Raw genomic sequence first — 54,104 nt, 5'->3', positions numbered from 1 at the left:
GGAGGATCTTGACTGGCTGGCGGATACCTTCGCGGTGCACTTGCCGGCACCGGATTCGGCCTCAAGCAGCGCAGTTGAACCGTTGCCAGCGGATCGGTGGCCCGACACGGTCCCTCTTAATGACCTGCTCGATCTTCAGATGCAGCAGCCTTGGCTTGCGGCCTTGCGCAAGGAGCTCTTGCGCTGTTCTCTGCCGGCGGATTGAGCGCTGATGCAGATCCCTGAGGTTCCGATTGCGCTGATCACAGCCCTTGTGCAAGCCGCGGAAGGCCGTCGGCTGGCACTCGTCGGTGGTGCTGTGCGGGATCTGCTCCTGCACCATCAGCACCGCGACCCCTGGCGCGGTTTGCCTGACTTGGATCTGGTGGTGGAAGGCCGGGCGATGGAGTTGGTGGAGCGCCTGCCAGCCCGGCTGCCGCCTGGCAGCCGCTGTGGCTTTCGGGAGCACGGCAGCTTTGGCACTGTGGAGGTAGAGCTGCAGCTGCCCGATGCCGAAACGTGGCTGTTGGATGTGGCCTCCGCCCGGCAGGAGCTTTACCCGAGTCCGGCCGAGAACCCGCTGGTGTCACCCGGCAGCCTCGATGACGATCTGGCTCGGCGCGATTTCAGTGTGAACGCCATTGCCCTGGTGCTGGGCGCCGGCTCCGACGGGGTTGTGCTGTTGGACCCCCATCACGGCCAGCAGGATCTGGCGGCGCGCCGCTTGCGCTTGTTGCATGCCAACAGCCTTGTCGACGATCCCACCCGGCTGATTCGGGCAGCCCGATATGCCGCTCGGCTTTGCTTCGAGCTGGACCCGAGTGCTGAGCAGCAGGCCCGCCGCGTGCTCCAGGCTTGGCCCTGGGGCTGGAGGCCAGGTGCGTTGGCGCAGTTGGTGCCCGCTGCTCTGGGGACGCGGCTGCGCATGGAGTTGGAGTTGCTGCTCGAGCGGGAGCCCTGGCTCGTGGCCCTCGATCGTTTGCAGGCATGGGGAGGATTGGTGTTATTGGATCCCGGGCTGCAGCGCAACCGCCGTTGGCGGCTGGCTTTGCTACGGGCCACGCGTTGGGAATTACCGCTGTTGCCGGTGTTGATCGCCTGTGCTGAGGACCCTGTCGCCCTGGCCCAACGCCTGCAGGTGCCCCATCGCCATCAGCGCTGGCTTAAGGGTGTGGTGCAGTTGCGTCGCCATGCCGCTGCACTGCCTGTAGAGCAGCTCCATGGGTGGACGCCGGCCCAGTGGACGGCTTGGATCGAACAGCAGCCGGATCCCGAGCATGTGGTGCCTTTGGTTCTTGCCTGTGGTGGGCTGTTGCGCCGGCCGCTGTTGCGTTGGTGGCTGCGCTGGCGGCACGTGCAATCCGCCACGACGGCCCAGGAGTTATTGGCGTCGGGCCTGCGGCCCGGCCCGGCGATCGGAGAGCGACTGCGTCAGTTGCGCGCCGAGCGTTTGCGAGACCTGGAGTGCCGGTGATGGTGGCGCCAGACCCGTTACCCCTGGTCGGCATCGTGGTGCCGGTTTACAACGACTGGTCTCGCCTGCAGCTCTGCTTGCAAGCCATGGCTCGGCAGACCTATCCATCCGAGCGGCTGCGGGTTCGCGTTGTGGATAACGGTTCCACCGACTGGCCTTCCCAGCCGAGTTTCCCGTTGCCGCTGGAGGTGATTGTGCACCGCCACCCCGGCTCCTATGGAGCCCGCAACCAGGCTGCATTGGATTGGGATGTGGATGTGTTGGCCTTCACCGACGCCGATTGCCAGCCCGATCCCGACTGGATTGCTGCCGGCGTGGTGGCGTTGCAGTGGCGAGCGCAGCCGCCGAAGCTTGTAGCAGGGCGGATTGTGCTGGAGCCGCAAGCTCCTGGCTATCCCTCACCCGGTGAGCAACTCGATCAAATCCTTGGTTTTGATCAAGCGCGCACGGTGCGTCGTGCTGGTTTTGGCGTGACGGCCAATTTGCTGGTGAGCCAGGCTTGCTTTCAGAATCTGGAGGGTTTCCATCGCCGCACCCATTCCGGCGGTGATCGTGAGTTTTGTCATCGCGCCGTTGCGGCTGGGGCCCAACTGCTGTTTGCGGGCGCCGCCGTTGTGCGCCATCCGGCCCGGGATTGGAGCGAATTGGTGCGCAAGCAGCGACGCATTGTGGGGGGGCGCTTGTCGTTAGCCGGTGATCACCCCTTCGCACGGTTGAAGGTGCTGGCTCAGTCGTTAAGACCTTTGATCTCTGAGAGCGTGCGTGTTGGCCGCTATCAGCCGCTCGGTTGGCGGCGGCGCGGGCTGCTGCTCAGTTTGGTGTGGCGCCTCAGGTTGGCTGTGCTGCTGGAATGGATTCGATTACAGCATCAGAGTCGGACTCCCTTGCGGTAAGCATCGCCAAGCTGTAGCCCACAAGTACCTGGTTAATCAACATCGTGTGCCACGTGGAAACCATAGCCATGGCCATAAGGTAAATCAATAGTGGCCGCACGGCGGAGTATTGGCTCCCTGCGTTTGTTTGCCATGCCTTTAGGAAAGCCTTAATGGTAAGGCCAGTCGCAAGGGCAAAACCAGGAAACCCTGTCTCGGCGAAAAGCTGAACAAAGAGGTTGTGAGCGTGAGAGAGGGGCTTGTCGCGTTTGATCAAGCCCTCAATTTGATCGGGTCCACACTTGGCTCTTGCTGCTTTGCCGTAGCCCTGGCCAAGGATCAGTTTCTTATTTGTCTCGGCTGTATTTGTGATCCAGCATCGGATGGTTGTGATTCGATTTTCATCGCCCATTCTGTTCCTGGAGTCGGCTGTTGTTCCGTACCAGCTGTTAAGGGTGGCCGCTGCGATGAGTCCAAATGCCGCGGTGGCCACAGCTAGTCTTTTTGTGGTCCAATGAATTCTGGAGGTTTGATCGATTGCGATGGTGATGGCCGGGACGGCGATGGCTGCACGCGATTGCGTGAGTAACGCTTCGGCGCAGCCTGCAACGAGGAGGGTTGTTGCAAGGATGCGGCTTGGGCGAGTTGCGCTGAGTCTTAAAAGGCTGTAAGAAAAGATGCTAAGCAATCCGGCCAAGAAGCCTAGTCGGTTGATATTGAAGCCGGTAAATGATGAGTTGATCTGAATGAAATTGTCTCCTGCCGCTATTGACATCGCTAGAAGCGGGAGTGCGCTAAGGGCCATCCACGTCAGGCTTGCTCGCCACTGGCGTCCTGTGCGTTGGAAGCCTGCTGCAAAGCTCAGGGCGATGGACAAATAATCAGAAGGGCCGCCGGGCTTGAAATCGCGGTCTTCAATGATCAGCCCTGCATTCACCACTAGGAGGCTGATCAGAATCCAGCGCCATGGTTCTTTGTCACTGCGTTGGAGCAGGCGCAGTGTCAGGTAGATCACAAGCAGGCTGTAGCCAGCGAGCCGTTGTTTGGCGCAGATCAGCGCAGTGGCAACGGGAAAGACTGCATCAAGCCACGGATCCAGGGCTGTCAGCCCCCGTTGCAGGAGCGGTTGGATGGTGTTCATGTGGCATAGCCCCCGGGGTTGCTGTGCTGCCAGCGCCAGCCGTCTTGGCAGATGTCGTGGAGGTTGCGCCTGGTTTGCCAGCCCAGCTGCCGCTTGGCCTCGCTGGGGTCGGCCACGGTGATAGCGGCATCGCCGCTGCGCCGTTGCGTGATCTGATGCGGGATGGATCGGCCGCAGGCGCGGCCAAAGGCCTCAATCACCTCCAGAACGGAATGACCGTGCCCGCTGCCCAGGTTCAGTTGCAGCAGCTGATCGCCACCGGCCAGCAGCGTATTCAGCGCGGCTAAGTGGCCTTCCGCCAAGTCCATCACATGGATGTAGTCCCGCACGCCGCTGCCATCGGACGTGGGCCAGTCGCCGCCAAACACCTGCACCTGCTCCCGCCGGCCCACGGCCACTTGGCTGATGAAGGGGAACAGATTGTTGGGAATGCCGTTGGGGTCTTCGCCGATGCGGCCGCTGGGATGGGCGCCCACCGGGTTGAAATAACGCAGGCAGGCGATGCGCCAACCCGCCTCGCTGGCGGCGACATCGCTGAGCATCTTCTCCACCGCTGCTTTGGTGTGGCCGTAGGGATTGATCGGCCTGATCGGCGCACTTTCCGGGATGGGCACCGCCTCTGGATAGCCGTAGAGGGTGGCGCTGCTGCTGAACACCACGGTGCGGCAGCCGTGGGCGCGCATGGCCGCCAGCAGGCGTTGGCTGCCATTCACATTCACGTCCCAGTAGCGCAGCGGCTCAGCCACCGATTCCCCCACGGCTTTGAGGCCGGCGAAGTGAATCACCGCCTCCACGCCCGCTCCTGGGGAGGCGCCCGCCGCAAACGCCCGGTCTAGATCGGTGCTGCGGCGAATGTCGCCCTCGATCACCTGGAGGCGGCCCTCCGCTTCGGGCCCCGCAAGCTCCAACACCCGCCGCAGTGCCTCCGGCGAGCTGTTGGCGTAGTTGTCGAGCACCACCAGCTCATGGCCCGCCTCCAGCAGCACCAGAGCGGTGTGACTGCCGATGAAGCCCGCGCCACCCGTGATCAGTAGACGCGCCAACCCAGAGCCATACCTCGCAGGCCTTGAGGTTAAGGGCAGTGGTCCGCGATCCCGCAAGATGGCTCCAGTGCAAGAGCGGGTGTGGAGAAACTGCAGAGCCTGCGGGGGATGGTGGATCTGCTCCCCCAGTCCACCCCGCTCTGGCAGCGGATTGAAGCCACGGCCCGTGCTCACTTCGCGCGCGCCGCGATTGAGGAGATCCGCACGCCTGTGCTGGAGGCCACCGAGCTGTTTGCCCGTGGCATCGGCGAAGCCACCGACGTGGTGGGCAAGGAGATGTACACCTTTGTGGATCGCGGCGAGCGCAGCTGCACATTGCGGCCCGAGGGCACCGCTTCGGTGGTGCGCGCTGCCATCCAGCACGGCCTGCTGAGCCAGGGTCCGCAGCGCCTTTGGTATGGAGGGCCGATGTTCCGCTATGAGCGGCCCCAAGCTGGCCGGCAGCGGCAGTTTCACCAGATTGGCCTCGAGATGCTGGGGTTTGCCGATCCCCGCAGCGATGTGGAAGCCATCGCCGTGGCCTGGGATCTCCTGGCCGACCTCGGCGTGCAGGGGTTGGCCCTTGAGCTCAATTCCCTAGGCAGCAGCGACGATCGGGCCCGCTACCGCGAGCAGTTGGTGGCCTGGTTGAGCGAACGCGCGGATCAATTGGATCCCGATTCCCAGGACCGTTTGCAGCGCAATCCATTGCGGATTCTCGATTCCAAGAACCCCGACACCCAGGCGCTGTTGGCAGGCGCACCCACGCTGGCCGAGGCGTTGAGCCCGGAGAGCCGCGATCGCTTCGCCCGCGTCAGAGACGGCCTCACGCTGCTCGGGATCCCCTTTCAGCTCAACCCGCGCTTGGTGCGCGGCCTGGATTACTACAGCCATACGGCGTTTGAAATCACCTCCACGCAGCTGGGGGCCCAGGCCACGGTGTGTGGGGGCGGGCGTTACGACGGCTTGGTGGAGCAGTTGGGTGGCCCCGCGACCGCCGCGATCGGATGGGCTCTGGGGATGGAGCGCCTGGCGATCCTGCTTGCACAGGTGGAGCCTGCCTCCGTGGCAGCGCCTGAGATCTACGTGGTGAGTCGCGGTGAACGGGCTGAACCGCTGGCTTTACAGCTCGCCAGGCAGCTGCGCCAGGCGGGCCATGCGGTGGAGTTGGATCTCACGGGCGCTGCCTTCGGCAAGCAGTTCAAGCGGGCGGATCGAGCCGGTGCCCGCTGGGCTGTAGTGATTGGCGATAGCGAAGCCGAGGCCGGTGTGGTGGTGTTGAAGGATCTGCGCGGGGCCGCCGGTGAGGCCCCTGATCCCGAACAACGGCTCAGCCGCGAGGAGCTGCTGAGGCGCTTCGCTTAATTTGCGGGCATCTTCTTGCCTGATCGCGTGACCGGCAGCGTTCCAGCCATTCGCACGATCTGCTGCATCGGTGCTGGCTATGTGGGCGGGCCCACCATGGCCGTGATCGCCGACCGGTGCCCTGGTGTCCAGGTGACGGTGGTGGACCTCAACGCCGAGCGCATCGCTGCTTGGAACGATGCCGACCTGAGCCGGTTACCGGTGTACGAGCCTGGCCTTGATGCGGTGGTGGGGCGTTGCCGGGGCCGCAACCTCTTCTTCAGCACTGAGGTGGAGGCAGGTATCGCCGCCGCCGACATGGTGTTCCTGTCGGTGAACACCCCCACCAAAACCAAGGGTTTGGGGGCGGGCCAAGCCAGTGATCTGCGCTGGGTGGAGGCCTCGGCTCGCTCGGTGGCGGCCCACGCCCAGGGACACACGATCGTGGTGGAGAAGAGCACCTTGCCGGTGCGCACCGCGGCCACGGTGCAGGCCATTCTTCAAGCAGCGCAGGGTGAAGCGGAGTGCAAAACCTTTTCAGTGCTCTCCAATCCAGAATTTTTGGCAGAAGGCACAGCCGTGCCAGATCTGGAGCAGCCGGATCGCGTCTTGATCGGTGGCGATGACCCTCAGGCGATCGAGGCTTTGGCCTCGGTGTATGCCCATTGGGTTCCCGAGGATCGGATCCTGCGCACCAATCTGTGGAGCAGTGAGCTCTCCAAGCTCACTGCCAATGCCTTTCTGGCGCAGCGGATCAGTTCGATCAACAGCATCGCTGCCTTCTGCGAGTCGACCGGCGCCGATGTGCGTGAGGTGGCGCGTGCGATCGGCACCGATTCACGCATCGGTCCCAAATTCCTGCAGGCAGGACCAGGCTTCGGCGGCAGTTGTTTTCAGAAAGATATCCTTAATCTGGTGTATCTCTGCGGTCATTACGGGCTGCATGAGGTTGCGGCCTACTGGCAGAGCGTGGTGGATCTCAACGCCTGGCAGCAGCACCGCATTGCCCGGCTGGTGGTGAACAATCTGTTCGGCACGGTGACAGGCAAGCGCCTCGCGGTGCTCGGCTTTGCCTTCAAAGCCGATACCAACGACACCCGTGATGCGCCTGCGATCCGGATCTGCCGTGATCTGCTGGAGGAGGGCGCTGATCTGGCGATTTATGACCCGAAGGTTGCCCCCGAGCAGATCGCCCGGGATCTGGGCATGGCCCCGAGCGCGTCCAGTTCCGGTCTCACCGGGGAAGGCCGTTGGCAGCTGGCTGGATCTGTGCATGACGCCGTGTGTAGCGCTGATGCAGTGCTGATCCTCACGGAGTGGCAGGCGTTCCGTCAGCTTTCCTGGCCGGAGCTGGCGCCTCAGATGCGTCAGCCAGCCTGGGTGTTTGACGCTCGTGCTGTGGTGGATCCAGAGCAGGTGCGCGCGGCCGGTTTACGCCTCTGGCGCGTGGGCGACGGCAACATCGGTTAATTGGAGACACGTTTATGCCCGCCTCGCTGACGCGCAATCTGGTGACCGGTGGGGCCGGTTTTGTGGGCTCCCACTTGGTGGATCGGCTGATGGAAGCCGGTGAAGAGGTGATTTGCCTCGATAACTACTTCACGGGGCGTAAGGTGAATGTGGCCCGTTGGATGGGGCATCCTCGTTTCGAGTTGATCCGCCACGATGTCACCGACCCGATCCTGCTGGAGGTCGATCGGATCTGGCACCTGGCCTGCCCCGCTTCACCGGTGCACTATCAGCACAATCCGATCAAAACGGCAAAAACCAGTTTCCTCGGCACTTACAACATGCTGGGCCTGGCCCGTCGGGTTGGCGCGCGGTTGCTGCTCGCATCCACCAGTGAGGTGTACGGCGACCCTGAGGTGCATCCCCAGCCGGAGAGCTACCGCGGCAACGTGAACACGCACGGCATTCGCGCCTGCTACGACGAGGGCAAGCGTGTGGCTGAAACGCTCTGCTTCGACTATCAGCGCATGCATGGCACGCAGATCCGCATCGCGCGCATCTTCAATACCTATGGCCCGCGCATGTTGCCGGATGACGGCAGGGTGGTGAGCAATTTCATCGTGCAGGCGCTGCGGGGCCAGCCCCTCACGCTCTACGGCGATGGTTCGCAAACACGCTCCTTCTGCTACGTGGATGATCTGGTGGAAGGCCTGATTCGCCTCATGAACGGTGAGCACACGGGGCCGATTAATCTTGGCAATCCTGGTGAGTTCACGATTCGCCAGCTGGCCGAATTGGTGCGTGATCGCATCAACCCCGCCCTGGAATTGGTGTGTGAGCCTTTGCCTCAGGACGATCCCCTGCAACGCAAGCCAGTGATCGATTTGGCGCAGCAGCAACTGGGCTGGCAGCCCTCGATCTCCTTGCAGCAGGGCCTTGAGCCCACCATCGCCTACTTCCGCGAGCGATTGGCTGAGGCCTGAGCATGGATCGCCCCGTCCTGATCACCGGTGTTGCCGGCTTTATCGGTGCAGCGGTTGCTGAGCATCTGCTGCACCGCGGCGAAGCGGTGTTGGGGATCGACAATCTCAACACCTACTACACCCCAGCGTTGAAGCGGGCCCGGCTGGATCGTTTGCAGCAGCGGCCTGAAGCCGCGCAGCGTTTCCAGTTTCTGCCGATCGATGTCGACGATGCGGTTGCGATGGAGCAGGTGTTCGCCTCCCATCGTCCGCGGGCCGTGGTGCATCTGGCGGCTCAGGCGGGGGTTCGCTACTCGATCGAGAACCCTACTGCCTACATCCAGAGCAATCTGGTGGGCTTTGGCCACATCCTCGAGGGATGCCGCCATCACGGCGTGGAGCACCTGGTGTATGCCTCCAGCAGCTCGGTGTATGGCGGCAATCGCACGATGCCGTTTTCCGAGCAGCAGCCGGTGAACCATCCGGTGAGCCTCTATGCCGCCACCAAGAAGGCGAATGAGTTGATGGCGCACACGTACAGCCATCTGTATGGGCTGCCGGCCACCGGTCTGCGTTTTTTCACGGTGTATGGCCCGTGGGGCCGGCCGGATATGGCACCGATGCTGTTCGCCCGGGCGATCCTGGCCGGTGAGCCGATCCGGGTGTTCAACCACGGCCGCATGCAGCGCGACTTCACCTATATCGACGACATCGTGCAGGGGGTGATCCGCTGCCTCGACAAACCGGCTTCGGCCGATCCGCTGTTTGATCCGCTGCAGCCCAACCCCGCTACTGCCGCGGTGCCGCACCGGTTGTTCAACATCGGCAACGCTCAGCCCACCGAGCTGCTGCGCTTCATTGCCGTGCTCGAGCAGGCCCTCGGACGCACGGCGATTCAAGACCTGCAACCGATGCAACCGGGTGATGTGGTGGCCACGGCTGCGGATACCTCGGCCCTTGAGGCCTGGGTGGGGTTCCGTCCGTCCACGTCGATCGAGCAGGGCGTCGAGGCGTTCGCCCGCTGGTACCGCGACGTTTATGTGCCGTTGATGGCTTGAGCCGTTCGTGGCGCTGCCACCATTAGTCGCCATCAAAAAAGGGGCCACATGGGGCCCCTTCTGCACATAGAACACGCCGATCCTGGATCAGGCGGAACCAACGCCGGTGTAGGAGCCGTAGAAGAACAGGCCCACCACGAAGATCACGGCCATGCCGCCAGCGGTGGCCACGAGCCACAGGGGCAGGGTGCCTTCGGTCCAGCGGGAGCGCCAGGCCACAGCGGGGCGGCCATCAGGCAGGCGATCGGGAATTCTTCCGTCAGGAAGACCGGATTTCTTGCCGCTCATCTCAGATCCTCCTGATCAGTTGAAGAAGTAGCTGGAGAACAGGATCCCGCAGGTGAACACGAACAGCAGGCCCAGATACAGGCTGGTGCGGTTCAGTTCAACCGGCAGGTTGTTCGGGTTGGGATTGCGTTGCATGACGTCAGAGCTCAGCGACGGATGAACTGCATGGCAGCCAGGGCGCCCAGGAAGAACACCGTGGGGATGCCGAGGGCGTGCACCGCAAGCCACCGGACCGTGAAGATCGGGTAGTTGCGGGGGGTGGTGGAGGCGGTCGACTGAGTCATGGCTTATTTCAGGCGCTGGTCGAGGGAGGCCTTGGCGTCATAGCGCTGGCTCACCACGGGAGCCTTGAAGTCTTGCGACTGGAAGTAGGCGTCCGGGCGGGGCGTGCCGAAGGCGTCATAGGCCAGGCCGGTGGACACGAACAGGAAACCCGCCAGGAAAATCGCCGGCAGGGTCACGGCATGGATCACCCAGTAACGGATGCTCGTGATGATTTCGAAGAACGGGCGTTCACCCGTTGAGCCGGCGGCCATGAGCAGCGAGCATTCAGCTGGGTGATCCTAGGCCTGAGGAGGCGGCAGCCGAGATCGTGCTGCCGCCTTGGTTACAGAGCGTTGTTAGCCCACCCAGCGCAGCAGGGAGCCACGCTCGCCGAGCACGAAGCCCTTGCCGTCGTCGAAGAAGGCGATGCGGATGAAGTTGGTGGGTTGCTGGGCGCCCACGGGGTCCTTCTGCCAGCTCTTCCCGCCATCGCTGCTCACCAGCAGGGTGCCGCTGCCGCCGCCGGTCCAGATGTCGCCCTGGGGATCCCAGGCCATGTCGAGGTAGCCGTAGCCGTTCACGATCGGCACCACCGGCTTGCTCCACTCATCAGGGGTGTCGGCCTCGGGGCTGAAGCGCAGTTGGGCGCCGCGGGCCAGCATCCACAGGGCACCATCGGGCTGGAAGCCCATGGCCTGCAGGCGTTGGCTGCTCACCCGTTGGTGCGGGGTCCAGCGGGCTTCGCCCGGGTTCCAGGTGGCGAAGAAGTTGCCAAGGCTGCTCACGCTCACGTAGCGGCCATCGGGGCTGCGGCGCAGGTCGCGCACGGCGCCGGCGGCGTCTTCCACTTCGGCTTGCCAGGAGTTACCGCCGTCGTTGGTTCGGTACACCGCGCCCACGTTTGTGGCCAGCTCGGCGCGATTACCGCCTTGGGCGGTCACCAGGTAGGGCTCGCCGGGCAGTTTGGTGTCGAGGAACAGGCGGCTCCAGTTCTGGCCGGCATCGGTGCTGTGCAGCAGCAGACCGGGTTGGCCCACGATCCAGCCCTCATCACCGGCGAAATCCACACTGATCAGGCGGAAGTTTTCCTCCTCCGGCAGATCGAGGGCCCGCTCCTGCCAGGAGCTGCCGCCGTCGTTGGTTTCCAGGATCAGGCGGTTGCTGCCCACCAGGAAGCCGTGGCGGCTATCGGTGAAGGCCAGATCCAGTGGGTTGGATTTGGTGTGGATATCCACGGGCTGCCAGGGACTGGCACTGGCGCTGGGCAGGCCTGTGCTGACGCAGCCGCTTAGGCCGAGGGCCAGCACCAGCGAAAGCGCTATGGCGCCGAGGGAGGAGAGAAAACGGGACATGCCGTGCTCAGCGCAGGGAGTAGAGGGAGAGGAAGAAGGCGATCGCCAGCGCGAAGCCGCCGAAGATCAACACATTCTTCTGGCCTGGGGTGAGCTGGTTCACGCCAAGGCCATAGCCGAGGTTCTCTTCAAAACCGCTCGGCTTGTTGCGGGGGCCGATGTCCTTGAAGGCCTTGGTCTGACTGCGGCACACCGGGCAGCGGAAGCTGGTCGGATCTAGGGCGCTGAAGGGGGTGCCGGGCTCGACCGCCAGCTTTTTGATGCCTTCCGCAGGGTCGTATACGAAACCGCAGCTGCGGCATTCGAAGCGGTGGGTGTCGGGATCGTCGACAGGTGCTTCTGTCGCCTCCGGAGCCTCGGGTGCTGCGACGGCAACCTCATCCGCCACCGCTTTGTCGGTTGGGGCCTGCGCGGGGGCCTGATCCTGGAGTGGGTCCTCGCTCACGGCTCGGCGTCGCTATTGGGCGCGACTCTAGGAAGCAGCTCCCTCAGAGCGATCCGACCCACGCCTGGGGCATGGATGCCAGACTGCCGCCACGGTTGGGCAGTTGGCGCCCGTGTTCGTTCTCTCCGGCTACGACGCCTTTCTGGGCTTCCTGCTGATCGCAGCAGCGGTGCCTGTGTTGGCGCTCGTCACCAACAAGTTCGTGTCGCCCAAGTCGCGCACGGGTGAACGGGATCTCACCTACGAATCGGGCATGGAGCCCATCGGCGGTGCCTGGATCCAGTTCAACATCCGCTACTACATGTTTGCGCTGGTCTTCGTGATCTTCGACGTGGAGACCGTGTTCCTCTATCCCTGGGCCGTGGCGTTCCATCGCCTCGGCCTGTTGGCTTTCATTGAGGCCCTGGTGTTCATCGCCATCTTGGTGGTGGCCCTGGCCTATGCCTGGCGCAAGGGCGCCCTTGAGTGGAGCTGATCTGAGATGACCCCTCCTTCCGCCACCTCTGGCATCGCCGAGGCCCTCTCCATCGGTGCCCTGCGCGATCAGCGCAGTGCCAGCTGCAACCCGGTAGCTGCGCCGAGCGTGACCTCGGATCTCTCCGAGAACGTGATCCTCACCACGCTCGACGACCTCCACAACTGGGCCCGCCTCAGCAGCCTCTGGCCGCTGCTCTACGGCACCGCCTGCTGCTTCATCGAGTTCGCGGCGCTGATCGGCTCCCGGTTCGACTTCGACCGCTTCGGGTTGGTGCCGCGCTCCAGTCCGCGCCAGGCCGATCTGCTGATCGTGGCCGGCACGGTGACCATGAAGATGGCGCCGGCCCTGGTGCGGCTCTATGAGCAGATGCCGGAGCCCAAGTATGTGATCGCCATGGGTGCCTGCACGATCACCGGCGGCATGTTCTCGGCCGATTCCACCACTGCCGTGCGTGGCGTGGACAAGCTGATCCCAGTGGATCTCTATTTGCCTGGCTGCCCACCGCGCCCGGAAGCGATCTTCGACGCGGTGATCAAGCTGCGTAAGAAGGTGGGCAATGAAGCCCTCTCCGAGCGCGGCAACCTGCTGCCCACCCACCGTTACTGCACGGTGCCTCACCAGATGAAGGCCGTGGAGCCGATCGTGGATGGCCGTTACCTGCGCGCTGAAACCCAGCAGGCTGCCCTCGCCGCCGCGGCTGGTCTGCCCGTGCAGGCCACCAGCCCTGCTGCCATTCCTGCCACCAACCCCGCCTGAGCCATGCCTGAGGACACCGCTCAACCCACCCTCGCGGCCCCCGAGCCGGGTCCGGTGAGCACCTGGCTCAGCGGCCAAGGTTTTGAGCATGAATGGCTTGAGCCCGATCATCTCGGCGTTGAGGTGATCGGTGTTGAGGTGCCGTTCCTGCCGGTGATCGCAGCAGCCCTCAAAGCCTCTGGCTTTGATTACCTCCAGTGCCAGGGCGGTTACGACGAAGGCCCCGGTGGCCGACTCGTGAGCTTCTATCACCTGGTGAAACTGGGCGCGCTCGCGGATCAGTGCAACGCCAGCCAGCACCTCGCCGCCGAGGTGAAGCCACAGGAGGTGCGCCTGAAGGTGTTCCTCCCTCGCGATGGCGACCTCTCAATTCCCAGCCTTTATGGCCTGTTTCGCGGCGCCGATTGGCAGGAGCGCGAAACCTTCGACATGTTTGGCATCAGCTTCGAGGGTCATCCCCATCCCAAGCGCCTGCTCATGCCTGAAGACTGGAAGGGTTTCCCGCTGCGCAAGGACTACGTTCAGCCCGATTTCTACGAAATGCAGGACGCCTATTGAGCCTGGGCGTTGCGTCCGTCCTGCTTCTGGCGTTTGAAAAAGCGCATCACGGCCACCGCCACGCTGCGGGGATCGTGCCGCAGGGTTGAGGAGGGCCGTGCGCCCTGCATCGGGGCCAGCATCACGTCGTAGCCCTGGCTGCGCAGCCGGCGGCTGTTGCAGATCACGGGTTCGGCGCCACGTTGGCGGTAGTGGGTCACCAGGGGTGAATCGCCGAGATCCTCCTGGGCCAGCACAGCGTTGAACAGGCGCTGTTGAACGCCCAGGCTGGCCAGTTGTGCCTCGATGGCGCGCAGGTGGCCTTCCACGTCCAATCCATCGGTTTCACCCGGCTGGGTCATCAGATTGCAGATGTAGAGGCGGGGTGCCTTGCTGCGGCTGATGGCATTCACCAGTTCGGGCACCAGCAGGTTGGGCAGCAACGAGGTGTAAAGGCTTCCAGGGCCGAGCACGATCAGATCGGCGTGGGCGATCGCCTCCAGGGCACGGGGGAGTGCCGGTGGGCGTTCCGGGGTGCAGCCCAAACGCACGATCGGACTGGTGGCATGGCCGATCTGCGACTCGCCCTCGATGCGGCGGCCGTCTTCGAGTTCGGCCCAGAGCCGCACATCGGCATTGGTGGCCGGCACCACGGTGCCCTGCACGGCGAGCACCCGGCTGCTGGCGGTGATCGCCGATTCCAGGCTGCCGGTGATGGAGGTGAGGGCTGAGAGAAACAGGTTGCCGAAGCTGTGCCCCTCCAGGCCGGTGCCGGCGCGGAAGCGGTATTGGAAGAGACGGGTGAGCAGTGGTTCCTCGGTGGCCAGGGCCGCCAGGCAGTTGCGGATGTCGCCGGGCGGCAGCACCCCCAGCTCCCGGCGCAGAACCCCGGAGCTGCCGCCGTCATCGGCCACGGTGACGATGGCCGTGAGGTTGCTGCTGTAGCGCTTCAGGCCGCTGAGCAGGGTGGACAGGCCGGTGCCGCCGCCGATGGCCACGATCGAGGGCCCGCGGTTGAGCCGGCGCTTGGCGGCCAGGGCATCCACCAGCAGCGTGTCTTTTTCCGGGGCGAGCGCTTTTTGGATGGTGCCGAAACTGCGGCTCTGGCCCAGCCAGATCAAGCCGCCGCCCACCAGCAACACGAGCGGCCCGGTGATTTCCCGCGGCAGGATCTGCGTGACGTTCTGCAGGGACCAGCGGATCGCCTGCAACAACCAATAAATCGGTTGCAGATCGGCCCAGACCGCAGCGCCCAGCAACGCCAGCAGTAAGCCGATACCGGAGGTGAGCATCCAGCGCTTCACCACCAGTCCCGGTTGCAGCCAGCGGGCGGCCCGGCGGGAGCGGCTCACCAGGTCTTGTTGGCGCAGGTCACCGCGCCCCACCCAGCTGGGCCTGGGTCTGGTGCGATGGCTGCTGCGTGGCATTCGAGCGCGCATCACCCCAGGGAAGTGCTGGAACTGTACGGAGAAACCGCCAAGATGACCCGGATGCCTGCGTGAGTGGTCTGTGTCTGCACCCGTCGTGGAACTGCGCGATGTGAGCGTGCGCTGGGGCAGCAAGAGCGTGCTCAGCGATGTGGATCTGCAGTTGCATCCCGGTGAGCGCCTGGCGGTCGTGGGGCCTTCCGGTGCCGGCAAATCCACGATCCTACGCCTGTTGGCCGGCTTGCTCCTACCCAGCAGTGGGGAGCTGACCATCCACGGGGTTCCGCAGACCTACCTGCGCCTGGATCAGCGCCATCCGCCGGATGTGCGCCTGGTGTTTCAGAACCCAGCCCTGTTGGCTTCCCTCACGGTGCGCGAAAACGTGGGCTTTCTGTTGGATCGCTTCAGTCGCCTGAAGGAAGCGGAGATTCGCGAGCGGGTGGGGATCGCCCTGGAGGCGGTGGGCCTGGCTGGCACCGAAGACCTCTATCCCGGTGAGCTCAGCGGCGGCATGCAGAAGCGGGTGAGTTTTGCGCGGGCTGTGATCGATGACCCCAGCCAGCCCGACGGAACCGTGCCGATTCTTCTGTTCGATGAACCCACCGCAGGGCTCGATCCGGTGGCTTGCACCCGCATCGAGGATCTGATCGTGCAGACCACCAACCTGGCGCGGGGCACCTCGGTGGTGGTGAGCCACGTGATGAGCACGATCCTGCGGGCGGCGGATCGTGTGGTGTTGCTCTACGACGGCTTATTCCGCTGGGAGGGATCCGTGGCCGACTTTCAGACCACCACCAATCCCTATGTGCTTCAGTTCCGCACCGCTAGTCTCAGCGGACCGATGCAGCCTGCGGAGCTCTGAGATCCATGCGCCGCAGTGTGCGAGAAGCGATTGTTGGCTTCACCCTGATTGGTGCTGTCGCCGGAACAGGTTTGTTTTGGCTGTGGCTGCGAGGGGTGTCGGTGGCCAGCCGCACCTGGAACTTTCGGGTGAATTTCGCCGATGCCTCCGGGTTGGCGGAGCGCTCCGCTGTGACCTATCGCGGCGTGTTGGTGGGCAACGTTGACAAGCTCACCACCACCTCAGCGGCCGTGGTGGCGGAGTTGGAGATCAATGACCCATCGCTGCAGCTGCCCTTGCCGCTGATCGCCCAGGTGCAGGAGGCGTCGTTGCTGGGTGGTGATGCCGTGGTGGCCTTGATCGCCCCCAGCCGCGAGCTGCCGGAGGGCACCCCCGGACCTACGGCGGCCAATTGCAATCGCAAGCTCACCGTGTGCTCCGGTGTCACCCTCAATGGCGTGAATGCGGCGAGCATCTCCAGCCTCACGGTGACGATGCAGAAGCTGTTGGAGCAGGTGGAGCGCGAAAACCTGGTGCCAGAGCTGGCCAAGACCACCCGCAGTTTCGACACCACGGCGAAGGAAGCCACCAAGTTCATGGAGGACGGCCAGCAGCTGATCAAAGATCTCGAAGCGGCTGTGAAGAGTGCTCAGCCCACCATTGACAACCTGAACGCCTCGACCGCCAGCATCCGCAACTTCACCCGTGCCCTCGACAACCCCAAAACGGTGTCGGAGCTGAAGAACACGGTGACCAATGCCGAGAAGCTCACCGAGCGCTGGAATGAAGTGGGTGGCGATGTGGAGAAACTCACGGCCGACAAGCGCTTCATGGATGGCCTGCGCAGCGTGGGCATCGGCCTGGGCAAGTTCTTCGATGAGCTTTACCCGGCCCAGACCGGTCGTGGGACGAAACCCAACTAGGCCATCACCGGGCGCTAAACACCGCTGATCGCCTCCATCGCAATCGCGGCGATCGCCTGATCGCTGGCCTTGGGCAGCTGCACGTATTTGCCACCGGCGGCATCGGCGAGGTCCTTGCCCATGCCGCTGCCAATGAACTTGCGTTCGGTGTCGATCACCAGCAGCTTGATCCCAAGGGCGCGGTAGCGGCTGGCCACCTGTTTCACCTCTTCTTTGAGATCCACGGGTTCTTCGCCCTCAAGTTCGGGCTGGCCGAGGGAACGGCTGAGCGGCACGTTGCCCCGGCCGTCGGTGATCGCCACCACCACCACCTGGCCGAGATCGCCGGTGGCCAGGGCGTTGGCGCCCACGCGCGCGGCCTGAGAGAGGCCGTGGGCCAAGGGTGAGCCGCCGCCGCAGGGCATCGACTCCAGGCGCCGGCGGGCGGCGGTGATCGAGCGAGTCGGGGGCAGCAGCACCTCGGCGGCTTCGCCGCGGAAGGGAATCAGCGCCACTTCGTCGCGGTTTTCGTAGGCCTCAGTGAGCAGGCGGATCACGGCGCCCTTGGCGCTCTGCATGCGGTTCAGCGCCATCGAGCCGCTGGCATCCACCAGGAAGATCACCAGGGCGCCGGCCTTGCGCTGCAGCTGCTTGGCGCGCAGGTCGCTGTCTTCCACCACCACTTTGCGGTGCGGTTCGCGTTCGCGCCGGGTTTTCTGATACGGCGCAGCAGCGCGCAGGGTGGCGTCCACGGCGATGCGCTTCACCGGGCCGCGGGGCAGCATCGGCTTTACGTAGCGGCCGCGGGAGTCGCTGAACACCACAGCGCGGCTGCCGCTGCCGCCCGTTTTGGCCTTGCCGGCGTTGAAGAGCAGCAGATCCGGATCGATGGCCGTGGCCTCCGGATCGAGCATGAACTCCTCGGGGATCGAAGGCGGTGCCTGATCCTCGGGGGTGTCGTCTTCGTCGTTGTTGTCGTCTTCCGGCTCGTCGGGCTCCTGCTCGTTTTCAGGTTGCTCGGGCTCTTCAGGCGGTTGTTCGCCCTGCGGCGGGGGCGGCGGCGGGGGCTCCATCGGCTGGTCGGGATCCGGCGGCGGCAGCTGCAGGGCGCGGGGGGCGATCACCAGGCGCACCGCCACCTGCAGGTCGTCTGCTTCCACCCGGTCGCGGCCGCTCAGGGCGGCATGGGCACGGGCCACACGCACGGCGTAGAGCTCACTGCGGTGGCCCTCGACGCCGCCCCGCAGGGCTTCATTCACCAGGTAGGCGATCTGCTCGCGCGTGATCTGCACATCGGGCAGCCACTGGCGCGCCAGCAGCAGCTGGGTGGCGAGGGCGTCGGTGTCCTCCTGGAAGCGAGCCGCGAACGCTTTCGTGGATTCGGCGTGGCCGATGGCGCTGCGCGCGATCTCCACCCGTTGATCGAGCTCCAGTACTTGGTTAGCCGAGAGGGCGATCGCGAAGCGATCGAGCAGGTGATCGCGCACGGCCCCTTCCTCGGGGTTGTAGGTGGCGATCAGCAGGCAGCGACAGGGGTGGCTGAGGCTGAGGCCCTCGCGCTCGATCCGGTTCTCACCGCTGCTCACCGCGGCCAGCAGCAGGTTGGTGATGTTGTCGTCGAGCAGGTTCAGCTCGTCGACGTAAAGCACGCCCCGGTGCGCTTCGGCCAGCAGGCCCGGTTGAAACATCGCCTGGCCGCTGGCCAAGGAGGCGGTCACATCCACGGATCCCACCAGCCGGTCTTCGGTGATGCCCAGGGGCACCTGCACGAAGGGCGCCGGGATCACCTTGGTGGGCAGCAGGGCTGCGGCATCGTTACCACTCGGATCGGCGCCGAGTTCGGTGAGACGCCGGCGGGTGGGTTCATCCCAGTCGTCTGGGCGCTGCGGATCGATGTTGAGCCCCGTTGGTGCCGCTTGGCCGGCGGCTGCCGTGCCCAGATCCAGCACATCGATGGGTGGCAGCAGGGCATGCAGGCCCCGGGCCAGCACCGATTTGCCGGTGCCGCGCCCACCGGCAATCACCACACCCCCCAGCCCTGGATCCACCGCGGCCAGGAGCAGGGCCAGCTTCAGGGTGCCGTGGCCGGTGATGGCCGCCAGGGGGAAGGCCCGCTGAGCGGCATCATTCGCAGGCTCGGGGCGGGTGCTTGCAAGCATGGACGGGAGCAACGCACCAAAGGTGGCGACAAGTCTCTCTGATCAGGTCGGCGCCCGGCGTTGGCGGGCCCGAATCCGGCAGGCACTGATTTGTTTGGCCGCCGTGGCCTTGGTGGTGCTGCTGGCGGATTGCTTCGACACCAACGAGGCCGACAAGCTGCCGCTGGCCCTGCAGCGGATCCGGCCGGATTGGTTGCCCTTGGATTGGTATCTCAACCAGCCCCAGCCGCATCAGTGGCTGTTTCTGGATCTGGCGGGGCGGGTGCTGCATGGCCTTGGTTTCGTGGCGGGGTCTCTGCTGATTCGCCTGGCCGGCTACGCCCTCTGGTGTTGGGGTGTGGTGGCGCTGGCGATGGAGCTCGGGCTCGCCTTGCCCTGGTTGTTGGCGGCCCTGGCCCTGTGGTTGCCGCGCCAGGGAATGGTGGCTGGCGAGTGGGTGCTGGGCTCGGCGGAGCCCAAAACGTTTGCGTATGCCTTGCTGCTGCTGGCCTTTGTGAGCTGGCGGCGGGGGCGCGCGGGCTGGGGCGGGTTGCAGGCCGGTCTGGCTTGCTCGGCTCACGTGCTCGTGGGCGGGTATGGAGCGATCACGCTGGCGGCCCTGGCCTGGCTTCGATCCCACCAGCACCGCTGGCGCTGGTGGCTGGGGCTCGCCGGTGTGTTGCTGGGAGCGTTTGCGCTCTACCAGCCTGTGTTGGGGAGGCTGAGCGAGCTGGCAGCCTCCACGCCGGATCAGGCCCAGCGCTTCAGCGCCGATTGGCTGTATGTGGTGTTCCGCCATCCGCACCACCTGGTGCCCGCCAGCTGGCGGGCCGGTTGGTTGGCGGTGGTTGTGGTGCTGCTGGGCTGGGGGTGGCTGGGGCGTTGGCTGGGTCGTGACGTTGATCGGGGCTTTCCTGCCGCGGAGGTGCAGGCCTGCCGCGACTTATGGCTTTGGTCGGCCCTGGCTCTGGTGCCCTTCGGCCTGGGGCTGCTGGTGAGCCTGGTGCATCCCGAGAGTTGGTTGGTGCAGCTTTATCCCTTCCGCTTCGCCGACACGCTGGTGCCGCTCGCCTTGGTGTTGCTCGGGGCGCGAGCCTTGCAGGCGCAGAGTTCGCTGCCCCGTTGGCTGGCCGCCGTTGGTTTACCGGTGCTGCTGGGAATCTCCGCGGTGCTCTCCACCCATGGCACGGTGTTGCGCCCTGGGCAGGCCTATGCCCTGCCCGCGGATAAAGCCGAGCTCTATGAGGCGTTGATGGCGCACACCACCCAGGGCGAGCGAGTGCTGACGCCGCCCGGTGGGTTTTCTGATCTCGCCCTGCGAACCCGCCGCGCTCAGGTGGTGCAATTCCGCCAGGTTCCTGGCTCCATGCGTGCGCTGGGGGAGTGGGCCAAGCGGCTGGCTGAGCTATCCGGCGGCGCGGCGGTGTTGCAAGCGGGACCTGGAGGTGCTGCCGCTGAGCGGCGGCTGGTGGAGGCTTACGGCCAGCTGAAGCCTGAGCAGCTGGCCGCTCTGGCGCGCCGCCATGGCGTGGTGGCTGTGGTGACCCATGCGGGTCAGGCGGGCCCCCCGGGTTGGCATCGGGTCTTGCGGGCGTCGCCGTGGTGGCTATGGCTGTCGGGTTCTCCAACGTGATCGAGCCCGCTGGCGTGGGGGGGGCAGCCTTGGCGATTGGTTTGGGTGCCAATCTTCCAAGCCCAGCTGGCGGGCCTGGCGAGACGCTCTTGGCTGTGCGCCCTCGGCTCGAAGGCTTGCTGCACGCCTGGGCGGGTGAATCCTGCGTGATGCACTGGTCGCCGCTGATTCGTAGTGCTCCGGTGGGAGGGCCGCCCGGTCAGCCGGATTACGTCAACGCTGCGCTGGTGGTTGAGCTGCGGCGGTTGCCGAGCCAAGGCGCCGCCCAGGAGCTCCTGCACGGGTTGCAGCAGCTGGAGCTGGCGTTTGGCCGGCAACGGCTGGAGCATTGGGGCCCGCGCAGCCTGGATCTCGATCTGCTCTGGTGGGGGGAGTTGCGCTGCGACAGCCCCGCGCTGCAACTCCCCCATCCCCGCTGGCACCAGCGGGCCTTCGTGCTGGCGCCGCTGCGGGCGATCGAGCGCAGAACGCCCTTCCAGATCCCAACGGGTTTCCCGCCCCTATCGGTGTTGTTGGAGGCCACCCAGGGTTAATCACTCAGTCACCAGATCACAGGTACGCCGTGGCCGCGCAGAGCGAGATCGCTGCTCACCAAGTTCAGCCCTTCGCTTTGGGCTTGGGCCAGCAGACATCGGTCCACAGCATCCGGTTGGGGGTGTTTGCCGCGGGCGTGCCATTGACCCGCCAGCAGGCTGTGTTGCGCGTTGATGGCGAGGAGTGCAAAGCCCTCATCCAGCACCAGTTGGGGGAGCTCCCAGATCACGGGAGCTAGCTCCGGCAGCGCCCCCTCCTCCACCGCCAGGCTGAGTTCCCAGAGGGAGGCTGCACTCACCATCACCGGCTGATCCGGTGCTTGCAACAGCGCCTGCACCTTTGAGGAGAGCAGCGCAGGACAGCACCACCACCACAGCAGCACATGGCTGTCGAGCAGCAGCTTCATCGCCGCAACAAGAGGCGTGGATCCTGCAGGGGGCCGAGCTGCCGCAGCCGGCCTGGTTGCCGTTGCGGTCTCTGCGCTTCCCGGGGGAGTGGAAGCAGTTGAGCCCATGGCTTCCCGTATTTGGTGAGCACGAATCGCTCACCGGCGTGCGCGCGATCCATTAGTTCAGCTAGCCCATGCCGCGCGGCATGGGCGTTGATCCGCTGGATGGGGCCGTTCATGGGGCTTTGGGTGTGGTGTGTCCAGGGGTGGGCTCACGTTGTTGGACATGTGGGCTCACCCATGGAGAGCGTTGGTCGAGAACGCGGGCAACGTTGTTGCCTTCGCTCGCCGTTAACGGCAGTGTTCCCCTCCGCTGCTCAGCTGCCCCTGCGAAGCTGGCGGGCAACACCGCATCACCGCTGCTGCCATGGCGCCCCTGCCCGCTCCGGAACCCGCGCGCCATCTGGAGACCACCGCCAGCCTCGATGCCCGCAAGCTGCGCTTTGAGATCAACCGCGTGCAGCTGCCCATGGGGGTGGAGGGCAGCTTTGGCGTGATCAAGCACCCTGGCGCCTCCCTGGCGGTGCCAGTGCTCGGCGATGGTCGGGTGGTGGTGTTGCGCCAATACCGCTTTGCGGTGGCCACACGTTTGCTCGAGTTCCCCGCCGGCACGCTCGATCCGGGCGAGACGCCGCTCTCCACGATGCAGCGGGAGTTGCAGGAGGAGGCGGGCTACAGCGCCAGCCGCTGGGATGCGCTCGGGGCGATGCTGCCCTGCCCCGGCTACTCCGATGAGGTGATTCACCTCTTCCTGGCGCGCGAGCTCACAGAGCTCAGCGAGCGCCCCGCCGGCGACGACGATGAAGATCTGGAGGTGGTGCTGATGACGCCCGCCGAGCTCGATGCCGCCATCGCCAGTGGCGATGAATACCTCGACGGCAAGAGCATCACCGCTTGGTTCCGGGCCAAGCAGCTGCTGGGGCTCTGATGGCGGCGGAACGCTGGATCTTTTGGCATCGGCGCGATCTGCGCCTGGCCGACAACCTTGGCCTTGCGGCCGCGGCGGCCGCGACTCCGGCGGTGACGGGCGTGTTTGTGCTCGATCCGGCGATCCTGAGCGCCGCCGACATGGCACCGGCCCGGGTGTGGTTTTTGCTGGAGAGCCTGCAGGAGCTGCAGCAGCGCTGGCGGGAGGCCGGTAGTCGGCTGTTGGTGCTGGAGGGCGATCCCGCTGAGCTGCTGCCCCAGCTGGCAGAAGCGCTGGCGGCGCCAGTGGTGGCCTGGAACCGGGATGTGGAGCCCTACGGCCGTGCCCGCGACCGGCATGTGGCAGCGGCCCTGCAGGCGGCGGGCCGCAAGGTGCTTGTGGACTGGGATCAGCTGTTGGTGGCGCCGGAGGCGCTGAAAACCGGCGGCGGCGATCCCTATCGCGTGTATGGCCCGTTCCTGCGCAACTGGCGAGGGCAGGTGGAGCGCAAGGCGGGAGCCGGTTCAGCGCTGCAGGGCGGCCTGGAGCCGGTGCCGGCACCCGGGGGGCTGGTGGATTTCGATCCGGCCGAGCTGCCGGAGCCGCGCGCGCGCGCGTGGGCAACGCTGCCCCTGCAAGCCAGTCTGCCCAGCCTCGAGGCACTGGGGCAGGTGTTTGAGGGCGCTGATCTCTGCCCCTGCCGGCCTGGAGAGGCCGCGGCGCTGGCACAGCTGCAGCGCTTTTGCGATGGCGAGCCCGGTCGCGGTCGCGGCATCCCGTTGCTTGGCTACGAACCGGGCCGCAACATGCCTGGTGAGGCCGGCACCTCGGGGTTGAGCGCGGCGCTCAAGTTCGGCACCCTCAGCCCGCGCCAGGCCTGGGCGGCGGCTCAACAAGCGCGCCAGGTGGCCGTGGCCTTGGGCGGCGCTGAGGAGGCGCTCACCTCGATTGGCGTGTGGGAACAGGAGCTGGCCTGGCGCGAGTTTTATCAACAGGCGCTGTTCCACTTCCCCGAGCTGGCGGAGGGTCCCTACCGACCGCAGTGGAAGCACCTCCCCTGGGACAACAACCAGGGGCATTACGAGGCCTGGTGCGAAGGGCTCACGGGCATGCCGATCATTGATGCGGCGATGCGTCAGCTCAATGAGAGCGGCTGGATGCACAACCGCTGCCGCATGATCGTGGCCTCCTATCTAGTGAAGGATCTGATCTGCGATTGGCGCTGGGGCGAGACCGCCTTCATGCAGCGCCTGGTGGATGGGGATCTGGCGGCTAACAACGGCGGCTGGCAGTGGAGCGCCAGCAGCGGCATGGATCCCAAGCCGCTGCGCATTTTCAATCCCGCCACCCAGGCCAGCAAGTTCGATCCCAAGGGCGAGTACATCCGCCACTGGCTGCCGGAGCTGCGCCACGTGAACACCAAAGACCTGCTCAGCGGCGAGATCGCGCCGATGGAGCGCCGCGGCTATCCGGCCCAGCTGGTGAGCCACAAGACGCAGCAGGCGCGTTTCAAGGCTCTGTACGCCGCCTTGCCGAAACCTGGAGCTGGCTGATCAGCCGCCGCTCGCCGCTCAGGCAGCGACGGCTGCAGTGGCCTGAGCGGTGCCGCTGCGCTGCCCGCAGAGCCCCTTCAGCACCTCGATCACCTGCTGCTGTTGCACGCTGCTTAGCTCCGGGAAGATCGGCAGGCTGAGCACTTCGGAACAGAGGCGCTCGGTGACAGGCAGGGATCCCGGCGCGTAGCCCAGGTGGGCGTAGGCGGGCTGGCGGTGGATGGGGATCGGGTAGTAGATGATCGTGGTCACCCCGGCTTCTTGCAGCTGTTGCTTGAGCCAGTCGCGGCAGCAGGCTTCCGGCAGGCCAAAACTGGCGCTATCGGACGACGGGGTGCAGCTCTGGTTGCAGGCCGGAGTTGGGCTGCAGGCAGGCACGCGCACGACGAACTGATTCCAGCTGTGGCCTTCAGGTCCGGCCTCGGGCAGGTGGATCGTGTTGGCAGCGTTGAGTTGGCTGCGGTAGCGGGCGGCGATGCTGCGGCGCAGCTCGATCCAGCGCTCCAGGTGCGGCAGCTTCACGTTGAGCACCGCGGCCTGGATGGCATCGAGGCGGCTGTTGTAGCCGAGCTCGGTGTGCAGGTAGCGGCGGGGCATGCCATGCACCGCTAGTTCGCGCATCCGTTGAGCCAGGGCGTCGTCGCGGCAGGTCACGGCGCCGCCGTCCCCGGCGCCGCCGAGGTTTTTGGTGGGGAAGAAGCTGAAGCAGCCCACATCGCCCCAGCTGCCCACGGACCGGCCGGCCCAGCTGGCGCCGCTGGCCTGGGCGCAGTCTTCCACCACTTTCAAGCCATGGCGTGCTGCGATGGCGCACACCTGCTCCATATCCACCGGGCGCCCGAACAGGTGCACCGGTAGCAGCACCTTGGTGGCCGGCGTGATCGCCGCCTCCAGCTGCTCGAGGTTGATCAGATAGGAGCTCTCCTCCACATCCACGAACACCGGTGTGGCGCCCACGGCGCTGATCGCTTCGGCGGTGGCGAAGAAGCTGAAGGAGCAGGTGATCACCTCATCACCGGGGCCCACGCCGAGGCCGCGCAAGGCCAAGATCAGGGCATCGGTGCCGCTGTTGCAGCCCACGGCGTGGGGGGTGCCCACCGCTTTCGCAAATGCCTGCTCGAAGGCGGCGATCACGCCACCGCCGATGTACTGGCCGCTGCGCAACACCTGCAGAACGGCGGCATCAAGTTGCTCGCCCAGCGCATCGAGCTGCTCGGTGAGGCTGAAAGGGGGCACCTGCATAAAGGCAACCTTAAGACCCTTGTTCGGTTCTCCGATCTTCAGGCTGCTTCTGGATGCCACTTGATGTTGCATCCGATCGAGGGTTGTTGGTCGCGGTTGATCGGCTCACCCGCCAGGAGGGCTTTGAGGGCGGTGCGTAGATCGCACCCATCCAGTGGCGTGCTGTTGCCGGGGCGGCTGCCATCCAGCTGGCCTCGATACACCAGTTGATGGGCGGCATCAAAGAGGTAGAGATCCGGGGTGCAGGCGGCGTGGAAGGTTTTCGCTACGGCCTGGCTGGCATCGAAGAGATAAGGGAAGCGCCAGCCGTGGCGTTCGGCCTGCTCCCGCAGGCCCTCAGGCCCGTCCTGGGGGTGGGTGAGCGTGCTGTTGCTGGAGATGGCCACGATCTGCACCTGGCTGCCGAAGTCGGTCTCCAGCCGGCTCAGTTCCGGTTCGATGTGCTTCACGAACGGGCAGTGGGCGCAGAGGAACAGCACCAGCACCGGCTGGGTCGCCAGGGCGCTGCTGCTCCAGGGTTCACCGCGTTCGCCGCGGCCTACGGCTCCATGGGCTCCCCACACCTGTTCAAGGGTGAAGGCAGGCAGCGGTGTGCCCAGCGGCAGCATCGTGGAGGGCGTGAGCACCATGGCAGCGGCTCTGGCGGAGTTGGGGCAGGATGCGGCGATTGTGTCTCGGCTGGCATTGCTTCGACCTGCGCTGCATCGCCCTCGCTGCTGGAGTGGCCTACTGCTCGCCGCAGCCCTTGTGGGTTGCGTGCCGGCCCATCGCAGCGCGAGCTGGGCGGTTTACCCCTTGCAGCGCAATCAACCCCACGACGGCCTGGCGGTGGTGAGCCAGCCCGATGGCTACGGCCTGCACATCTGGCTGGAAACCGACACCAGCCAGCAGGGGGTGTGCAAGCCGCGCTGGCTGGCGGATCCGGCCCGGCTGTTCAACGGCAATGGCAGCGCGCCGTTTAGCTCCGGCCTGGCCACCCGCGCTGAGTTCTTTGAGGCTGTAGCCCGTAAAGACGTGCAGCGGACCCTGAAGCGCGAGCTGGAGGCGCTGTGCAAGGCCCGCGCTCCGAAGGCCCAGTGGCAGTGGACCGATCCGCCCCGCAAGCCCACCGATGTGAAGGTGCAGACCTTCCCCCTGGTGGAAGAGCAAGACCTGCTGCCCTCCCCCTATGAGGTGCGCCAGCAGGAAGAGGAGCTGATGAATGGGGCTCCACCGGCTTCCTGAGCTGCGGCAGCCTTACTGCTCTGGGCTGGCCGCGGCCCACACTCCCCGTTCGGCGCGGCGCCAGTAGCGGCTGAAGCGCCCCAGATCCACCTTCCCGTCCAGCTCCACGAACGGCTCAGGCTCCAGTATTTCCACCGGCAGCTCCTGCTCGAGGGCCTGGCAGATCGCCTCCACGCGTGGATCGGTGCCGGCGCTGGTGACGATGCCATCGGCGTTGTGGGCCCTGGCGAAGGCGAGGACTTCGCTGGCTACATCGCCCTTGCGCAGGCTCACGGGCAGCTCGAGCAGGCATTCATAGAGAAACCCGATGCGCTTGAGGCTCACCGCCTGGGGTGCGGCGCCAGCGGGATCGCCGGTGGTGGGGCTGCGGCCCGCCAGCAGCTCCGCATCAAATACGAACACCGCCGGCCGGCCGGGATAGGCCTGCAGGGCGGGATTGGCGGGGCCGAGCGCCTCGCCGTGAATCCAGAGGATGGGGTGGTGCATCGGTTCAGCGGCGGCGGGTGGGGCGACTCAGGGCGGCGGACGGGGCGGGAGATCCCTGGCGGCGGGGATCGCGGCGCTCACGGCTGCGGTCGTTGCCCACGCGCACGCTCGGCATCGGCTTGAACAGCTCGGTCTCCAGCTGCTCATAGCTGCCATCGAATGGACAGCCCTGCTCGCTCAGGGGGCAGTTCCGGCAGAACGTGCCGCCGCTGTAGCGCTCGAGGTTGCCGCGATTGAAGAAGTAGGGCTTATGGCTGAAGCTGCTGGCCACCCACTGCCAGCTGAGGTTGTTGCTGGCCGGATCGCCATCGAGCAGGTGGCGCAGGAACCACTGGGCGCCCGCCTGCCAGCGAACGCGGCGCCAGTGCACCAGGTAGGCCGCCAGCCACATGCGGGCGTGGTTGTGCAGCCAGCCCGTCTCGTGCAGTTCGGCGATGAAGCCATCCATGCAGGCCAGGCCGGTGCGGCCCTCGGCCACGTCGGCTGGGAGTTCGGGGCTGTAGGCGCCCGGGTGATGGCCGGTTTTGAGCTCCTCCTGATCACGCCAGATGCCATCACCGAGCTGCTGCCAGAGGCGCTGCCAGTAGTCGCGCCAGCCGAGCTCGTTGATCAGTTTTTCACCGGCTTGGCGCCCACCACCGCCTGGGGCCTGCAGCTTCGCGAACACGGCATCGCGCACTTCCGCCAGGCTGAGGACCCCGTGGCGGATGTAGGGCGATAGGCGGGTGACCGGGCCATCGAGGAAGTTGCGCCCCTTGGCGTAGCGGGCGGGCTGGATGCGGCCCAGCAGCGCCTCGGCCTGGCGGCGGCCGCCGCGTGTTGGGCTGAGACTGCCTTCGGCTTCTGGGAAGAGGCTGCGCAGGTCTGCCTCCAGGGCTGTGCGGCTGGCGAATTGGCGGGGCAGCTCGCCCGGCTGCTCGGGCCAGCTGAGCTGTGCGCCGCTGAGGGGGCCGCTAGGGGAATCGGTGGCCACGGGGTGGAGCAATCCAGGCGCCGATCCTGCCGCCTGGGGCCCGCGGCCGTGGCTGGGGGAGAATCCCCCGATCGCAAGCGCTCCGGCGTCGTTTTTCCCCATGCTCCTCGATCTGCGCGGCAAGAAGGCCCTGGTGACGGGCATCGCCAACAACAAGTCGATCGCCTGGGGCATTGCCCAGCAGCTGCACGCCGCCGGCGCCGAGCTGGGCGTGACCTACCTCCCTGATGAGAAGGGCCGCTTTGAGGGCAAGGTGCGCGACCTCACGGCGCCGCTGGCTCCCACCCTGTTCGAGCCCCTGAATGTGCAGGACCCGGCTCAGATCGAGGCGGTGTTCGCCAAGGTGAAGGAACAGTGGGGCTCGATCGATGTGCTCGTGCACTGCCTGGCCTACGCCGGTAAGGACGAGCTGGTGGGCGATTACTCGAACATCTCTCCCGAGGGCTTCGCCCGGGCCCTCGAGGTGAGCGCCTATTCACTGGCACCCCTCTGCCGCTACGCCAAGCCGCTGTTCAACGAGGGCGCCAGCGTGATCACCCTCAGCTACCTGGGCGCTGAGCGCGCCATCCCCAACTACAACGTGATGGGCGTGGCCAAGGCGGCTCTCGAGGCGTCTGTGCGTTATTTGGCTGCCGAGCTGGGGGCCGAGAAGCAGGTGCGCGTGAACGCGATTAGCGCCGGCCCGATCCGCACCCTGGCCAGCTCCGCCATCGGCGGCATCCTCGACATGATCCACAACGTGGAGGAGAAGGCCCCCCTGCATCGCACCGTGACCCAGGACGAAGTGGGCGGTACCGCTGCGTTCCTGGCCAGCCCCCTCTCCAGCGGCATTACCGGCCAGGTGATCTACGTGGATGCGGGTTACTGCATCACGGGGATGTGATCGATGCTCCGGCAGGTTGGCCCGCTGGGGAGCCTCAAGGTTGCTCTCTATCTCCTGCGCCATCTCTGGACGGATTTTCTGGTCGCGGCCCTGCTCTGTGTGGGATCCCTTCGGCTGAACCCGAACCTGGCCCAGATGCTTGCCCCTGAGGTGCTTCTACCCACCTGGGGCATTGCTGTGTCGGTGTTCACTGGCTTTCGGCAGAGCCAGGCGTATGAACGTTGGTGGGAGGCGCGCAAGCTCTGGGGAGCCTTGTTGAATCACAGCCGTAGTTGGCGTGACCTGTTGCGGGCCCTTCTGGGTGACCACGACCAAATCTCGCCTTTGCTGGACGCTCAGGTGCGGTTGGCCTGGACGATGAATGCTGAGCTCCGCACTGATTCCCAGAGCCACCTCCGCTGGGCCTTGAGCCGATGGTCTGACGCACCGATCAGTGCTGATCAGTTGTTGCTGCAGCAGGCCCGGGCGATTGAGCAGCTGCATCGCTCCGGGGCTGTGGATGCATGGGGTCGTCTGCAGTTATTGGGGGTTCACAGTCAAATCTCCGACACCCTCGGCGGCCTAGAGCGCATCCGTAATCACCCGCTTCCAGCTCCTTACGACGTATTTGTGAGGGTGGCGGTGTGGAGCTTCGGGTATCTGCTGTTTCTGCGGATGGATGCCCTTTATGCCCCGGTTGGGGCTTGGGTGGGCTTTGTCGTGATGCTGCTGTTCATCGCCGTGGAACGTTTGGGAGCGTTTGTCGAAACTCCTTTTGCTCCAGCTGATCTGGCGTTGCCGATGAATCGCATCTGCGCATCGATCTCGCGCCTGTTGCTCACGGATGCCCACCCCCTGGCGCAGCCCCCGGAGCCGGAGACGGCCCTGGTGTGGACCTGATCCAGTCGGTTCGCGATGATGGCCACAACGTCTTTCAGGCCTGATGCGCACAGGTGAGATCCACCGCGTCACCGGCGAAACCGATGTGCGCGTCAAGCTCAATTTGGATGGAACCGGTCGCTGCCAGGCCAGCACCGGCGTGCCGTTTCTCGATCACATGCTTCACCAGATCAGCAGCCACGGGCTGATCGATCTGGAGGTGAACGCAGTAGGTGACACTCACATCGACGATCACCACACCAATGAAGACGTGGGCATCGCCATCGGTCAGGCCCTGGCCCAGGCGTTGGGCGACCGCCGTGGCATCCACCGCTTCGGCCACTTCGTGGCGCCGCTCGATGAGGCGCTGGTGCAGGTGGCGCTCGATTGCAGCGGCCGGCCGCACCTGAGCTTCGGCCTGCAGATCCCGGCCCAGAAGATCGGCAGCTACGACACGGAGCTGGTGAAGGAGTTCTTCGTGGCGGTGGTGAACAACTCCGGCCTCACCCTGCACATCCGCCAGCTGGACGGGGTGAATTCGCACCACATCGTGGAGGCCTGCTTCAAGGCCTTCGCCCGGGCGCTGCGCCTGGCCACCGAGATCGACCCGCGCCGCGCCGGTGCGGTGCCGAGCAGCAAGGGGGTGCTGGAGCGGGCTGGGGCCTGATTCAGGCGCCTTAGGGCGCGCGTGAGGTGCGTTGCGTGCGCATGTGTCTGGAGCTCTGTCTGCGGGTGGGCTCAGATTTCTTGAGTTTTGGTCCCACATCCCGACAGTTGCGCTGGCTTGGCGCTGGGCGACGCCTTAACACTCCGTTACGCGATGATCGGGGCTCGCGCCTGCCGCCGCCCCGATGACCGTCGCCCCCGCCGCTGCTCCCGCTTACGACCGCGCCGACTGGGCCAGCGCCTTCCGCAACGTGGGCGTGGAGCTTGAGGGTGTGCAGCTCACGGCCGCCCGCGGCACCATTCCGCCGGAGTTGGTGGGCACCCTGTATCGCAACGGTCCGGGCCGGTTGGAACGCGGCGGGCAGTGGGTGCATCACCCCTTTGATGGCGACGGCATGATCACCGCCCTGCGTTTTGCAGGTGGCCAGGCGGAGCTGCGCAACCGCTTTGTGCGCACCGAGGGCTTTGAGGCCGAAGAGCAGGCCGGCAAGTTTCTCTATCGCGGTGTGTTCGGCACCCAGAAGCCCGGTGGCATCGCCGCCAACGCCTTCGATCTGCGGCTGAAGAACATCGCCAACACCCATGTGGTGCGGCTGGGTGATCAGCTGCTGGCGCTGTGGGAAGCGGCCGAACCCCACGCCCTCGATCCCGCCAGCCTCGAAACCCGCGGTCTCAGCCGCTTGGGTGGCCTGCTCAAGAAGGGCGAGGCCTTCAGCGCTCACCCCCGCTTCGATCCCGGCCATCACGGCGAGCCCCGCATGGTGACCTTCGGCGTGAAGGCGGGCCCGCGCAGCACGATCCGCCTGATGGAGTTCTCCAGTGAGGGCGCCTTGCTGGCCGATAGCAAGCACAGCTTCAAAGGCTTCGCCTTCCTGCACGACTTCGCCATCACCCCCAACTGGGCGGTGTTCCTCCAGAACGCGGTGGCCTTCAACCCCACCGGCTTTGTGTTGGGCCAGAAAGGTGCGGCCCAGTGCCTGAGCTCCAAGCCCGGCGAGCAGGGCCAGTTCTGGCTGATCCCTCGCAGCTCCGGCACTGCCGCCGGCCGTGAACCGCTGCAGATTGCGGCGCCGGAGGGCTTCGTGTTCCACCACCTCAACGCCTTCGAAGAGGGCGACGAGCTCGTGGTGGATTCGATCTATTACGACGACTTCCCCTCCATCGGCCCGGATGTGGACTTCCGCCAGGTGGATTTCGAATCGATCCCTGCGGGCCAGCTGGTGCGCTGCCGCATCAACCTGGAAACGGGCGCTGTGAGCAAGGAGCTCGTGGAGGAGCGCACCTGCGAATTCGCGATGGTGAATCCGGCGCAGCAGGGCTTGAACGCCCGCTACGCCTGGATGGCGGTGGCCGAGCGCGAGCGCGGCAACGATCCGCTGCAGGCGATCAAGAAGCTCGATTTGGCCAGCGGCGAAGGCCGGGTGTGGAGCGCGGCGCCGCGCGGCTTTGTGAGCGAGCCGGTGATGGTGCCCCGCCCGGGTGCCACAGCGGAAGACGACGGCTGGCTGTTGTGTTTGGTGTGGAACGGCGCCCGCTGCGCCAGCGATCTGGTGATCCTGGATGCCGCGTCGCTGGCGGAGGTGGCGGTGCTGGAGCTGCCCCTGGCGGTGCCCCACGGCCTGCACGGCAGCTGGGCGCCGGCCTGATGCCCTGGTTTGTGAAGCAGGAAACCTTCCTGCATCCCTACAGCGCGATGAAGCCTCACCTCGAGGCCCATCGCGCCTGGGTGGAGCAGCTGCGCGCTGATGGGGTGGTGATCAGCAGCGGCTATCTGGTGGATGGCGAGGGCCGGCCGGGCGGTGGTGGCCTGTTGCAGCTGCAGGCGGCCAACTACGCCGAGGCGGAAGCACTGGTTCTCGAGGACCCAATGGTGCGCAGTGGCGGTGTGGAGTGGCGGCTGCAGGAATGGCGGCCGTCGGTGGGGGATCTGGGCGTGCGTTGAGGGGGCTCGCGAGGCGATCAGTTGTATCTGGTTGCAGATCTCCTCAAGGCCAGTCGCACGGCTCCAATGGGCTGCCCTTAGACACAAGGGAGATGCTCCAACGCACATGGTTGCGCTCCGATTAGCTGTGGTTGCCCTGAGTGCCTTGCCCCTGACGCTGCCGGTTCAGGCGCAACCGCTCGCATGCAACGGCACCTTGCTGCAACTGCAAGTGCAGCAACAGGGCAGCGCCGCCTTCGATCGCTTCCGTTTCAACCTCGGCCTGGAGGCAGAAGCGCCTACGAAGGCCGCGGCGCTCGATCAGATGAAGGCGCGGTTGGCGGCGGTGCGCAAGGCGGTCACCCCCCTCGTTAGCGGCAAGCTCACGATTGCGGCGCCGACCACCTACCGCAGTGGCGGCGGCAGCGCGGGCCCGGTGCGTGAGCGGGCCACCACCACCGTGGCGGGCACCGTGAGCAAGGCCAACTACGACGCCTTGATCCAGGCGGCCGGTCGCCTGCCCGGCGTGAACCTGCGCGGCTTCACGGCAGAAGCGGCCAGCAGCAGTGAGGCCCAGCTGCGCACCCGGCTGCTGCGGGAGGCGCTGGCGGACGGGCAGCGGCAGGCGCAGGCCACGGCTGATGCGCTGGGTCTGCGGCGGGTGCAGCTGCTGCGCATCGACCAGCGCGGAGGCGGTTCGATTCGGCCGATGCCCTATGCAATGGCGGCGCGCAATAGCTTCAATCCCGATGAGGCTCGGGCACCGCAGAGCAGCGTGAGCTTGGGGTTGGATTACTGCTTGTCGTGAGTTAACGCGGCACGCAGCTGCGGTTTCAAGGCGGCAAATGCTCGGCCCCGGTGCCCCAGCTCCGCTTTCTGGCTGTGAGGCATCTCGGCGAACGTGAGGCCTGCTTCCGGCACAAAAAACACCGGGTCGTAGCCGAAGCCGCCTTCGCCCCGGGGGGCTTGCAGGATCTGGCCGGGGCAGATCCCTTCCACCTCCAGCACCACCTCGCCCGCCGGGTTGGCCAGGGCGAGGGCGGCGGTGAAGTGGGCGCTGCGGGTTGCCGGGGTGTGGGCTCCAGCCTCTGCTAGTTCATGCAGCAGGCGTTCGATCCGGGCGCTGTCGCTGTCGGCATAGCGGGCGGAGTGCACCCCGGGGGCGCCGCCGAGGGCATCGACGCTCAGGCCGGAATCGTCGGCCAGGGCCCAGCAGCTGGTGGCGCGGGCCACGGCGATTGCTTTGAGGCGGGCGTTTTCGGCGAAGGTGTTGCCGGTTTCCTCCACCTCCAGGCCCTGAGGCTGCGGTTGGGTCTCGAGGCCAAGATCCGCCAGGAGCTTTCCGAACTCGCGCACCTTGCCGGCATTGCCGCTGGCGATGACCAGATCCTTGGCTGCAGCGTGCATGGGCGGGTGAGGGCGGCTCTAGCAGGAAATCATCCAATCCCGCCTGGAGGGCCGATGAGCCTGCCTGTCTGGCGGCACTGGATTGATGGACCCCATGCGTTCCGAGGGTGCGCTCACATCGCCGCCAATGTGGGCCCACTCGTGGATGCGTCCTCGAAGCGTCATCCGGATGGCCGTGCGTTTCAGGCTTGTTCAGCCAGCTGACGCGCCCAGGCGAGCACCTCAGCCACGCGGGCATCGTTGGGGGCTTCGCAGTAGAGGCGCAGCAGCGGTTCGGTGCCGGAGAAGCGCAGCATCAGCCAATGGCTGGGGCCTAGGCGCAGCTTCACGCCATCGGTGGTGATCACCTCTTGCACCGTTGCGCCGGCCACCTCCTGGGGCGGAGTAGCGGCAAGGAACTGCTCCAGTCGTTGGCGGGTGGCCATGTCCGGCAGGCGCAGATCGAGGCGGTCGTAGGAGGCGGCACCGCCACAGCGCTCCTGCAGTTCGCTCACGCGCTCACCCAGGGGTTTGCCGCCTTCCACCAGCGCCTCGATCAGCAGAAGCGCCGCATAGAGCGCATCGCGTTCCGGCAGGTGGCCGCCGAAGCCCACGCCACCCGATTCTTCGCCGCCCACCAGCACGTCGCTGGCGAGCATTTCAGCGGCGATGTATTTGAAGCCCACCGCCTTCTCCAGCACCGGGCGGCCGAGGTTTTCAGCCACCAACTGCATCAGATCGGAGCCGCTCACGGTTTTCACCACCGAGCCGCTCAGTCCTTTGGCGCGGGCCAGGTGGTCGATGAACAGGGGCATCAACAGCTGGGTGCTGCAGAAGCGGCCGTGTTCATCCACCGCTGCGATGCGGTCGCCGTCGCCATCGAACACGATGCCCACTGCAGGCCGGCCGGCCAGGGTGGAGGCGCGCACCTCGGCAATCAGCTCCTGCAGATACGGCGCCAGGGGCTCGGGCGGATTGCCTCCGAACAGGGGATCGCGGTTGCTGCGGATCTCGCGCAGGTGATCGCTGGCGGCGGCGCCCTCCAGCAAACGGCTGAGGCCACCAGCGGCTGATCCGTGCATCGGATCCACGATCACCTGCAGGCCAAGCCGCTGCAGACCCTCACTCAGGGATGCGGTGTTCACCTTGGCCTTCAGGCCCGACAGGTAGGTGCCCATCGCGTCGAAGCGCAGGGTGTCGCCGGGGATCGGCACGGTGATGCCGCCGGCTTCGAGGCGTCGCTCCACCCGCTGGGTGAAATCCCCCTCCACAGAGCCGCCGAAGGGCCCCTTGATCTTGAGGCCGAGCCACTCGGGAGGGTTATGGCTGGCGGTGATCACCAGCGCCCCGAGGGCACTGCGCTCCACCACCGCCCAGCTGGCGGCCGGCGTGGGGATCGGCGCTTCGGCCAGCACCGGCACCAGATCGGCGCCACGCACGGCGCTGCATATCGCTTCGGCCAGTTCCGGGGCGAGGAAGCGGCGGTCGTAGCCGATCACGATCTCGCGGCTGTTCAGCCCTTCGGGCGCTGAAAACTCCAGTTCCCGCGCGGAGGCCGCTGCCACCGGCAGCAGCCGTTCCACGGTGATGTCCACCCCGAGGATGCCCCTCCAGCCATCGGTGCCGAAGGCAATCGGGCTGGCCTCCAGGGGCAGGGGCGCGGACGCAGCCATCGGGGTAGAGGCACAGGGCGATACCGGTGGTGCTAGCAGCCGGCCTGCCCCCCTGCGGGTGCGCAGGTGCCGGCAGGCCAGACGGCCACCTAGCGTGAGCTTCGTGCCGAGCCAGATCCCGCTCAACGACCGGCTGTTGCGCAGCTGGCTGCGCTGCAAGCGCCGCGCTTGGCTGGATCAGTTCGGCGACCCCGATCAACGCCTGTGGACGGCCCACCGCGAGCTGCAGCTTGATGAGCAGCGGCGCAGTTTTTCGACGCTTTTCCCGCAGAAGCCGCAGCGGGGGGAGGCGGCCGCAGCCGCCGGGGCTCCGGCGCTGGTGGGCCTGCGGTTGCGGGGCCAAGCGGGAGGGCTGGCGGTGGAGGCGCACCCCCCTTTGCTGCAGCGGGTTCAAGGCAGCAGCCGCTGGGGAGGTCATGCCTACCGGCCGGTGATGTTTCGCCAAGGGCGCCGCACCACCCGCGAGCACCGCGTGGTGCTCGCCCTCTGGGGTCGGCTGCTGGAGGTCGAGCAACAGGCGCCGGTGCCCAACGGCTTGGTGCTCAGTGGCGCGGGCCGCGGCCTCGAGAAGGAAACCCTGAACCTCACAGGCAGCCTGCCCCGCCAGCTCGATGAGGCGCTGGAGCGTCTGGCGGGGGATCTGGCTCGCTCCTCCCCGCCGCCGCTGGTGGCCGACCGCAAGAAATGCGTGCTGTGCAGCTGGCGCGGCGCCTGTGATCAGGTGGCGGCCGCCGAGGGGCACCTCAGCGAGGTGAGCGGTATCGGTGCCAAGCGGCGCGAGATGTTGCTGGGGCTGGGGGTCGACCGGCTCGAGCAGCTGGCGGCGGCCGAGCCTGAGCAGCTGGCCGAGGCCTTGCTGGTGCACGGCGAGCAACATGCGGAGGTGGCTGCGCAACTGGTGACCCAGGCGCGGGTGCAGCGTGACGGCGTGCCGCTGCGGCGTGATCCCAGCCCAGCGCTACCGGAGTTGGCCTCGGCGCCAGGGGTGCTGATTTACGACATCGAATCCGACCCCGACGCCCGCGACGATTTCCTGCACGGCTTTGTGCCACTGGCGAGGGAGGCCGGCGGCGGCTGGCCCGGCCCTCCAGTGGCCGCAGCGGCCCCTTATCACCCCCTACTGGCGCTCCAGGAGCACGGTGAAGCGCGGCTCTGGCAGCGGCTCCAGCGCCTGCTGGCGGCCTACCCCGACTGGCCGGTGCTCCACTACGGCGAAACCGAGCTGCTGGCGCTGGTGCGTTTGGCCCAGCGTCAGGGGGCGAAGGAGCGCCAGATCGCTGAGCTGCGCAGCCGGATGGTCGATGTGCACCTGCGCCTGCGGCGCCATTGGTGGATGCCCACCAACAGTTACGGCCTCAAGGCCACCGCTAGTTGGCTCGGGTTTCGCTGGCGGCAGCAGGGGGTGGATGGGGCGCGGGCGCTGCTGTGGTGGCGCCGCTGGCGCCTGGGTGGCGACGGCCCTGATGGCCGCGGCTCCCGTCAAAACCTGCGGCGGATCTTCCGCTACAACCACGACGATGCCCTGGCCACCTGGGCGGTGGCCCACTGGTTGCTGGCGCAGCCCTGAGCTTCAGCCCTGGCCGCCCGCACCCACCGGCGGTGCCACGAAGCCTGCGGGTACCTGGATCTCCAGGGTTAGGGCCTCGGTGTTGCTGCCGTTGGCCAGCAGCTGCGGCTCTTCCAGTGCAGCGCGGCGCACCAGGGCTAATCCCTCGATGCCATCGGACCCCGCCAACGCGGAGGTGATCACGCCGGCCCGCTCGCCGGCCGCCGTGGTGAGGGTGGTTCCTGGGGCGCAAGCTTCGGCCGCCGCAGGGCCGGTGCGGCTGGTGCGCCAGCCCCGCAATTGCTGTTTCACGCCGTCGTAGGTGGCGAGCTTGGCCAGGGTTTCCTGGCCCACGTAGCAGCCCTTGTTGAGGCTCACCCAGGGGGCGAGTCCCAGCTCAAAGGGGTTGGTGCTGTCGTTGAGTTCCCCAGGGGCTGCAGGAAATCCCTGGCGCAGCCGTTGCTGCTCCACGGCCTCGGCGCTCAGCTCTGGCAGGGCCTCCAGCCAGGCTGGCAGGGGCTCGCCGGGCTGCTGCAGCCAGGCCGGTTGCTCGCTGCCCGCTCCGAGATCCACGCCGGGGTTGAGCAGCGCAGGGCTCAGCTCGCTGGCGGCTGCGCCGATCCAACGCACCAGCGTGGCGGCCTCAACGGGGCCAAGCTTCACGCGATCGGCTGGGAACAGCACGCGATCGAGGGCCTGATGCACAGCCGCCCCATCGCCCTCCAGCACCAGCAGATCGGCGCCGCCTTCATCCAGGCACACCAGCGCCAGGGCGCGCATCCGGCCGGTGGGGCTGATCAGGCAGGTGGGCATGCAAGCGCCGCTGGCCGCCAGCTCGATGGCCTGACTGCTCTGCCCATGCAGAAACCGCCGCGCGTCCGCTCCCTCCAGCCGGATGCGACTGATCGGTGTGCTCCAGCGGGCCGGGCTGGCAGCGCTCATGATCGGCTCGCGGCGGAAACGGCGGCCACCTCTTCCAGCAGAAACAGGCTCTTGAGCTCCAGCCCGGCGGCGGTCATCGCTTCGAGGCCGCCTTCCTGGCGGTCCACGATCGTCACCACCCGGTTCACGCTGTAGCCGGCCTCGCGCAGTTGGTTCACGGCTTTTAGGGAGGAGCCGCCGGTGGTCACCACGTCTTCCAGCACTGTGATGCAGCTGCCGGGCTCCGGCAGGGGGCCCTCGAGCCAGGCGCCGGTGCCATGGCCTTTGGCTTCCTTGCGCACGATCAGGGCGTCGAGGGCGCGGCCGCTCAGGGCTGCTGCCACCGCCACGCCGCTCACCAGTGGATCAGCGCCGAGGGTGAGGCCGGCTACCGCTACGGCCTCGGGCTCCACCAGCTCGAGCATCTGGGCTGAGAGCAGGGCCAGCCCTTCGCCGCTGAGGCTCACCGGCTTGCAGTTCACGTAGTGATCGCTGGTGCGGCCCGATGCCAGCGTGAATGTGCCGTGCCGGTAAGCCCGCTCCGCCAGCAGGCGCAGCAGCAACTGCCGTTGCTCAGCGCTGGCCTGGGGAAGGGTTGGCAGCTGGGTCATGCCTCTGGCGTCAGGCGGTTGAGCTGTCTAGTTTGCGCCCAGCGTGTGTCGCGGGCGATCGATGGGCTGGCCTTGTTCCGTTCGCTGGGTGTTGGCGCCTGGGTTGCTGCTGGCCCAAGCCCTGCTGGCGAGTGGTCTGGGCTCACGCCCTGCCGCGGCTGGTCCTGTGGTGTGCACCACCACCCTCGAGGCACCCCTCGCCGGCTCCGGTCCGGCGGGCATGAATGCCTCGGGCCCGGTGGAGGTCACGCGCTGCGGCCCTGTGGTCACCACCCCGCAGCTGGTGGAGCGTCGCTTCTACAGCTACACCTCGCCTTACGCCCGTGGCATCGACATCACCCACCAGATCACCGACATCCTTGGCATCGCCATGGGTGGGGGCGATGGCACCAAGGTGATGGGTTTCGGCTTCCCCGATCAAACGATCGTGTGGGATGGCTCGGCCCTGGAAAACACCTATCAAGTGCTGTTGGAGGAGCAGAGCAACCCGATGCCGTGGCGCACCGCCGACGTGAACAACGGCTTCTGCCAGGGCCTGCCCCAGGGCAGCTGCACTGCCCAGAGCACCCCGCCCAGCTGGCCGCAACCGGGTTCACGGGTGATCCGAGGCCTGTGGTAGACACGCCCTGCGGCTTGCCGCACGGGGGTCTAGCAATCTGGTGAATGCAGCGGACTCATAATCCGCCTTAGGCGAGTTCGATCCTCGCGACCCCCATTTGAACCCGATGCGATTCCTGGCACCGGCGGCCCTGCTGCTCCTGCTGGCCTTCTTCGCTGCCTCGGAATTCGCCCTGATCCGGCTGCGGCCTACGCGGGTGCAATTGCTCGAGGCTGATGGCGAGCGAGGGGCGACGGCGGTGGCGCGTTTGCAGCGGCGGCTGCGGCGCGCGCTGGTGACCACCCAACTGGGGATGACCTTGGCCCTGGTGGCCCTGGGTTGGACGGGCCGGGGTCTGGCGGAACGCTGGGGTGCGGGCCCCGCCGGTGCCTGGCTTGGGCAGGCCTGGCTCGATGGGGTGCTGTTCCTGGCGTTGGTGGCGCTGGCCACACTGCTCGGCGGCCTGGTGCCCAAGGCGTGGGTGCTGCACCGCCCGGAGGCCACCGCCTTGCGCCTGGCGCCTGTGCTCGAGGCGGTGATGCGCAGCCTGGGCCCCGTGCTGGTGGTGCTGGAGCGCATGGGCAATGGCCTGCTGCGGCTGCTTGGGCTGCCGCGCAACTGGGATGAGCTGGTGCCGGCCCTCTCGGCCGGCGAGCTGGAAACGCTGATCGAATCCAACAGCGTGATCGGCTTGATGCCCGATGAGCGCGACATGCTCGAGGGCCTCTTCTCCCTGCGCGACACCCAGGTGCGCGAGGTGATGGTGCCCCGCTCCGGCATGGTCACCCTGCCGTTGGAGGTGCGCTTCGCGGAGCTGATGGAGGCGGTGCACAGCACCCACCACGCCCGCTTCCCCGTGATCGGCAGCTCCCTCGATGACGTGCGCGGCCTGCTCGATCTGCGCCGCCTGGCAGAACCCATCGCCAAAGGATTGCTGCGCAGTGATTCACCCCTGGCGCCCTATGTCACGCCGGTGACGACGGTGCAGGAGACCACCCCCTTGGCCGAATTGCTGCCCGTGATCCGCAGCGGCGAACCGCTGCTGGTGGTGGTGGATGAGCACGGCGGCACGGAGGGGCTAGTCACCATCTCCGATCTCACCAGCGAGATCGTGGGCGACGAGGAAGACCCCGAAAACCCGGAAGACGATCTCCAGCAGCTCCAGGAGCACAGCTGGCTGGTGGCCGGCGATCTGGAGATCTATGAACTCAACCGCGAACTGGGCCTGCAGCTGCCCGAATCCGACGAGCACCACACCTTGGCGGGGTTCCTCCTTGAGCGCTTGCAGCACATCCCCGCTCCGGGCGAGAGCCTGCGCTGGAAGGGCCATCAGTTTTTGATCATGGCGATGGACGGCCCGCGCATCGAGCGGGTGGAGATCACGCGCCGTGCCGTGGAACCCGACCCCGAAGAGGGTTGATCCGCGATAATCGCTGCGTCTGATCGCCAGCGCCATGCAGCCGGTTCGCGTTGGAGTGATCGGAATCGGAAACATGGGCTGGCACCACGCCCGGGTGCTCAGCCTGCTGCGCGATGCCGAGCTGGTGGGGGTGGCCGATCCCGATCCGGATCGGGGGCAGCTGGCGGTGGAGCAGTTCGGCTGCCGCTGGTTTGCCAGCTACGAGGAGATGCTGCGTGAGGTGGAGGCGGTGTGTATCGCCGTGCCCACCCTCTTGCACCACCGCGTGGGCATGGCCTGCTTCAACGCCGGCGTGCACGTGCTGATCGAGAAGCCGATCGCTGCCACCCAGGAGGAGGCCACGGAGCTCAGTGCTGCCGCCGATCGGGCTGGCCGGCTGCTGCAGGTGGGCCACATCGAGCGCTTCAACCCCGCCTTCCGCGAGCTGGTGAAGGTGGTGGCGAATGAAGAAGTGGTGGTGCTGGAGGCCCGCCGCCACAGCCCCAATCCCGACCGCGCCAATGACGTGTCGGTGGTGCTGGATCTGATGATCCACGACATCGACCTGGTGCTTGAGCTGGCGGGCTCGAAGGTGGTGCGTCTGGCGGCCGCCGGCGGCCGCAGTGCCGAAGGCCCGATCGATTACGTGAACGCCACCCTCGGTTTTGCCAACGGTGTGGTGGCCAGCCTCACCGCCAGCAAGATGGCTCACCGCAAGATCCGCAGCCTCTCGGCCCACTGCCGCAGCGCCTTGGTGGAAACCGATTTCCTCAACCGCAGCCTGCAGATCCACCGCCGCACCCAGCTCTCGTTCACCGCTGATCACGGCGAGCTGCTGTATCGCAACGACGGCTTTATCGAAGAGGTGAGCACCTCGCCGGTGGATCCGTTGGTGGCTGAGCTGGAGCACTTCCTCCAGTGCGTGCGCGGCGAGGAGCAGCCGGCGGTGGATGGCCCGCAGGCCTCCCGCGCGCTGCTGCTCGCCGATCTGATCGAGCAGTGCGTGGAGCAGCCCACGCTCTGCATGACCCTGGCTGAGCCGATTTAGGCCGGCTGGAGTTCTGCCAGTTCCTTGAGCGCCAGCAGCTGCCAGCGGCGGCACTGGGCGGGTGAGGAGCGATAGAAGCCATCCCAGGCTTCGGCTTTGTGGGTTGGGTAATCCTCTGGAGCTTGCTCCGGGTGCTGCTGCTGCCAGCCCACCCGTACGGCGTGGCCCACCACCACATCGAGGGCCAGGTCGTCGTCGAAACGCACCTGTGGGTTGGCATCCACAAACGCAATCAGGGTGATCAGCGTTTCCACGCACAGGCGCCGGTATTCCGGCGCCTCGATCTTGCTGAGCAGGTGCTCCACGTGGGTGGCGAAGTTGCGCTCCCCCGGGGTTTTCTCCTTGAGCAGGGCGCTCTCCAGCCGGTTGCGGCGCTCGAGCTTGTCGCCGATCACCAGGCCGCGGCAGTGGTGCAGCAGCTCCCAGATGCCGGGGTGGAAATGGCGCGGCACGATCTGCAACGCCCCCATGCGCTCGCGGTGCTTGAGCCAGCAACCGCTCTTGGGCAGCTCCTCCAGGGGATCGGGCGCTTCCCAGCGCACGCGGCCGCTCACATGCAGCTGTTCCTTGCGCTGCAGGGCTGCCTTGGCGTGCTCCACATCGCGCAGCACCTGCTGCAAGCGGCGCCGGATCGCGTGGGGGGGCTCATCGCAGAGGGCTTCGAAAGCTTCGATCGGCGTGAGGTCGCGCTCGCCCGCCAGTTCGCTGGTGAGCAGCAGCAGCAGCTGACCCAGCTGCAGGGTGAGGCTGCCGCTGAGCAGGGCCGGTTCTCGCCGGGCCACGCCATCGAGGGCGAGCAGAAGCTCCTGTTGCAGCATCCACTCGCGGCCGTCTTCACCGCTGTAGCGCTGGATCATCGCCGCGATCGTTTGGCTGCCGGTGGGTTGGCTGAGCAGCGATTCATGGGTGTAGTTGCGGCCCACCACCACCTGCTTTTGGCGCACCAGAAGATCTGTGAGGGCGTCTTCCAGTTGCGGGTGCACCAGGCCCAGGGAGCCGCCGCAGCGGCGTACCACATTCCAATTCGCATCGGCCAGCGCGCGCCGGTAGATCTCCTCGAGCAGTGTTTGCGGCGTGGCGCTGCCGCCGGGGCCGCTGAGCTCGGCCTCCAGGCCGAGCCGATGCACCAGCTGTTCGAGCAGTTCTGCCTGCTCCGGGAGTGAGTGGCTCTGCCAGAGCCGCTCGGTGAGTGCCTCCACCGCGGATTCCTCCAGTTCCTGCTCTTCTGCGGCGGTGAGCGGTTGCTGCTCGGTGCTGGCTTGCAGCAGGGCGGGTGCGCTCAGCGCGGGCCGCGAGCTCTGAGGTGTGGCTTCTGCTGGAAGTTCGGCCCAGCTGGCCTGCTCCATCAGCTCCGGCAACGGCGCCAGCTGCACTGCCACACCCTGCATCAGGCCCGAGCGCAATTGCTCCCCGAGGCGCAGAAACGAATCCGGGTTGCGCTGGAACGGGCCTTCTTCCACAGGGATGAGCAGCACCGGTGCCCCCACGCCGCGCCAATGGCGTTGCAGTTGGCTGATCTCACTCTCTACGGCGTCCACCAACAGTTCGGGGTCGTCGGAGAGGTAGTAGGTGCTCTCTTCCAACACCGCCGGTAGGAAGGCCAGGGCCTGGCCGGCCTGGCGATAGAGCCGGGCCGTCACCATCGTTTCCATGCGCAGCGGCGGGTGGCCGCTCAGACCCAGCCGCGGATTGGCGCCCACGGCGGCCATGCGCTTGCCCAGTTCGGCGGAGCTGGCAATGGCCACCTCACCGGGGCGGGTCACCGCCAGACCGGCCTGCTCGAGGGCGGCGGCGATGTGTTCACGTGCCGGCACGAAGCTCACCAGCACCTGATCAGCCCCAAGGCTGCAGCCCAGCCGGCGACCGCTGGGGTCGAGATCCTCAGGCTGCAGCAGGCCCATCAGCATCAAATCGCCGAGCCAGGTGAGGCTCTGGGTCCAGAGCAACGGCACGTTGTCGTTGGGCACCCGCTCCTGGCTGCCGGGCTGAAGCCGCTCAGCTTCTACAGCCTGCTTCGGCACCACATACAGCTCCGGGAGGAGCTCCACCCCATCCACACTCACGGCCACCTGGCGCAACCGTTCACGCCATTGCCAGGCCTCGTTCCAGCGTTCCTCGCAGCAGGCGGTGATCAGTTCGTACGCCAGGAACAGCGGCCACTCGCATTCGATGTGCTCGAACTGGGCCAGTTCCTCGCGCTCGTAGTGGAGGCGGTTGTGGTCTTCCACCACCGTTTGGTGACCGTCGCGGCGGAAGCGCTTGTAGCCGTAGGGCCCGCCCAGCTCGCTGCGGATCTTGCGGCGGGTGCGTTCCACCAGGGCCGGATCCTCCACTGCCCAGGCGGGGTAGCCGATCACCGAGAGACAGGCCGCATCCACCTCCTTGCTGGCCGATTCCCGCGGCAGCAGACCGGTGAGGGCGCGGCGCAGCCGCACGATCGCGTCGTGGGGGATGTGCAGGCCGCACTGGCCATCGCCGTGGGGGCCGTAGAGATCGAGGCCTTCCAGCGCTTCCAGCGCCGCTTTCACCAGGCCGATCGAGCTGGCATTGCGTTCGGGCAGGCCGTGGTTGCCCTTGTCGCCCCGCTCCCAGATGCCGTAGTCGCGCACCCGGTAGGCGCGGGCCACGTAATACACCAGGTTTTGGATGAAATCGCGCTCGTGGCTGGTTTGCACCACCACCAGGCCGGAGCGCGTGAGCTGGGCGAGCTGCAGCAGAAACAGCGCCGTGGCATCGAGCTGCAGGTGTCCCCAGCCGTCGTCGGGCACCACGGGTTCACCGCTGCCGGTGTCGTATTTGGCGTGCAGCGCATCCAGCGGCGCGAGGCTGTGCTTGAAGCGCTCCACCTTGTGGGCTTGGCGCAGCATCGCGTTGAGCAGGCCGCGCATCAGCTGCAGCACCCGCTGCTCCAGCTCGAACACGCGCGTGGTGGCGCCACTCAGGCGGCGGTGCGCCAGGGCCAAGCCCCATACGCATTGGATCGAATACACGCAGTCGCGCACCCAGGCATCGCCGTAGTTGCCGTGCACCGTGTGGGCGGTGCTGGCGGGCAATAGGCCGGTGATCGGGTGCTGCCGTTGCAGCACCACGCGGTTGATCTGGGTATCGAGCTCCTGCAGGCGCTGCCAGGCTTCAGCCGCACTGAGCTGCAGAGGGGCTGCGGTGCTGGCCGTGGGTGCGCTGCTGAGCATCGTGGGCGCGGCGAAACCGGGCTGCAGCCATAGATTCTCTCGTGTGGCCTCTGCGCTCGATGGCATCAATGGCGACGGATGCGTCCCGCACTGGCTTTACGGGCCCTGCTGATCCGCCGTCGTGGACGGTGACCTCGGTGCTGGGCGTGCAGGTTGCGGTGAGCAGCAACGTGTTTGCCGCCGCGCTGGAACTCAAGCAGCGCGGCGGCGGTCAGATCGTGACGCTCAACGCTGAAATGACGATGGCCGCCAGGGCCAATCCCGAGCTGGGTGCCGCCATTGCGCAAGCCGATCTGGTGATCCCCGACGGTGCCGGTGTGGTGTGGGCCCTCGGACGGCAGGGCTATCGGGTGCGCCGCAGCCCTGGCATTGAGCTGGCTCGCCAACTGTTGGTGTATGCCGCCGCTCACCGGTGGCGGGTGGCTCTAGTGGGGGCTAGCCCCGAGGTGATGGAGCGGTTGGTGGAGCGGCTCCAGGCTGAGATCCCTGCATTGGATCTGGCCTTCACCATCCACGGCTACCAGGATCCGGAGCAATGGCCGGGCATCGAGCAGCAGTTGCAGCAAGCCCGGCCGGATCTGGTGTTGGCGGCCCTGGGGGTGCCTCGCCAGGAAACCTGGATTCAGCGGCTTCACCCCGGCCAGCCGGGCCTGTGGATGGGCGTGGGCGGCAGTTTTGATGTGTGGTCGGGCACCAAGCAGCGGGCGCCCGAGTGGATGGGGCGGCTGCAGATCGAATGGCTCTACCGGCTGATCCAGGAGCCCAGCCGCTGGCGGCGCATGTTGGCGTTGCCAGCGTTCGCCTGGGCGGTGCTGCGCCGCGGCTGAGGCCGGGCCGGGGCGCCATCGCGCAAAAAAGCGGCAGGAGCAAGGCCCCTGCCGCCAAATCTCTTGCCTGCGCGGCGTCGCCGCTAGATCAAGGATTGAGGTTCAGCGGAAGCCCACTGAGGCTTGCCACACAAAGGCCAGCAGCAGGAAGAAGAGGGGGATGATTGGCAGGATGTCAACCAGGGGCGCGAAGGCCTGATAGGCCTCGGGCAGCTGGGCCAGGGTCTGCAGGGCGTAGGCGGCCATCCCGGAATCTTCGTTGGCTAGAGGCGGACGCTACCACGTGTGTGCGGCAGGGGAGTCGGGTTCCCAAGGAGCGAAATCCTCTGCAAAACAACCGTCGCGGATGGCTTGGGCCATGGCGCTGCTGAAGCGCACCAGCTGGGTGATGTTGTGCAGGCTCAGCAGGATCTTGCCCAGGAGTTCGTCGGTCTTGATCAGGTGGTGCAGATAGGCGCGGCTGTGCACCGTGCAGGCCGGGCAGCTGCAGCTCGGATCAAGGGGCGTGTGGTCGTGGCGGAAACGGGCGTTTTTGAGGTTCCAGCGTTCGCCACCCACCAGGGCTGCGCCGTGGCGCCCTAGGCGGGTGGGCAGCACACAATCAAAGAGATCGAAGCCGTTGGCCACGGCGATCGCCATCTCCGGCAGCGTGCCCACACCCATTAAGTAGTGGGGTTTGTCCTCCGGCAGCAGCGGTCCCACTTGGCGCACGATCCGGTGCATCTCCTCGGCGGGTTCACCCACGCTCACGCCGCCCACGGCGATGCCCGGCAGGCCCATGGAGCTCACCACACGCGCCGATTCTTCGCGCAGATGCGGGAAGCAGCCCCCCTGCACGATGCCGAACAGGGCCTGATCGGCCTTGGTGTGGCTGCTGATGCAGCGCTCCAGCCAGGCGTGGGTGCGGCGGCAGGCGGCGGCCACCTCGGCTTCTGTGGCCGGATACGGCGGGCACTGGTCGAAGGCCATCGCCACATCAGCGCCCAGGGTCATCTGGATCGCCATCGAGCGCTCCGGCGTGAGGTCGATGCGGGCGCCATCACGAGGCGAGCGAAACACCACGCCCCGGTCGTTGATCGTGTTGATGTCGCCCAGGCTGAACACCTGGAAGCCGCCGGAATCGGTGAGCATCGGCCCGTCCCAGGCCATGAAGCGGTGCAGGCCGCCGCCGTCGGCCACGATCTGCTCGCCCGGCTGCAGGTGCAGGTGGAAGGTGTTGGAGAGCACCATCTCGGCGCCGGTGGCCTTGAGCTGGGCCGGGGTGACCCCCTTCACCGTGGCCAGGGTGCCCACCGGCATGAACCGCGGCGTGTGCACCACGCCGTGGGGCGTGTGGAAGCAGCCGCAGCGGGCGCGGGTGTTCGGGCAGTGGGCCGTGATCTCGAACGCGAACACCAGCGAGGCAGCAGGATTGGCTGATCCCATCGTTGCTGGCCGTGGCCAAGGCCCCGTTACGCGCCGCCTGGCTGGGTGATCTGGCCGGCTCCTGGATCTTCTACAGCGTGTTGCCGCTGCCGCCGGGGATCACACCGCGGTTTGAGCGCATCGCCCGTTTTGCGCCCTGGGTGGCTCTGGTGATCGGTGGCCTGGAAGCCGCGCTGTGGCAGGGCCTGGCTGGAGCTGGGCTTGTGGCGCAGCTGGCGTTGGTGCTCGCCCTGGGCAGTGCGCTCAGCGGCGGCCTGCACCTTGATGGCGCGATGGATACGGCCGATGGCCTGGCGGCGGGGCCGCAGCGCCGCCTGGAGGCGATGGACGACAGCCGCGTGGGGGCCAGTGGCGTGCAGGCCTTGCTGCAGCTGCTGTTGGTGCGGATCGGCGGGTTGGCGTTGTTGGCAGCCGGGGCGCCCTGGGCGTTGGTATGGGCCGCGGTGTGGGGGCGAATTGCGCCGTTGGTGGCCATGCCGTTGTTTCCTTACCTGCGAGAACCCGGCAGCGGCACCGCCGCGTTCCATCGCCGCCACTGGCAGGGTTGGTGGGCTGAGCTGGCGCCTGCGCTGCTGCTGCTGGGGGCACTCACCGCCCTTGCCGTCGGCTTGGGGGCGGGGCCTTGGTGGTGGTTGGGTTGGTTGGGGGTGCTGCCGGCGGTGCTCGTGCCGCTGGAGCTGGGCCGGCGACTCGGCGGTCACAGCGGCGATAGCTACGGCGCCTGCGTGGAATGGACGGTGAGTTGGAGCCTGCTGCTGATGGGCTTGCTCAGCTGGCGGCTGAGCGCGGCAGGGTGAGCCGAAAGGCGTTGCCCGCTGCGGGCAGCTGGGGGTTGAGTTGGCTGGCCGGCACCACCAGCTCGAGCTCGCCGCCGAGGCTGCGGGCCAGATCGCGGGCCAGAGCTAGGCCCAGGCCGCTGCCTTGCAGGTTGGCGCCGCTGCTGCCCCTCACCCCCTTGGCAAAGATGCGCTCACGCTCTGCTTCAGGGATCGGCGGGCCGCTGTCCCACACGCTCAGCTCCAGCTGATCTCCCTGGTGGCAGGCCACGCCGATGGCGCCACCGCTGCAGCTGTAGCGGAAGGCGTTCTCCAGCAGATTGGCCAGGATCTCGCTGAGGGCGCTGCCCTCGCCCTCCCAGCTGGGCAGGGTGGTGGGGGCCTGCCAGGGCCGCCCCTGCAGGTTGGCGGTGGCGGCCGCTCGCTCCAACAGGGGGGTGAGGATCTGCTCAAGGCTTTGCGGGCTGCCCTGGTTGAGGGCGGGCGGCAGCAGCAGCGGTGTGCTGGCCTCGCCGCTCACAAGGGCGGGCGCCTCGCTGAGGTGGTCGATCGCCTCCACGTAGCGGCTGATCTGGCGCTGTTCCCCCAGCAGGCTGTCCACAAGAGAGAGATTGCGGGTATCGCCATCGAGGCGCCGGCGCAGCAGTTGGCCAAAGGTGCGCAGTGCCGCCAAGGGATTGCGAAGTTGATGCACCAGCAGCCGCAACTGGTCGTCGCGTTGGCTGAGCTCACGGCCCAACCGCTGCTGCTCCAGATCCAGCCGCAGCGCTTCGGTGAGGCAGCGGGCCGTGGCCTCCAGGCGCTCACTCAGGCTTTCGGGCCAGGGCCAGCGATCGGCATCCACCCGCAGGGCGCCGAGCAGCATCGTGTCGTCGCGCAGTGCTAGCCAGCGGCGGCCCGCTTCTGCTGGCCGATTGCGGCGTTCTCCAGCCCGCTCGCTCAGGGCCAGGGATTGGGGCCAGTGGCCGATCGCGACCAGCGAGGGTTGGCCGCTGGGCTCCGGCACGGCCACATACACCACCAGCGCCAGCAGATCGGGCCGATCCGTGAATTGGGCCAGCTGCTGCTCGAGCAGCGCCAGAAACCGCTTGGAGACCTGCATCTGAGCGGGAACTGGGGTGGACTCAGGGCCGCTCAGAGGGCATGCCCAACAGAAAATTTGCCAACCGTGTTGGAAATCCGGGAAAAAGTCTTAAGATTCTCGGTATCGACCAATACCTCGCAGTCCGGGCTCGGGCGGCGCGGCGATCGGCCCATCCGGCACTGGTTGCATCTTGCTGCAATCAAGGCTACAGCAGTGGATGTTGCGTCCTCTGCTGATCGGAGCGGTGCCTTCGTGCCGCCCACCAGGACTGCAGGTGTATGGGCGTTGCCGAGGTCTCCGCTCGCGCGGTCGGTCCTCATCGTCCGTTCCATCCACCCTGCCCCACCGGGCTTAGCTCCATGTCCAAGAAGCGCAAGCGCATCAGCCGCCGCCGCCTGGCCGGCCAGCGGGTTCTCGCTCACGTGGCCACCCATAACCTCGAAACCGGCGAGTACAAGCCCGTTACCGCTGCCCGTCGTTATATCGCTGAAGGCAGCATTGTGCCTCCCGCGATCCTGAACGTGCGTCGCAATGAGCACACCACCGATCGCTTCTTCTGGGGCGAGAAGGGTCTGTTCAGCGCCCAGTACGCCGAAGAAAACCATTTCCTCTTCCCCTCCCTGCGCGAGATCGTCGACCGCATTGGTGAAGACACGCTCTTCGCTGGCCTGGAAGCCATGGCTTCCGACGACTGGGAAGAAATGGAAGAGTACGAATACGCCTTCGTTTGATCGGTGTTGATCACCGGTTGAACCAACAGCGTTTGCGCGCCAAGCCGGCCCTGATGGGTCGGCTTTTTTTTACGTCAGCTGCTGGCGCACGAAGGTGCCGATCGCTGGCAGCACCGTTTGATCAATCGTGTGGCCGCCTTCAAACGCCAGGAGCTCGGCGCGTTGACCACCGGCTTGCAGGCGCTCCAGCACCGTTTGGCTGGCGGCGAAGGGCACCACGGGATCCTCCCGGCCGTGGCTGAGCAGCACCGGCGCCATACCCGTGCTTGGTTCCCAGCCCTCGTGGGGGTAGCCGCTGCAGGCCACGATCCCCGCCAGGGGCAACCGGCTGCCCACATCCAGGGCCATGGCGCCACCCTGGGAAAACCCGAGCAGCACCGTGCTGGCCAGAGGCACGCTGCTGGCGAGAGCCGTGAGCCGTTGCCGCAGCGCTTCCCGGGCGGCCGGTAGTTGGGTCCAATCGATCGGCTGGAGGCCATACCACTGGCGACCGACCCCATAGGGATGGGGCTCCGGCGCTCGCAGCGCCACCACACTCACTTCTGGCCCCACCAGCAGGGAACCCAGGTCGAGCAGGTCGTCGGCATCGGCGCCCCAGCCGTGCAACAGCACCAGGCGCTGTTGGGCTTCGCTGGGGCCGAGCTGGAGGGCATCGGAGCTGGAGCCAGTCATGGGAGGGGTGCGCAGCTGCTGCGTAGGTTGGGCCTTCTGCCTCCACTCAACAGCCATGGCGCCCACGGCCCTGCTCAGCGTGTCGAACAAGGACGGCCTGGTGCCCCTGGCTGAAGGACTGCTGGCCGCCGGCTACCAGCTGATCTCCAGTGGCGGCACGGCCGCGGCGCTGGCGGCAGCGGGTTTGCCCGTGACCAAAGTGGCCGAGCACACCGGCGCCCCCGAAATCCTGGGCGGCCGGGTGAAAACCCTGCACCCCCGCATCCACGGCGGCATCCTCGCCAAGCGCTCAGAGCCTTCCCACCAGGCTGATCTCGAGGCCCAGGGCATCGCCACCATCGATGTGGTGGTGGTAAACCTCTATCCCTTCCGCGAAACCATCGCCCGCCCGGATGTGAGCTGGGATCTGGCGATTGAAAACATCGACATCGGCGGCCCGGCCATGGTGCGCGCCGCTGCCAAAAACCACGCCGACGTGGCGGTGCTCACCAGCCCCAGCCAATACCCCGCCTTCCTGGAGGCCCTTGCTGCCGGTGCCCTCAGTGAGGCCCTGCGCCGCCGGCTGGCCCTCGAGGCCTACAGCCACACCGCTGAGTACGACACCGCCATCAGCGCCTGGCTCGCCAGTCAGCTCAGCCAGGAGGAGGCCACGGCCGAGCAGCTCACGCTCAACCTGCCGGCCCGCCAGAGCCTGCGCTACGGCGAAAACCCGCACCAGAGCGCCACCTGGTACGCCCAGCCCGGCGCTGGACTCGGCGCCGGCGAGCAGCTGCAGGGCAAGGAGCTTAGCTACAACAACATCCTCGATTTGGAAGCCGCCCTCGCCACCGTGCGCGAGTTCGGCTACGGCGGCCAGCCCGCCGGCGGCAATGCCTTCCAGCCGGCAGCGGTGGTGGTGAAGCACACCAATCCCTGCGGTGTGGCCACCGGTAGCGGCAGTGCCAACGCTCTGGAGCGAGCCCTCGATGCCGATCGCGTGTCGGCCTTTGGCGGCATCGTGGCGATCAATGGCCCGGTGGATGCCGCCACCGCCGGCCACCTCACCAGCCTGTTCCTGGAGTGTGTGGTGGCACCGGTGTTCGAGCCGGCGGCCCGGGAGCTGCTTTCGGCCAAGCCCAACCTGCGCCTGCTGGAGCTCGACCCGGCCGCGATCGCGCGCGCCAGCCGCCAGCAGCTGCGCAGCGTGCTCGGCGGTGTGCTCGTGCAGGAGCTCGACGATCAGCCCGTGGATGAAAGCGTGTGGCAGGTGGTGAGCCAGCGCCAGCCCACGGCTCAGGAGCTGGAGGATCTGCGCTTTGCCTGGCGTTTGGTTCGCCATGTGCGCTCCAACGCGATCACCGTGGCCAAGGGCGGCCAGAGCCTTGGCATTGGCGCCGGCCAGATGAACCGTGTGGGTTCGGCCCGCATTGCCCTGGAAACCGCCGGCGAGAAGGCCAAGGGCGCCGTGCTGGCCAGCGACGGCTTCTTCCCCTTCGACGACACCGTGCGTTTGGCCGCTGAGTACGGCATCACGGCGGTGATCCAGCCCGGCGGCAGCGTGCGCGATGCCGATTCGATCGCCGCCTGCGATGAGCTCGGCCTGGCCATGGTGACCACCGGCCGCCGCCATTTCCTGCACTGAGGCTGACGCCTCTGCCCTAGCTTCGCCCCACTGCGCTGATCCCAGCTCGCTCCCATGCCCGAGAGCCTCGCGTTCAACCTCAACTTCCTGCATCCCCTGGCGATGTGGGCGCTGCTGGCCCTGAGTGGCTACGCAATGTTTCTCGGCATCAAGGCCAAGAAAACCCGCACTGCTGACGCCGAAACCCGCAAGACCCTGATCAAAGGGCAGTTCGCCAAGCGCCATTACCTCTACGGCAGTGCCGTGCTGGCGGTGATGGTGCTCGGCACCTTCGGTGGCATGGCCGTCACCTACCTCAACAACGGCAAGCTGTTCGTGGGGCCGCACCTGCTGGTGGGCATCGCCATGAGCAGCATGCTCGTGGTGGCCGCAGCGCTCTCCCCCTTGATGCAGCAGGGCAACCTGATCGCCCGCAAGATCCACGTGGGTCTGAACATGGGCGTGGTCACCCTGTTCCTCTGGCAGGCCGTGACCGGCATGCAGATCGTGAACAAGATCTGGGAAAACCGCCCCGCCTGATCGGCGACCCCTTCAGAACTGGGCCCGCCGCCGCGGCGGGCATTCCAGGTTGTGGGTGGCGTGGAAGTCTTCCTGCACCTTCCAGGTGAGCTTGCGGGAGATCTGGCGCACGATTTGGCGCAGCAGGTGATCGCCGCTGCTCTGCACCAGCGATTCCGGCAGCAGGCCGATCACCGAGGGCAGCTTGATCCACACACTCAGATCGAGCTCCCAACGCACCTCTGTGAGCGGCGCATCGGCGGATTGCTCCTCGAGCCGCAGCGCGGCGTTGAATTCCACGTCGTAGAGGTCGCGCAGGCCCGGTTGGAATTGCTCAGGCGGCACGGTGCAGATCCGATAGACGCCGGCGCTTTGCGGCAGCAGCTCCAGGCCGATGGTGGGTTCCACCTCGAACCCGAAGTTGCCGAAGCGGCCCAGGGTGAGCACGTAACCGTTGCGGCCCAAGGCGTTCACCTGCATCGGCGCGGCGCAGCGGCGGAACCAGCCCTCGTGGCGATCGAGGTAAGCCCCCACCAGCTGCGCCGGAGCCCGCATCTCCATCAGGTCGGCGAACTGGCTGCTGTAACAGCGCACCCGGCCATCGTGGCTGTGGCGCAGTGATGGCTGCAGCAGCTCGCTCGATTCAGGCAGGGGGTTGGTCACCGATGAGATCAACGCGGTCGGTTCTCCCCGGGCCTGAACCAGTGAATGTTGAGACAATGTAAAGCCCGGCTGCGGCCTGGATTGCAGTCGCTGTGACAGCCCGATCAGGCGTCGGCCAGATCCATCAGGCGGCTGATCACGTCTTCCACCACCCGATCCGGTGTGGAGGCGCCGGAGGTGATGCCCACCCGCAGCGTGCCCTCCGGCAGGAAGGGCTCCACCACCTCCAGTTCGCCCCCCAGGGGCTTGTGCTCGATGCGGTTGCCGGGGCCGATGCGCTCGGGGGTGTCGATGTGGAAGGAGCGGATGCCGCGGCTCACCGCGATCTCCTGCAGGTGAGTTGTGTTGGAGGAGTTGTACCCGCCGATCACCACCATCAGATCAAGCGGCTCATCCACCAGAGCGAACATCGCGTCTTGTCGCTCCTGGGTGGCATCGCAGATGGTGTTGAAGGCCACGAAGTGGTCGTTAAGTTCGGTGGGGCCGAAGCGCTGCAGCATCGTGCGCTCGAACAGCCGGCCGATCTCCTCGGTCTCGCTCTTGAGCATCGTGGTCTGGTTGGCCACGCCCACCCGGCTGAGGTCGCGGTCGGGGTCGAAGCCGGGGGAGCAGGCCTTGGCGAACCGGGCCATGAACGCCTCGCGATTGCCCTTACCCAGGATGTAATCGCACACCAGCTGGGCTTCCGCCAGATCGAGCACCACCAGATAGGTGCCGGCAAAGGAGCTGGTGGCCAGCGTTTCCTCGTGCTTCACCTTGCCGTGAATGATCGAGGTGATCGCGTGCTTCTTGTGCTTCTCCACGGTGTTCCACACCTTGGACACCCAGGGGCAGGTGGTGTCCACGATGTGGCAGCCACGCTCGTTGAGCAGCTGCATCTCCTGCACCGTGGCGCCGAAGGCCGGCAGGATCACCACATCGCCGCTGGCGACGTCGGAGAAGTCCTTCACGCCGCCATCCACGGGGATGAACAGCACGTTCATCTCCCGCAGGTGATCGTTCACCGAGGGGTTGTGGATGATTTCGTTGGTGATCCAGATCCGCTCGGTGGGGTAGTGGCGCCGGGTTTCGTAGGCCATGGCCACCGCACGCTCCACACCCCAGCAGAAGCCGAAGGCCTCAGCGAGCTTCACGCTCAAGCGTCCGTGCTGCAGCTGATAGCCGTTCTCCCGCAGGCTGGCGATCAGGTTGCTCTGATACGCCTGCTCCAGGCTGCCCGCCACTTCCTCGCCCAGGCCGAAGCCGCGGCGGTTGTAGCGATCCGAATGGTGCAGGGATCGCTTGAACGCGCGGGTATCCACGGCGGCGGGCACGGGGGATGCCAACTCTATGGGGCCTGGCCTCAGCTCTGGCGCTGCACGGGTACCACCCCCAGCC

Annotated in this window: 59 protein-coding genes and 1 tRNA gene (2 of these 60 cut by a window edge); 33 read left to right on the top strand and 27 right to left on the bottom strand. The window is 66.6% G+C overall.

Annotated elements, in window-relative coordinates; genetic code table 11:
• The 3 genes in view from KUL97_RS10050 to KUL97_RS10040 are tightly spaced (at most 6 nt apart) and all read left to right on the top strand, a layout consistent with a single transcriptional unit that may run on beyond the window.
• A protein-coding gene (locus tag KUL97_RS10050; protein ID WP_217796856.1) for a hypothetical protein crosses the window boundary here: on the top strand, positions 1–205 show its final stretch. The gene continues 893 nt to the left of window position 1, outside the view; 205 of the gene's 1,098 nt are visible here — the last part of the coding sequence; its start codon lies beyond the left edge, outside the window; its stop codon occupies positions 203–205.
• Positions 206–211: 6 nt separating this feature from the next.
• Positions 212–1,453, top strand: a complete 1,242-nt coding sequence (locus tag KUL97_RS10045; RefSeq protein WP_217796855.1) for a CCA tRNA nucleotidyltransferase — start codon at positions 212–214, stop codon at positions 1,451–1,453.
• Complete coding sequence (locus tag KUL97_RS10040) at positions 1,453–2,346, top strand: glycosyltransferase family 2 protein (RefSeq protein WP_217796854.1); 894 nt, start codon at positions 1,453–1,455, stop codon at positions 2,344–2,346. Before KUL97_RS10045 ends, KUL97_RS10040 begins: the two co-directional genes overlap by 1 nt.
• On the opposite strand, the gene KUL97_RS10035 is transcribed toward KUL97_RS10040, so the two are convergent.
• Positions 2,282–3,466, bottom strand: a complete 1,185-nt coding sequence (locus KUL97_RS10035; protein WP_217796853.1) for an O-antigen ligase — start codon at positions 3,464–3,466, stop codon at positions 2,282–2,284. The genes KUL97_RS10040 and KUL97_RS10035 overlap by 65 nt on opposite strands.
• A complete protein-coding gene (gene galE, locus KUL97_RS10030; protein WP_217796852.1) occupies positions 3,463–4,509 on the bottom strand; it encodes a UDP-glucose 4-epimerase GalE in 1,047 nt (348 codons plus the stop codon). The genes KUL97_RS10035 and galE overlap by 4 nt, the downstream gene beginning before the upstream one ends.
• An 81-nt stretch (positions 4,510–4,590) precedes the next feature.
• Here galE and hisS point away from each other — a divergent pair, with 81 nt between their 5' ends.
• Genes hisS through KUL97_RS10010 form a run of 4 tightly spaced genes read left to right on the top strand, consistent with a single transcriptional unit; the run spans position 4,591 to position 9,301 of the window.
• A complete protein-coding gene (gene hisS / locus KUL97_RS10025; protein WP_217796851.1) occupies positions 4,591–5,853 on the top strand; it encodes a histidine--tRNA ligase in 1,263 nt (420 codons plus the stop codon).
• Between the two features lie 27 nt (positions 5,854–5,880).
• Entirely contained in the window at positions 5,881–7,302 is a 1,422-nt protein-coding gene (locus KUL97_RS10020) for a nucleotide sugar dehydrogenase (RefSeq protein WP_217796850.1), read from the top strand.
• 14 nt (positions 7,303–7,316) lie between these two features.
• Complete coding sequence (locus tag KUL97_RS10015) at positions 7,317–8,264, top strand: UDP-glucuronic acid decarboxylase family protein (protein WP_217796849.1); 948 nt, start codon at positions 7,317–7,319, stop codon at positions 8,262–8,264.
• 2 nt (positions 8,265–8,266) lie between these two features.
• Positions 8,267–9,301: an NAD-dependent epimerase gene (locus KUL97_RS10010; protein ID WP_217796848.1), complete on the top strand. Its 1,035-nt coding sequence runs from the start codon at positions 8,267–8,269 to the stop codon at positions 9,299–9,301.
• An 87-nt stretch (positions 9,302–9,388) separates the two neighbouring features.
• Here KUL97_RS10010 and KUL97_RS10005 read toward each other — a convergent pair whose 3' ends face one another.
• The 6 genes from KUL97_RS10005 to KUL97_RS09980 all read right to left on the bottom strand — a co-directional run bounded on the left by KUL97_RS10005 (position 9,389) and on the right by KUL97_RS09980 (position 11,593).
• Positions 9,389–9,589 carry a photosystem II reaction center protein J gene (locus KUL97_RS10005; protein ID WP_010312227.1) on the bottom strand — a complete coding sequence of 67 codons (201 nt, stop codon included), beginning with the start codon at positions 9,587–9,589 and terminating at the stop codon, positions 9,389–9,391.
• Between the two features lie 15 nt (positions 9,590–9,604).
• A complete protein-coding gene (locus KUL97_RS10000) occupies positions 9,605–9,724 on the bottom strand; it encodes a photosystem II reaction center protein L (RefSeq protein WP_010312224.1) in 120 nt (39 codons plus the stop codon).
• 11 nt (positions 9,725–9,735) lie between these two features.
• Positions 9,736–9,873: a cytochrome b559 subunit beta gene (psbF, locus tag KUL97_RS09995; protein WP_010312221.1), complete on the bottom strand. Its 138-nt coding sequence runs from the start codon at positions 9,871–9,873 to the stop codon at positions 9,736–9,738.
• A 3-nt stretch (positions 9,874–9,876) separates the two neighbouring features.
• Positions 9,877–10,125, bottom strand: a complete 249-nt coding sequence (psbE, locus tag KUL97_RS09990) for a cytochrome b559 subunit alpha (protein WP_217796847.1) — start codon at positions 10,123–10,125, stop codon at positions 9,877–9,879.
• Positions 10,126–10,209: 84 nt separating this feature from the next.
• Positions 10,210–11,205 carry a photosynthesis system II assembly factor Ycf48 gene (locus KUL97_RS09985; protein WP_217796846.1) on the bottom strand — a complete coding sequence of 332 codons (996 nt, stop codon included), beginning with the start codon at positions 11,203–11,205 and terminating at the stop codon, positions 10,210–10,212.
• A gap of 7 nt (positions 11,206–11,212) precedes the next feature.
• On the bottom strand, positions 11,213–11,593 hold the full coding sequence (locus KUL97_RS09980) for a rubredoxin (RefSeq protein ID WP_368656162.1): 381 nt from the start codon (positions 11,591–11,593) through the stop codon (positions 11,213–11,215).
• A 169-nt stretch (positions 11,594–11,762) separates the two neighbouring features.
• Here KUL97_RS09980 and KUL97_RS09975 point away from each other — a divergent pair, with 169 nt between their 5' ends.
• The 3 genes from KUL97_RS09975 to KUL97_RS09965 are packed head-to-tail and all read left to right on the top strand — an operon-like array spanning position 11,763 to position 13,442.
• Entirely contained in the window at positions 11,763–12,125 is a 363-nt protein-coding gene (locus tag KUL97_RS09975; protein ID WP_217796844.1) for an NAD(P)H-quinone oxidoreductase subunit 3, read from the top strand.
• A gap of 33 nt (positions 12,126–12,158) precedes the next feature.
• A complete protein-coding gene (gene nuoB / locus KUL97_RS09970) occupies positions 12,159–12,884 on the top strand; it encodes an NADH-quinone oxidoreductase subunit NuoB (protein ID WP_217797293.1) in 726 nt (241 codons plus the stop codon).
• 3 nt (positions 12,885–12,887) lie between these two features.
• A complete protein-coding gene (locus tag KUL97_RS09965) occupies positions 12,888–13,442 on the top strand; it encodes an NAD(P)H-quinone oxidoreductase subunit J (RefSeq protein WP_217796843.1) in 555 nt (184 codons plus the stop codon).
• Here KUL97_RS09965 and yvcK read toward each other — a convergent pair.
• Positions 13,436–14,848 (bottom strand): gluconeogenesis factor YvcK family protein, encoded by a 1,413-nt coding sequence (gene yvcK, locus KUL97_RS09960; protein ID WP_217796842.1) that lies wholly within the window; start codon positions 14,846–14,848, stop codon positions 13,436–13,438. The two genes, KUL97_RS09965 and yvcK, sit on opposite strands and share 7 nt — an antisense overlap.
• Positions 14,849–14,930: 82 nt before the next feature.
• Between yvcK and KUL97_RS09955 the strand changes: the two genes are divergently transcribed.
• Positions 14,931–15,710 (top strand): ABC transporter ATP-binding protein, encoded by a 780-nt coding sequence (locus tag KUL97_RS09955; protein WP_368656136.1) that lies wholly within the window; start codon positions 14,931–14,933, stop codon positions 15,708–15,710.
• A gap of 5 nt (positions 15,711–15,715) precedes the next feature.
• Complete coding sequence (locus tag KUL97_RS09950; RefSeq protein WP_217796841.1) at positions 15,716–16,612, top strand: MlaD family protein; 897 nt, start codon at positions 15,716–15,718, stop codon at positions 16,610–16,612.
• A gap of 14 nt (positions 16,613–16,626) precedes the next feature.
• Here KUL97_RS09950 and bchD read toward each other — a convergent pair whose 3' ends face one another.
• Complete coding sequence (gene bchD, locus KUL97_RS09945; RefSeq protein ID WP_217796840.1) at positions 16,627–18,750, bottom strand: magnesium chelatase ATPase subunit D; 2,124 nt, start codon at positions 18,748–18,750, stop codon at positions 16,627–16,629.
• A gap of 103 nt (positions 18,751–18,853) precedes the next feature.
• Between bchD and KUL97_RS09940 the strand changes: the two genes are divergently transcribed.
• Complete coding sequence (locus tag KUL97_RS09940; RefSeq protein ID WP_368656161.1) at positions 18,854–20,362, top strand: DUF6798 domain-containing protein; 1,509 nt, start codon at positions 18,854–18,856, stop codon at positions 20,360–20,362.
• Positions 20,338–20,895, top strand: coding sequence for a 2-amino-4-hydroxy-6-hydroxymethyldihydropteridine diphosphokinase (folK, locus tag KUL97_RS09935; RefSeq protein WP_217796838.1), 558 nt, complete (start codon positions 20,338–20,340; stop codon positions 20,893–20,895). The genes KUL97_RS09940 and folK overlap by 25 nt, the downstream gene beginning before the upstream one ends.
• 8 nt (positions 20,896–20,903) lie before the next feature.
• On the opposite strand, the gene KUL97_RS09930 is transcribed toward folK, so the two are convergent.
• Positions 20,904–21,302, bottom strand: coding sequence for a type II toxin-antitoxin system VapC family toxin (locus tag KUL97_RS09930; protein ID WP_217796837.1), 399 nt, complete (start codon positions 21,300–21,302; stop codon positions 20,904–20,906).
• A 409-nt stretch (positions 21,303–21,711) separates the two neighbouring features.
• On the opposite strand from KUL97_RS09930, the gene KUL97_RS09925 reads away from it, so the two are divergent.
• Both KUL97_RS09925 and KUL97_RS09920 read left to right on the top strand, forming a co-directional pair.
• Positions 21,712–22,272, top strand: a complete 561-nt coding sequence (locus tag KUL97_RS09925) for an NUDIX domain-containing protein (protein ID WP_217796836.1) — start codon at positions 21,712–21,714, stop codon at positions 22,270–22,272.
• Positions 22,272–23,804 (top strand): deoxyribodipyrimidine photo-lyase, encoded by a 1,533-nt coding sequence (locus KUL97_RS09920; RefSeq protein WP_217796835.1) that lies wholly within the window; start codon positions 22,272–22,274, stop codon positions 23,802–23,804. The genes KUL97_RS09925 and KUL97_RS09920 overlap by 1 nt, the downstream gene beginning before the upstream one ends.
• Before the next feature lie 18 nt (positions 23,805–23,822).
• Here KUL97_RS09920 and KUL97_RS09915 read toward each other — a convergent pair whose 3' ends face one another.
• Positions 23,823–25,046, bottom strand: coding sequence for a DegT/DnrJ/EryC1/StrS aminotransferase family protein (locus KUL97_RS09915; RefSeq protein ID WP_217796834.1), 1,224 nt, complete (start codon positions 25,044–25,046; stop codon positions 23,823–23,825).
• A gap of 38 nt (positions 25,047–25,084) precedes the next feature.
• Positions 25,085–25,675, bottom strand: coding sequence for a thioredoxin family protein (locus tag KUL97_RS09910; RefSeq protein ID WP_217796833.1), 591 nt, complete (start codon positions 25,673–25,675; stop codon positions 25,085–25,087).
• Between KUL97_RS09910 and KUL97_RS09905 the strand changes: the two genes are divergently transcribed.
• A complete protein-coding gene (locus KUL97_RS09905; protein WP_217797291.1) occupies positions 25,674–26,270 on the top strand; it encodes a hypothetical protein in 597 nt (198 codons plus the stop codon). The genes KUL97_RS09910 and KUL97_RS09905 overlap by 2 nt on opposite strands.
• A gap of 12 nt (positions 26,271–26,282) precedes the next feature.
• On the opposite strand, the gene KUL97_RS09900 is transcribed toward KUL97_RS09905, so the two are convergent.
• Both KUL97_RS09900 and KUL97_RS09895 read right to left on the bottom strand, forming a co-directional pair.
• A complete protein-coding gene (locus KUL97_RS09900) occupies positions 26,283–26,756 on the bottom strand; it encodes a deoxyribodipyrimidine photo-lyase (RefSeq protein ID WP_217796832.1) in 474 nt (157 codons plus the stop codon).
• A gap of 4 nt (positions 26,757–26,760) precedes the next feature.
• The gene (locus tag KUL97_RS09895; RefSeq protein ID WP_368656135.1) at positions 26,761–27,729 is read right to left on the bottom strand and encodes an FAD-binding domain-containing protein; all 969 of its coding nucleotides are present in this window, start codon (positions 27,727–27,729) and stop codon (positions 26,761–26,763) included.
• Positions 27,730–27,829: 100 nt separating this feature from the next.
• On the opposite strand from KUL97_RS09895, the gene fabI reads away from it, so the two are divergent.
• The 6 genes from fabI to KUL97_RS09865 all read left to right on the top strand — a co-directional run bounded on the left by fabI (position 27,830) and on the right by KUL97_RS09865 (position 32,865).
• The gene (gene fabI / locus KUL97_RS09890) at positions 27,830–28,612 is read left to right on the top strand and encodes an enoyl-ACP reductase FabI (RefSeq protein WP_217796830.1); all 783 of its coding nucleotides are present in this window, start codon (positions 27,830–27,832) and stop codon (positions 28,610–28,612) included.
• 3 nt (positions 28,613–28,615) lie between these two features.
• Positions 28,616–29,491 carry a bestrophin family ion channel gene (locus tag KUL97_RS09885; protein WP_217796829.1) on the top strand — a complete coding sequence of 292 codons (876 nt, stop codon included), beginning with the start codon at positions 28,616–28,618 and terminating at the stop codon, positions 29,489–29,491.
• Positions 29,492–29,534: 43 nt separating this feature from the next.
• The gene (gene hisB / locus KUL97_RS09880) at positions 29,535–30,137 is read left to right on the top strand and encodes an imidazoleglycerol-phosphate dehydratase HisB (protein WP_217796828.1); all 603 of its coding nucleotides are present in this window, start codon (positions 29,535–29,537) and stop codon (positions 30,135–30,137) included.
• 184 nt (positions 30,138–30,321) lie between these two features.
• Positions 30,322–31,782, top strand: coding sequence for a carotenoid oxygenase family protein (locus KUL97_RS09875; protein ID WP_217796827.1), 1,461 nt, complete (start codon positions 30,322–30,324; stop codon positions 31,780–31,782).
• The gene (locus KUL97_RS09870) at positions 31,782–32,078 is read left to right on the top strand and encodes a YciI family protein (RefSeq protein WP_217796826.1); all 297 of its coding nucleotides are present in this window, start codon (positions 31,782–31,784) and stop codon (positions 32,076–32,078) included. Before KUL97_RS09875 ends, KUL97_RS09870 begins: the two co-directional genes overlap by 1 nt.
• Positions 32,079–32,223: 145 nt before the next feature.
• Entirely contained in the window at positions 32,224–32,865 is a 642-nt protein-coding gene (locus KUL97_RS09865; protein ID WP_254896410.1) for an SIMPL domain-containing protein, read from the top strand.
• Here KUL97_RS09865 and rdgB read toward each other — a convergent pair.
• Both rdgB and KUL97_RS09855 read right to left on the bottom strand, forming a co-directional pair.
• Entirely contained in the window at positions 32,850–33,464 is a 615-nt protein-coding gene (gene rdgB, locus KUL97_RS09860) for an RdgB/HAM1 family non-canonical purine NTP pyrophosphatase (RefSeq protein ID WP_217796824.1), read from the bottom strand. The two genes, KUL97_RS09865 and rdgB, sit on opposite strands and share 16 nt — an antisense overlap.
• Before the next feature lie 182 nt (positions 33,465–33,646).
• On the bottom strand, positions 33,647–35,116 hold the full coding sequence (locus KUL97_RS09855; RefSeq protein WP_217796823.1) for a phosphoglucomutase/phosphomannomutase family protein: 1,470 nt from the start codon (positions 35,114–35,116) through the stop codon (positions 33,647–33,649).
• A gap of 103 nt (positions 35,117–35,219) precedes the next feature.
• On the opposite strand from KUL97_RS09855, the gene KUL97_RS09850 reads away from it, so the two are divergent.
• Complete coding sequence (locus KUL97_RS09850) at positions 35,220–36,683, top strand: TM0106 family RecB-like putative nuclease (protein WP_217796822.1); 1,464 nt, start codon at positions 35,220–35,222, stop codon at positions 36,681–36,683.
• Positions 36,684–36,686: 3 nt separating this feature from the next.
• Here the strand turns inward: KUL97_RS09850 and KUL97_RS09845 are convergent, their stop codons facing one another.
• Positions 36,687–37,604: a folate-binding protein YgfZ gene (locus KUL97_RS09845; RefSeq protein ID WP_217796821.1), complete on the bottom strand. Its 918-nt coding sequence runs from the start codon at positions 37,602–37,604 to the stop codon at positions 36,687–36,689.
• Positions 37,601–38,194: an orotate phosphoribosyltransferase gene (gene pyrE, locus KUL97_RS09840; protein WP_217796820.1), complete on the bottom strand. Its 594-nt coding sequence runs from the start codon at positions 38,192–38,194 to the stop codon at positions 37,601–37,603. The genes KUL97_RS09845 and pyrE overlap by 4 nt, the downstream gene beginning before the upstream one ends.
• A gap of 61 nt (positions 38,195–38,255) precedes the next feature.
• On the opposite strand from pyrE, the gene KUL97_RS09835 reads away from it, so the two are divergent.
• From KUL97_RS09835 to KUL97_RS09820, 4 genes are all read left to right on the top strand, one after another.
• Positions 38,256–38,813: an Occludin/ELL family protein gene (locus tag KUL97_RS09835; protein WP_254896409.1), complete on the top strand. Its 558-nt coding sequence runs from the start codon at positions 38,256–38,258 to the stop codon at positions 38,811–38,813.
• A gap of 23 nt (positions 38,814–38,836) precedes the next feature.
• A tRNA-Ile gene (locus KUL97_RS09830) sits at positions 38,837–38,909 on the top strand.
• A 10-nt stretch (positions 38,910–38,919) separates the two neighbouring features.
• Positions 38,920–40,212 (top strand): hemolysin family protein, encoded by a 1,293-nt coding sequence (locus KUL97_RS09825; RefSeq protein ID WP_217796819.1) that lies wholly within the window; start codon positions 38,920–38,922, stop codon positions 40,210–40,212.
• A gap of 34 nt (positions 40,213–40,246) precedes the next feature.
• Positions 40,247–41,239, top strand: a complete 993-nt coding sequence (locus KUL97_RS09820; protein ID WP_217796818.1) for a Gfo/Idh/MocA family protein — start codon at positions 40,247–40,249, stop codon at positions 41,237–41,239.
• Here the strand turns inward: KUL97_RS09820 and KUL97_RS09815 are convergent.
• Positions 41,236–44,430, bottom strand: a complete 3,195-nt coding sequence (locus KUL97_RS09815) for a glycoside hydrolase family 15 protein (protein WP_254896408.1) — start codon at positions 44,428–44,430, stop codon at positions 41,236–41,238. The genes KUL97_RS09820 and KUL97_RS09815 overlap by 4 nt on opposite strands.
• A gap of 137 nt (positions 44,431–44,567) precedes the next feature.
• On the opposite strand from KUL97_RS09815, the gene KUL97_RS09810 reads away from it, so the two are divergent.
• A complete protein-coding gene (locus tag KUL97_RS09810; RefSeq protein WP_217797288.1) occupies positions 44,568–45,257 on the top strand; it encodes a WecB/TagA/CpsF family glycosyltransferase in 690 nt (229 codons plus the stop codon).
• Positions 45,258–45,359: 102 nt separating this feature from the next.
• Here KUL97_RS09810 and KUL97_RS09805 read toward each other — a convergent pair whose 3' ends face one another.
• Complete coding sequence (locus KUL97_RS09805; protein ID WP_010312123.1) at positions 45,360–45,503, bottom strand: photosystem II reaction center protein K; 144 nt, start codon at positions 45,501–45,503, stop codon at positions 45,360–45,362.
• A gap of 30 nt (positions 45,504–45,533) precedes the next feature.
• Positions 45,534–46,652 (bottom strand): tRNA guanosine(34) transglycosylase Tgt, encoded by a 1,119-nt coding sequence (gene tgt / locus KUL97_RS09800; protein WP_217796817.1) that lies wholly within the window; start codon positions 46,650–46,652, stop codon positions 45,534–45,536.
• Positions 46,653–46,684: 32 nt separating this feature from the next.
• Here tgt and KUL97_RS09795 point away from each other — a divergent pair, with 32 nt between their 5' ends.
• Positions 46,685–47,479 (top strand): adenosylcobinamide-GDP ribazoletransferase, encoded by a 795-nt coding sequence (locus tag KUL97_RS09795; protein WP_217796816.1) that lies wholly within the window; start codon positions 46,685–46,687, stop codon positions 47,477–47,479.
• On the opposite strand, the gene KUL97_RS09790 is transcribed toward KUL97_RS09795, so the two are convergent.
• Positions 47,451–48,560, bottom strand: coding sequence for a sensor histidine kinase KdpD (locus KUL97_RS09790; RefSeq protein WP_217796815.1), 1,110 nt, complete (start codon positions 48,558–48,560; stop codon positions 47,451–47,453). The two genes, KUL97_RS09795 and KUL97_RS09790, sit on opposite strands and share 29 nt — an antisense overlap.
• 341 nt (positions 48,561–48,901) lie before the next feature.
• Between KUL97_RS09790 and KUL97_RS09785 the strand changes: the two genes are divergently transcribed.
• Positions 48,902–49,273: a DUF3155 domain-containing protein gene (locus KUL97_RS09785; protein WP_217796814.1), complete on the top strand. Its 372-nt coding sequence runs from the start codon at positions 48,902–48,904 to the stop codon at positions 49,271–49,273.
• A gap of 69 nt (positions 49,274–49,342) precedes the next feature.
• Here KUL97_RS09785 and KUL97_RS09780 read toward each other — a convergent pair whose 3' ends face one another.
• Entirely contained in the window at positions 49,343–49,945 is a 603-nt protein-coding gene (locus tag KUL97_RS09780; protein ID WP_217796813.1) for an alpha/beta hydrolase, read from the bottom strand.
• Positions 49,946–50,000: 55 nt separating this feature from the next.
• On the opposite strand from KUL97_RS09780, the gene purH reads away from it, so the two are divergent.
• Positions 50,001–51,566 carry a bifunctional phosphoribosylaminoimidazolecarboxamide formyltransferase/IMP cyclohydrolase gene (gene purH / locus KUL97_RS09775; RefSeq protein WP_217796812.1) on the top strand — a complete coding sequence of 522 codons (1,566 nt, stop codon included), beginning with the start codon at positions 50,001–50,003 and terminating at the stop codon, positions 51,564–51,566.
• A 54-nt stretch (positions 51,567–51,620) separates the two neighbouring features.
• Positions 51,621–52,085 (top strand): DUF4079 domain-containing protein, encoded by a 465-nt coding sequence (locus tag KUL97_RS09770; RefSeq protein WP_217796811.1) that lies wholly within the window; start codon positions 51,621–51,623, stop codon positions 52,083–52,085.
• 12 nt (positions 52,086–52,097) lie between these two features.
• Here KUL97_RS09770 and KUL97_RS09765 read toward each other — a convergent pair whose 3' ends face one another.
• The 3 genes from KUL97_RS09765 to sfsA form a co-directional block, all read right to left on the bottom strand.
• Positions 52,098–52,739, bottom strand: a complete 642-nt coding sequence (locus KUL97_RS09765; protein WP_217796810.1) for a DUF1997 domain-containing protein — start codon at positions 52,737–52,739, stop codon at positions 52,098–52,100.
• A gap of 92 nt (positions 52,740–52,831) precedes the next feature.
• Positions 52,832–54,028 (bottom strand): 4-hydroxy-3-methylbut-2-enyl diphosphate reductase, encoded by a 1,197-nt coding sequence (locus tag KUL97_RS09760; protein ID WP_217797287.1) that lies wholly within the window; start codon positions 54,026–54,028, stop codon positions 52,832–52,834.
• 41 nt (positions 54,029–54,069) lie between these two features.
• Positions 54,070–54,104, bottom strand: partial view of a DNA/RNA nuclease SfsA gene (gene sfsA, locus KUL97_RS09755; RefSeq protein ID WP_217796809.1) — the 3' end only. It continues 736 nt past the right edge of the window; the window shows 35 of its 771 coding nt (coding positions 737–771); its start codon lies off the right edge, out of view — the gene reads right to left on this strand; its stop codon occupies positions 54,070–54,072.

Source organism: Synechococcus sp. HK05 (assembly GCF_019104765.1).
In the GTDB taxonomy this organism is placed as follows: domain Bacteria; phylum Cyanobacteriota; class Cyanobacteriia; order PCC-6307; family Cyanobiaceae; genus Vulcanococcus.
This window is presented reverse-complemented; position numbering and strand designations above follow the sequence as displayed.

Excerpts from the sequence above, each read along its gene's own strand:
- KUL97_RS10045 (WP_217796855.1), top strand. The coding sequence starts at position 212 with ATGCAGATCCCTGAGGTTCCGATTGCGCTGATCACAGCCCTTGTGCAA.
- KUL97_RS10040 (WP_217796854.1), top strand. The coding sequence starts at position 1,453 with ATGGTGGCGCCAGACCCGTTACCCCTGGTCGGCATCGTGGTGCCGGTT.
- KUL97_RS10035 (WP_217796853.1), bottom strand. The coding sequence starts at position 3,466 with ATGAACACCATCCAACCGCTCCTGCAACGGGGGCTGACAGCCCTGGAT.
- KUL97_RS10015 (WP_217796849.1), top strand. The coding sequence starts at position 7,317 with ATGCCCGCCTCGCTGACGCGCAATCTGGTGACCGGTGGGGCCGGTTTT.
- KUL97_RS10010 (WP_217796848.1), top strand. The coding sequence starts at position 8,267 with ATGGATCGCCCCGTCCTGATCACCGGTGTTGCCGGCTTTATCGGTGCA.
- KUL97_RS10005 (WP_010312227.1), bottom strand. The coding sequence starts at position 9,589 with ATGAGCGGCAAGAAATCCGGTCTTCCTGACGGAAGAATTCCCGATCGC.
- KUL97_RS10000 (WP_010312224.1), bottom strand. The coding sequence starts at position 9,724 with ATGCAACGCAATCCCAACCCGAACAACCTGCCGGTTGAACTGAACCGC.
- psbF (WP_010312221.1), bottom strand. The coding sequence starts at position 9,873 with ATGACTCAGTCGACCGCCTCCACCACCCCCCGCAACTACCCGATCTTC.
- psbE (WP_217796847.1), bottom strand. The coding sequence starts at position 10,125 with ATGGCCGCCGGCTCAACGGGTGAACGCCCGTTCTTCGAAATCATCACG.
- KUL97_RS09985 (WP_217796846.1), bottom strand. The coding sequence starts at position 11,205 with ATGTCCCGTTTTCTCTCCTCCCTCGGCGCCATAGCGCTTTCGCTGGTG.
- KUL97_RS09965 (WP_217796843.1), top strand. The coding sequence starts at position 12,888 with ATGCCTGAGGACACCGCTCAACCCACCCTCGCGGCCCCCGAGCCGGGT.
- yvcK (WP_217796842.1), bottom strand. The coding sequence starts at position 14,848 with ATGCCACGCAGCAGCCATCGCACCAGACCCAGGCCCAGCTGGGTGGGG.
- KUL97_RS09950 (WP_217796841.1), top strand. The coding sequence starts at position 15,716 with ATGCGCCGCAGTGTGCGAGAAGCGATTGTTGGCTTCACCCTGATTGGT.
- bchD (WP_217796840.1), bottom strand. The coding sequence starts at position 18,750 with ATGCTTGCAAGCACCCGCCCCGAGCCTGCGAATGATGCCGCTCAGCGG.
- folK (WP_217796838.1), top strand. The coding sequence starts at position 20,338 with ATGGCTGTCGGGTTCTCCAACGTGATCGAGCCCGCTGGCGTGGGGGGG.
- KUL97_RS09930 (WP_217796837.1), bottom strand. The coding sequence starts at position 21,302 with ATGAAGCTGCTGCTCGACAGCCATGTGCTGCTGTGGTGGTGGTGCTGT.
- KUL97_RS09925 (WP_217796836.1), top strand. The coding sequence starts at position 21,712 with ATGGCGCCCCTGCCCGCTCCGGAACCCGCGCGCCATCTGGAGACCACC.
- KUL97_RS09920 (WP_217796835.1), top strand. The coding sequence starts at position 22,272 with ATGGCGGCGGAACGCTGGATCTTTTGGCATCGGCGCGATCTGCGCCTG.
- KUL97_RS09915 (WP_217796834.1), bottom strand. The coding sequence starts at position 25,046 with ATGCAGGTGCCCCCTTTCAGCCTCACCGAGCAGCTCGATGCGCTGGGC.
- KUL97_RS09905 (WP_217797291.1), top strand. The coding sequence starts at position 25,674 with ATGGCAGCGGCTCTGGCGGAGTTGGGGCAGGATGCGGCGATTGTGTCT.
- KUL97_RS09910 (WP_217796833.1), bottom strand. The coding sequence starts at position 25,675 with ATGGTGCTCACGCCCTCCACGATGCTGCCGCTGGGCACACCGCTGCCT.
- KUL97_RS09900 (WP_217796832.1), bottom strand. The coding sequence starts at position 26,756 with ATGCACCACCCCATCCTCTGGATTCACGGCGAGGCGCTCGGCCCCGCC.
- fabI (WP_217796830.1), top strand. The coding sequence starts at position 27,830 with ATGCTCCTCGATCTGCGCGGCAAGAAGGCCCTGGTGACGGGCATCGCC.
- KUL97_RS09885 (WP_217796829.1), top strand. The coding sequence starts at position 28,616 with ATGCTCCGGCAGGTTGGCCCGCTGGGGAGCCTCAAGGTTGCTCTCTAT.
- hisB (WP_217796828.1), top strand. The coding sequence starts at position 29,535 with ATGCGCACAGGTGAGATCCACCGCGTCACCGGCGAAACCGATGTGCGC.
- KUL97_RS09875 (WP_217796827.1), top strand. The coding sequence starts at position 30,322 with ATGACCGTCGCCCCCGCCGCTGCTCCCGCTTACGACCGCGCCGACTGG.
- KUL97_RS09870 (WP_217796826.1), top strand. The coding sequence starts at position 31,782 with ATGCCCTGGTTTGTGAAGCAGGAAACCTTCCTGCATCCCTACAGCGCG.
- rdgB (WP_217796824.1), bottom strand. The coding sequence starts at position 33,464 with ATGCACGCTGCAGCCAAGGATCTGGTCATCGCCAGCGGCAATGCCGGC.
- KUL97_RS09855 (WP_217796823.1), bottom strand. The coding sequence starts at position 35,116 with ATGGCTGCGTCCGCGCCCCTGCCCCTGGAGGCCAGCCCGATTGCCTTC.
- KUL97_RS09845 (WP_217796821.1), bottom strand. The coding sequence starts at position 37,604 with ATGAGCGCTGCCAGCCCGGCCCGCTGGAGCACACCGATCAGTCGCATC.
- pyrE (WP_217796820.1), bottom strand. The coding sequence starts at position 38,194 with ATGACCCAGCTGCCAACCCTTCCCCAGGCCAGCGCTGAGCAACGGCAG.
- KUL97_RS09835 (WP_254896409.1), top strand. The coding sequence starts at position 38,256 with ATGGGCTGGCCTTGTTCCGTTCGCTGGGTGTTGGCGCCTGGGTTGCTG.
- KUL97_RS09825 (WP_217796819.1), top strand. The coding sequence starts at position 38,920 with ATGCGATTCCTGGCACCGGCGGCCCTGCTGCTCCTGCTGGCCTTCTTC.
- KUL97_RS09820 (WP_217796818.1), top strand. The coding sequence starts at position 40,247 with ATGCAGCCGGTTCGCGTTGGAGTGATCGGAATCGGAAACATGGGCTGG.
- KUL97_RS09815 (WP_254896408.1), bottom strand. The coding sequence starts at position 44,430 with ATGCTCAGCAGCGCACCCACGGCCAGCACCGCAGCCCCTCTGCAGCTC.
- KUL97_RS09805 (WP_010312123.1), bottom strand. The coding sequence starts at position 45,503 with ATGGCCGCCTACGCCCTGCAGACCCTGGCCCAGCTGCCCGAGGCCTAT.
- KUL97_RS09790 (WP_217796815.1), bottom strand. The coding sequence starts at position 48,560 with ATGCAGGTCTCCAAGCGGTTTCTGGCGCTGCTCGAGCAGCAGCTGGCC.
- KUL97_RS09785 (WP_217796814.1), top strand. The coding sequence starts at position 48,902 with ATGTCCAAGAAGCGCAAGCGCATCAGCCGCCGCCGCCTGGCCGGCCAG.
- KUL97_RS09780 (WP_217796813.1), bottom strand. The coding sequence starts at position 49,945 with ATGACTGGCTCCAGCTCCGATGCCCTCCAGCTCGGCCCCAGCGAAGCC.
- purH (WP_217796812.1), top strand. The coding sequence starts at position 50,001 with ATGGCGCCCACGGCCCTGCTCAGCGTGTCGAACAAGGACGGCCTGGTG.
- KUL97_RS09770 (WP_217796811.1), top strand. The coding sequence starts at position 51,621 with ATGCCCGAGAGCCTCGCGTTCAACCTCAACTTCCTGCATCCCCTGGCG.